Genomic DNA, 57344 nt, shown 5'->3' on the forward strand with positions numbered 1-57344 from the left:
AGATCGTTCTGGAGGCCGATGCGCTGGACGCGCAGCTTGTCGAATGGCGCAGGCAGGGACAGCGCGTCGGCTTCACCAATGGCTGTTTCGATATCCTGCATCCCGGCCACGTCAAGGTGCTGACGGCGGCGCGCGCAGCCTGCGATCGGCTGATCGTGGGCCTCAACAGCGACGCCTCGGTGCGGCGGCTGAAGGGCGCCGATCGCCCGGTCCAGGACGAGCGTGCGCGCGCCGAGGTGCTGGCGGCGCTGGAAGCCGTCGATCTCGTCGTCATCTTCGAGGAGGACACGCCGATCGACCTGATCACCCGGATCAAGCCTAGCGTGCTGGTAAAGGGCGGCGACTACACCCGCGAGCAGGTAGTTGGCTATGAGGTCGTGGAGGCCGCGGGCGGCACGGTCGTGCTGGTCGACATCCTCAAGGGCTTCAGCACGACCGCGCTGGTTCATCGTGCGCGGGGAGGGGGGAAGTGACGACGCTCGCGAAGGAATCGACGGGCGCGCTGCTGCTGCGGCGTTTGCGCAGTCCGGCGGCCTGGAGCGAGACGGTCGACGTGCTTGCGGTCCTGACTGCGGCCTCGCTGCCCTGGTCGACGTCGCTTGTTGGCATCTTCAATGCCTTGATGCTCGTCTGCATGGTGCCGTTTCTCGATCTCAAGGCATTCCTGCAACACCTGAAGCGTCCGATCTGCGCGGCGCCGATCGCGCTTTTCTTGCTCGCGCTGCTGGGGACGCTGTGGTCGGATGCGGCCTGGGGCGCGCGGCTCTATGCGGTCAATCCCACCGTCAAGCTGCTCGTGCTTCCGATCCTGCTCTACCATTTCGAGCGCTCGTCGCGTGGACACTGGGTGTTCATCGCCTTCCTCGTCTCCTGCGCACTTTTGGCGGTGGCGTCCTGGCTGGCCGCCTTCTACCCGAACCTCACGATCAAGCCGGGCGGCATCGAGCGCGGCATCATCGTCAAGAATCACATCGACCAGGGCCAGGAATTCACGCTATGCGCGGTCGCGCTCGCCTATCCGGTCGTGATGCTGCTGCGCGAGAAACGGTACTGGCTCGCCGGGCTGCTCACCGCGCTTGCGATCAGCTTCTTCGCCAACATGGCCTTCGTGGTGGTGTCGCGCACGGCGCTGGTCACGGTTCCGATCATGTTCGCGGTGTTCGCGCTGCTGCACTTAAGGTGGCGCAGCATCCTGCTCATCGCCGCCGGCCTGCTTGCCGTCGCGCTGCTCGCCTGGCAGGTCTCGCCGCAGTTGCGCGGGACGGTCGACAGATTCTCGAGCGACTATGAACTCTACAAGGAGAGGGGGGCGCCGACCTCGCTCGGGCTGCGGCTCGAATTTTGGCGGAAATCCCTCGGCTTCTTCGCGGAGGCCCCGATCAAGGGCCACGGCACCGGTGCGACGCGCGGACTATTCGAACAGGTCGCGATCGGAGGCAGCGACAAGGCCTCCGGCGAGGTGATCGGCAACCCCCACAACCAGACGCTGAATGTCGCCGTGCAGTGGGGCGTTATCGGCATTGTCATTCTCTACACGACGTGGATTCTCCATCTTCTCCTGTTTCGCGGCGATGGACTTGCCAACTGGATCGGACTATTGGTCGTGGTGCAGAATATCTTCACCTCGTTGTTCAACTCCCATCTGTTCGACTTTCACGAGGGCTGGATGTACGTCCTCGGCGTCGGCGTTGCCGGCGGCATAGTCTTAGGAGCGCGGCGCGACGCGCCGAAGGTGAAAGAAGCAGGTTCCTGAGCCGCCACGCTGCTGGCTAATCTTGTGCTGGCAAGTCTCATGCTGGCAAGTCTTGCCGAGATGGGCTATCACCACGGGTCAGGTTGCATCAAACACGGATATTCATCGGTCGGCGGATGACGCGTCTTTCGCATCTCACCTTGCGCAAACTCCTCATCGCGCTCCACGACCTCCTGGCGACCACGGCGGCGCTGTTCGTCGCCTTCTATCTGCGATTCGAGGGCCACGAGGGCTTCTTCCACCGCCTGCCGTTGCTATTCCAGATCCTGCCCTACTTCCTCGCCTTCAGCGTAGTCGTATTCTTCATCTTCAACCTGACCGACACGAAGTGGCGCTTCATCTCGCTGCCCGACGCGCTGAACATCATCCGCGTCGCAACCGTGCTGACGGTGGCGCTTGTGGTTCTCGATTATATCTTCGTGGCCCCCAACGTCCGCGGTGCCTTCTTTCTCGGCAAGGTGACGATCGTCCTTTACTGGTTCCTTGAAATTTCCTTCCTCAGCGCGCTGCGCCTGACCTATCGCTATTTTCGCTATACCCGCGTGCGCCGCCACGCCCGGATCGACGATGCCGCACCGACGCTTCTGATCGGCCGCGCCGCGGATGCCGAGGTGCTTCTGCGCGGCATCGAGAGCGGTGCCATCAAGCGCCTCTGGCCGGTCGGCGTGTTGTCGCCGTCGCACGCGGACCGTGGCCAGACCATCCGCAATGTGCCGGTGCTGGGCGGCCTTGACGATCTCGAGGATATCAACAGCGACTTCGCCAAGCGCAACAAGGCAATCGCCCGCGTCATCATGACACCGTCCGCCTTCGAGCCCGAGGCTCATCCGGAGTCGATCCTGATGCGGGCACGCAAGCTCGGCATGATCGTCAATCGCATGCCGTCGCTCGAGAGCGGCGACACGCCGCGGCTCACCGCAGTTGCGGTCGAGGACCTACTGTTGCGGCCGAGCGAGAAGATCGACTATGCGCGCCTCGAAGCCCTGATCAGTGGCAAGGCGGTGATCGTCACCGGTGGCGGCGGCTCGATCGGGGCCGAAATCTGCGAGCGCCTCGTCGCCTTCGGCGCGGCGCGTCTTCTCATCATCGAACATTCCGAGCCGGCGCTCTACGCGGTCACGGAAGCGCTCGCAGCACAGGGCGCCGCTGCCGCGATCGAGGGCCGGATCGCCGACATCCGCGACCGCGAGCGGATCATGCGCGTGATAGCCGAGTTCAAGCCGGACATCGTGTTCCACGCCGCTGCGCTCAAGCATGTGCCGATCCTCGAGCGCGACTGGAGCGAGGGGGTCAAGACGAATATCTTTGGCTCGATCAATGTGGCCGACGCTGCGTTGGCCGCAGGCGCCGAAGCCATGGTGATGATCTCGACCGACAAGGCGATCGAGCCGGTGTCGATGCTCGGCCTGACCAAGCGCTTCGCGGAAATGTACTGTCAGGCGCTCGATCACGACCTCGCAGTTCAGGCCGGCACCGCCAAGCCGCCGATGCGGCTGATCTCGGTCCGGTTCGGCAATGTGCTGGCGTCGAACGGCTCGGTGGTGCCGAAATTCAAGGCCCAGATCGAGGCCGGCGGCCCGGTGACAGTGACGCATCCCGACATGGTCCGCTACTTCATGACCATTCGCGAGGCTTGCGATCTCGTCATCACGGCGGCGACGCACGCGCTCGGCACGCAGGGTTCGGATGTCTCCGTCTACGTGCTCAACATGGGCCAGCCGGTCAAGATCGTCGATCTTGCGGAGCGCATGATCCGCCTGTCCGGCCTGCAGCCCGGCCACGACATCGATATCGTGTTCACGGGGATGCGGCCGGGCGAGCGCTTGCACGAGATCCTGTTCGCCTCCGAGGAGCCGCCGGCTGAGATCGGTATCGCCGGCATCATGGCCGCACAGCCGAACCAGCCGCCGATGCAGGTCTTGCGCAAATGGATCGCGGCGCTCGAGCATGCGATCGCGCGGGATGATCGGGCCACCATCAGGACCATTCTGAAGGATGCGGTTCCGGAATTCGGCTCGACCGCCGCCTGACCACAGCAGTCTTTCGGCAAGACACTCTCGATGAGGGCCTGCAGCTCGCGCTGTCGTCTCAGGCCGCCTGAGGGCGGGAGAAGCGCCGCAGGACGATGCCGATCGCAATCGCTCCTGCGACGAGCGCGAGCGTCGTGATCGCGATCGAGCCGGCGCGGACCGTGACGATGGCGAGCAGCGCGAGCACGAGGTTGAGCGCGAACACGTCGCCGACAACCCGAGGGACCTTGAAGCCATTGTCGGTGGCGCGCTGATAGAAATGCGTGCGATGTGCCGACCAGAACGGCTCGCGCCGCGCGATGCGCTGAAACAGCGTTATGGTGGCATCCGCGAGATAGTACCCGGGCAGCAGCAGCGCCGCGGCGATCTGGCCCCGCCAGGCGAGCTCCAGCAGGCACCAGCCGAGCAATAGTCCAATCGGCAGGCTGCCGACATCGCCGAGAAAGACCTTGGCGATCGGGCGATTGAAGGGCGCAAAGCCGAGCATGGCGCCGCAAAGGGCCGTCGCGAGCAGTCCGGTGGACGGAGAGAGGTCGCCAAACCATCCGAGCAGCCCGAGCGCGGCCGTCGTCGGCACCACCTCGGACACCGTCATCAGGTCGAGACCGTCCATGAAATTGACGAGGTTCACGAACCAGACGCCGGCGATGACGATAAGGACGCGTTCAAAAGCCAGCGGCAGGGCGGGCACGATGCGCAGCGTCTCCGGTGCCGAGAACACGATGGTGGTCACGGCGGCAGCCTGTAACGAGAGCCGTACGATGACCGGCAGCGGCTTGATGTCATCGACAAGCCCGACCAGTGCGACCAGCACAGTGGCGCCGATCAGGGGCAAGGGAATCGCGGCATGGGTCCAGGCGGCCCAGAGCGCAGCGACCAGCAGAGTGGCCGCGACGACCGCGATACCCGCGCCCTGCGGCGTCGGGATCCGATGCGAGGAGCGTGCGTTTGGCCGGGCCAGCGCGTAGCGCTGCAGCAGCGGCATGCTCCGCCAGGTGATACAGGCAGAAAGCAGTGCGGCCAATGCGAGGGCGAGCAGCATCAGCCCCAACGCATTTTGCGGACCGGCGACGAAAATCGTCACTCCGGCACCTCGATCGGGGCCGATCCTTGCGCTGCCTTCTCGGCGCTGAAGATCCAGACCAGCCCGCCGAACGCGCCGACGATGAACGAGACGGCGCCGAACAGCAGCGAGACATTGACGCCCTCATTGGCGGCGAGGCCGGCGAAGCCGAAAGCCAGGCCCATGGTCGCCTCGCGGACGCCCCAGCCGGCGATCGATATCGGCATCAACGTGATCAGCATGACCGGCGGAATGAGCAGAAAGACCTGGCCGAAATTGACCGGCGCGGCGATCGACTGCACCACGCACCAGGCGATCACGACCGCCAGCACGTGAATGACGAGCGACAGGATCGCGACACGTGGGCCCCGTGTGCGGTTGAAGATCACGCGGTTCGCGATTACGGCGCAAGCGTGGATGTGATGCGTGGCCCACCAGCTCTTGAGCCACGACCATTTCAACGCACCGAAGATCAAAAAGCCGACGCCGCCCGCGAGTGCGGCGAGGTCGAGCAGCAGCAGCGCCGAACGCCCATTCGGATCGGTGATGAGACTGTAGCTCCACGGCAGGCTCGCGACGATGAGGATCGCGAGCGCAACCAGCCCGATCGCGCGATCGACGAAAATCGAATAGGTCGCCGCACGCCAGCCGGCGCCGGCACGCGCGACGAGCCAGAGCCGGACCGCGTCGCCGCCGATCGCGGAGGGCAGGGTCTGGTTGAAGAATGCGCCGATCACGTTGTAGCGCATGGCCCGGCCGAGCCCGAGCGGCGCGCCGCACTCGGCGCTGATCTCGCGCCAGCGCAGCACGCCGACAAAGATCTGCAGAAACGTGACCGCGATGGCCATGCCGATCCAGAACAGGCTGCTCAAGGTGAAGCGCGAAAACAGCTCGGACGGGTTGACCTTGCGCAGCGCCAGATAAAGCAGCGCCGCGGAAATCAGGATTTTAGCCGTCGACAGCAGGATTCGGCGCATTTCGCCCGCATGAACAGGGTTTGCGATGGTTGAGGTCACCCGACGCGAGGCGCCGAATTTGGCCGCTTTGGTATGGTTTTGGCGCCGATCTTGCAATAGCCGTTATGAGAGAGCTCTCATGAGAGCGTCGAGGCTATTGCGACCCCCTCGACGCAGCGGCTAAAGAGGCCCGCGGTGTGGGCGCGGCGACGCATGCCTTGGGAACAGGATGACGGATCAGGCAATTTTGGTCACGGGCGCCGCCGGCTTTATCGGCTTTCACGTCGCCCGGCAGCTCCTGGCCGAAGGCCGTCCGGTCGTCGGGCTGGACAATCTCAACAGCTATTACGATCCGGCGCTGAAACGGGCACGCCTGGAGCTTCTGCGGGGCGATCGCGGCTTCTCCTTCGTGCAGGCCGATCTTGTGGATCGGGAGGCGATCGCGGCGCTGTTCGCGGAACACCGGTTCGTGACGGTCGTGCATCTCGCGGCCCAGGCCGGCGTGCGCTATTCGATCGACCATCCTCACGCTTACGTCGACTCCAATCTTGAGGGATTTCTGAACGTGCTCGAGGGCTGCCGGAACAACGGTTGTCGTCATCTCGTCTACGCTTCGTCATCCTCCGTTTACGGCGCCAATACAAAACTGCCGTTCGCCGTGGCGGATCGCACCGATCACCCCATTAGCCTCTACGCTGCGACCAAGAGAGCCAACGAGTTGATCGCACAGTCTTACAGCCATCTCTACCGGCTGCCGGTCACGGGCCTGCGCTTCTTTACCATATACGGTCCGTGGGGCCGGCCCGATATGGCCATGTTTCTGTTTGTGAATGCCATCATCGAGGGCAGGCCGATCCAGCTCTTTAACCGTGGCAGGATGCGTCGCGACTTCACCTATATTGACGACGTCACCCGTGTAGTGTCCAAGCTCATCGATCGGGTGCCCGGGGATAATCCGGCTGCCGCAAATGCGCCGTCTCGCGTCTACAATGTTGGCAATCACCGCCCTGAGGAGCTGATGCATGTCGTCGGTCTTCTGGAGCGCGAGCTGGGTCGAACAGCGATGAAGGATCTGCTGCCGATGCAGCCGGGAGATGTGCTCGAGACGTTCGCCGATATCGGGGATTTGATGCGCGACACCGGGTTTGCGCCATCGACGCCGCTCGAGCACGGGGTCCGCAACTTTGTCGCGTGGTATCGCGACTACTTCAAGGTTTGAGATGACGATGGACAAGCGAATTATCCCCCTGATCATGTGTGGTGGCGCCGGTACGCGGCTGTGGCCGGCCTCGCGCGAGGTGCGCCCCAAACAGTTCCTGCCGCTGTTCGGCGCGCGCTCGACCTTCCAGGACACGCTGTTGCGCGTCTCGGATGAATCGCTGTTCGATCGTCCGATCGTGATTACCAGCGCGTCCTACCGCTTCATGGTGCTGGAGCAGCTCGCGGAGATCGGCATCGAGGCCGACGTGCTCCTCGAGCCGATGCGGCGCGACTCCGGTCCCGCCATCGCCGCGGGCGCTGTCTTTGCGCAAGGCCGCTCCAATGACGCGATCGTGCTCGCACTCGCCGCTGACCATGTGGTGCGCGACAACGCCGCCTTCGTCGCTGCGTGTCGCGAAGGTCTCACTGCTGCCGAAGCCGGACGCATCGTGACGTTCGGCGTCAAGCCGGAGCGGCCGGCGACCGAATACGGCTATATCAGCCCGGGCGAGGCAATCTCCGGCCAGGTGAACGCGGTTGCAAGATTCGTCGAGAAGCCCGACGCGGTGAAGGCGGCCGACTACGTCAATTCGGGTTACCTCTGGAACAGCGGCAACTTCATGTTCCCGGCCGCCGTGCTGCTCGACGAATATCGCAAGGTCGACGCGACGAGCGTGCAGGCAGTCTCCGATGCCGTCGCCGATGCGGGCCGCGATCTCGGCTTCGTGACGCTCGAGCCGAAGGCGTTTGCTTCCGCGAAGGCAATCTCGATCGACTACGCCGTGATGGAAAAGACCGCGCGCGCCGCAGTGGTGCCGGTATCCTGCGGCTGGTCCGACGTCGGCTCCTGGCACGCGGTATGGGAGCTGTCGGAGAAGGATACGCAGGGCAATGCCGCGCACGGCACCGTCGTGTTCGAGGATTCCCGCAATTGCAACGTCACGACCGATTCTGCGCTGGTCGCGCTCGAAGGCGTCGATGACCTCGTCGTGGTGGCGACGGCGGATGCGGTCCTGGTCTCGCGCCAGAAGGATGCCAACGGGCTGAAGCGCCTGGTCACGAAGATCAAGACGGTCGCGCCGAAGGTCACCGAGGAGCATCTCAAGGTGCACCGGCCCTGGGGCAGCTATCAGTCCGTCGACAATGGCGAGCGCCACCAGGTCAAGCGCATCGTGGTGAAGCCGGGCGGGCGGCTGTCGCTCCAGAAGCACCACCATCGTGCCGAGCACTGGATCGTGGTCCGCGGCGCCGCCCGGGTGACGGTCAATGACGATGTCAAGACTGTGCACGAGAACGAGTCGATCTACATCCCGATGGGGGCCGTCCATCGCATGGAAAACCCGGGCAAAATCATGCTCGAGCTGATCGAGGTCCAGACCGGGAGCTATCTCGGGGAAGACGACATCATCCGGATTGAAGACGACTATCAAAGGTCGTAACCAGCACGCTCCGAATCACGCGACCCGGGCCGAAAAGGCGGCATCTTTCGCCGCTAAGGCCCGGGGAACGTGTAATTTTTTGAATCAAATCGTGTCCGGATCGCTATCTCGGCGTTCGCCACAAATGTGGCGCCCGTGCTAGGAGAGGCACGGGGATTTGCATTGAATCGGGGTTCGATCAGATGAGTTCCAAAGGCTCTGCACCGGCGAAGGCCGGCTTGCGCGTCGGCGTCATTGGCGCGGGCGTGATGGGCAGCAACCATGCGCGGGTGCTCGCCGGACTTCCCGGCGTCAGCCTGGTCGGCGTCGTCGACCCCTCGCCGGCGCACCGGGTGCGCGCGACCGAGCTGACCAATTGTCAGTGCTTCGAGACGCTCGATCAGCTCGTCGCCGAAGGCGTCGATGCCGTCACCGTGGCGGCGCCGACCCATCTGCATCACGAGATCGCGCTCGCTTTGATCGCGAAGAACGTCCACGTGCTGGTCGAGAAGCCGATTGCATCCACGGTGGAGGAGGGGCGCGAGATCGTCGCCGCTGCGCAAAAGGCCGGCGTCACGCTGATGGTCGGTCATGTCGAGCGCTTCAATCCGGCGGTGGCTGCCGTCAAGCAGGCGATCGCCGGCGAGGACATCCTGTCGATTGCGATCACGCGCGTCGGACCGTTCCCGCCGCGCATGTCCAATGTCGGCGTGGTCATCGATCTTGCCGTGCACGACATCGACCTGATCCGCTGGTTCACCGAATCCGACATCGTCGAGGTGCAGCCGCAATTGTCGAGCGCGGTCGCCGAGCGCGAGGACATCGCGCTACTCCAGTTTCGCACCGCCTCGGGCGTGCTGGCCCACATCAACACCAACTGGCTGACGCCCTTCAAGGCGCGCAGCGTCACGGTCGCGACCCGCGGCAAATACGTGATGGGCGATCTCTTGACACGCCAGGTCACCGAGTGCTTCGGCTTCAAACCGGACGGCAGCTATTCGATGCGACATCTCCCGGTCGGCCATGACGAGCCGCTGCGCGCCGAGCTGATCGCGTTCCTCAATGCCGTGCGCCACGGCGAGACGCCGGCGGTGACCGGCGATGAGGGCGTCGCTAGCCTCGAGATCGCCACGCAGTGCCTGGAAGCGCCGTCGCGGCCCGCGGCCGCTTCGCCCGTCCGCAAGGCGCCGCGCCGCGTTGCCGGCTGATCCCTCTCACATGTCGACCGCTCAAAACTTGCAGGAAAATCGGCAAGGCGCCATGAACCAGCATTTGCGTTCCGATCCCATCCCGTTCATCGACATTGCCGCGCAGCGCCGCAGGCTTGGCTCGGCCATCGACGATGCGGTTGGCCGGGTTCTCACCCATTGCCAGTTCGTCAACGGACCCGAGGTCACCGAACTCGAGGCGCAGCTTGCGGCCTATTGCGGTGCCAAGCATGTCGTGAGCTGCGCCAGCGGCACGGATGCGATTCTGATGGTGCTGATGGCGGAGAAGGTCGGGCCCGGCGATGCCGTGCTGTGCCCCTCGTTCACCTTCATCGCAACCGCTTCGCCGGCGGCGCGGACTGGCGCTACGCCGATCTATGTCGACGTGGACGAAGCGACCTTCAACATGAGCCCTGAGTCCTTGAAGCGCGGCATTGTGACCGCGCGGAAGGCCGGCCTCAAGCCTGCGGCGATCATTCCGGTCGATCTGTTCGGGCAGCCTGCCGATCACGACGCCATCGCCGAGATCGCGAAGGCCGAAGGCCTCTTCGTGCTCGATGACGCCGCACAGGGTTTTGGCGCGAGCTACAAGGGCCGCAAGCTCGGCACGCTGGCACACGCGACCACAACAAGCTTCTTCCCGGCAAAGCCGCTCGGCTGCTTCGGTGACGGAGGCGCTATCTTCACCGATGACGACGAACTCGCCGCCACGCTGCGCAGCATCCGCGTGCATGGGCAGGGTGTGGACAAATACGACAATGTCCGGCTCGGCCTGACTGGTCGGCTCGACACCATGCAAGCTGCGATCCTGATCGAGAAGCTGAAGATTTTCGACGACGAGATCGCCGCCCGCAACAAGGTCGCCGAGCGCTACGCGCGGGGGCTCGGCAACGTTGTGACCGTGCCGCGCCTTGCGCCCGGCTGCACCTCGATCTGGGCGCAATACACCATCCGCCTGCCTAAGGGCACCGATCGCGACGGCTTTGCCGCCGCGCTGAAGGCCCAGGGCGTGCCGACCGCGATCTATTATGGGAAGTCGATGCATCAGCAGACGGCCTACAAGCAGTATCCGGTCGCAGAGGGCGGGCTGCCGGGTTGCGAGAGCCTGTCGCAGGACGTCATCAGCCTGCCGATGCACGCCTATCTGGACGAGGCCGCCCAGGAGCGAATCATCGCCGCCGTGCGCGGCGCGCTTTCAACCTGATTTCGCCATTTTGCGGAGCCGGCTCTTCCTTTAGAAGGAGCGGATGCTCGGGCGGATTTTCACGGTTGGCGGATATACGCTGCTCTCGCGGCTGACGGGGTTTGCCCGCGACATCATGCTCGCGGCGATCCTGGGCGCTGGCCCCGTGGCCGACGCCTTCTTCGTGGCACTCCGCCTGCCCAATCATTTCCGCGCGATCTTCGCCGAGGGCGCCTTCAACGCCGCCTGGGTGCCGGCCTATGCCCACGTCCATGGCGAGCGCGGGGAGGCGGCCGCAAGACTGTTCGCCGACCGCATCTTCACGCTGCTTCTGGCCTCGCAGGTTCTGCTCCTGGTCGTCGCCTGGCTATTCATGCCGCAGGCCATGAGCATTCTGGCGCCCGGTTTCACCGAGGACGCCGAGCAGCGACGCCTCGCAATCGAGCTGACCCGGATCACCTTTCCCTATCTCTTGCTGATCACGCTGGTGACGCTCTATGGCGGCATGCTCAACGTGATGCAGCGCTTTGCCAGTGCCGCAGCCGCCTCGATCTTCCTCAACGTCACGATGATGATGACGCTGGCACTGGCCGCCTGGTTTCCCAGCGCGGGCCACGCCGCCGCCTGGGGCGTGCTGATTTCGGGCTTCCTGCAGTACTTCTTACTCGCGGGGGATCTCGGGCGCCATGGCGGCCTGCCGCGCTTTGCGCCGCTCAAGCTCGATGAAGACGTCCGCGGCTTCTTCAAGGCGCTTGGACCCGCCACGCTGGGTTCGATGGGCACCCAGGTTGCCCTGTTCGCCGACACTATCATCGCGACCTTCCTGCCGGCTGGTGCGCTGTCGGCGCTCTATTACGCCGACCGTCTCAACCAGTTGCCGATCGGCGTCATCGGCATCGCCATCGGCACGGTGCTGCTGCCGGAGATGTCGCGGCGGATCACGGCCAATGACCACGACGGCGCAATGAAAGCGCAGCGCCGCGCCTTCGATTTCACGCTGCTGTTCTCCGTGCCGTTCGTGGCTGCCTTCATGACCGTGCCCGATGTGATCGTGCGCGCGATGTTTGCGCGCGGGGCCTTCTCCAAGGCCGATGCCGCGGCCGCCGCCGCAACCTTGGCGGCTTACGCCGTGGGTCTAATCCCATTCGTGATGATCCGCAGCGCAGTAGCAACTTTCTATGCCCGCAAGGATACAGCGACACCAGTCCGGGCCATGCTGAATGGCGTAGCGATCAATGTCGCCTTGAAAATTGCGCTGATGGGAGCGCTTGCTCAAATCGGGCTTGCGCTGGCGACCGCCGCCGGCCAGTGGACCAATCTGCTGCTGCTGTTCGCTTTCGCAGTGCGGCGAGGCTATCTGGAGATCGACAGAGCGCTGACCTCTTCGCTGGCCAAGTTCGTCCTGGCCGGGCTGATCCTTGCAGCCGGCCTGTGGCTGACCGCACGCTTTGGCGCGGCCTATGTCTTGACCATGCCAAGCTTCCGCGACGAGATGACGCTGGCCCTGCTGATCGTCACCGGCACCGTCATCTACGGCCTCTGCATCCTGGTGCTGTTCGGCCGGGGCTGGCTGGTCTCCCTGGTGCGCAGCTAGTTTTTATCGTCAAGCCGTTTGCGCTGCCCGCCGATCCGCTGCAATATGCCGGCAAAACAACCATGAGGACATGGAGAGAAAATGGCTGCCCCCATCAAGTTCGGCGTTGGCCAAAGCGTGCTGCGCAAAGAGGACGATGCGCTGATCCGCGGCAAGGGCCGCTACACCGACGATTATGCGCCGCAGGCAGCCCTCCGTGCCTTGATGCTGCGCTCGCCGCACGCGCATGCCAAATACACCATTGATGTGAGCCGCGCCCGCACGCTGCCCGGCGTCGCGCTGATCCTGACCGCCGATGACGTCAAGGATCTCGGCAATCTGCCGTGCCTGTTCAATCTAGAGACCGATCCGTTCACCGGCCCGCCTTACCCGATCCTCGCCAAGGACGAGGTGCGCCATGTCGGCGATTCCATCGCGTTCGTCGTGGCCGAGACCATCGACCAGGCTCGTGATGCAATCGAAGCGATCGAGGTCAAGTGGACGCCGCTGCCGGCGGTGACCGGCGTCGTCAACGCCGTGAAGAAGGACGCGCCTCAGGTCTGGCCGGACAAGCCCGGTAACGTGCTGTTCGATGTCTCGATCGGCGACAAGGCGGCGACCGAAGCTGCGTTCGCCAAGGCGCATACGGTCGCCGAAATCTCCATCGTCAATCCGCGCGTGGTCGCGAACTTCATGGAGACGCGCGCGGCCGTTTGCGAATACGACGCCAAGCGCGATCATCTGACGTTGACGGTGGGCAGCCAGGGCAGCCACCGCCTGCGCGACATCCTCTGCCAGAATGTGCTCAATATCCCGACCGACAAGATGCGGGTGATCTGCCCCGACGTCGGCGGCGGCTTCGGCACGAAACTGTTTCCGTACCGCGAATATGCCCTGATGGCGGTCGCCGCGCGAAAGCTGAAGAAGGCCGTGAAGTGGGCGGCGGACCGCTCCGAGCATTTCATCGGCGATGCGCAGGGCCGCGACAATGTAACCACCGCGAAGATGGCGCTTGCCGAGGACGGCAAATTCCTCGCGATGGATTGCGACCTGATGGGCGACATGGGCGCGTATCTGTCGACCTTCGGGCCCTACATTCCCCATGGCGGTGCCGGCATGCTGCCGGGCCTCTACGACATCCAGGCCTTCCACTGCCGGGTGCGCACCATCTTCACCAACAGCGTCCCGGTTGATGCCTATCGCGGAGCGGGGCGGCCCGAGGCCGCCTACGTCATCGAGCGTCTCGTCGATGCCTGCGCGCGCAAGCTCGACATGACGCCGGACGCGATCCGTCGCAAGAACTTCATCCAGCCGAAGGCGCTTCCTTACAAGACTGCGACCGGCAAGGTCTACGATTCCGGCGACTTCGCCGCGCATCTGAAGCGCGCGATGGAGATCGCGGAGTGGAAGGAGTTTCCCAAGCGTGCCAAGGCGGCCAAGAAGCAGGGCCTGATCCGCGGCATTGGCTTCGCGAGCTATGTCGAGATCTGCGGCGTGATGGGAGAAGAGACTGCGAACGTCAGACTCGACCCCAACGGCGACGTCACCGTCCTGATCGGCACGCAGTCGAGCGGGCAGGGCCACCAGACGGCTTACGCCCAAATCGTTGCCGAGCAGTTCGGCCTGCCGCCGGAGCGCGTCCATATCCACCAAGGCGACACCGACGAGATCGCGACCGGGCTCGGCACTGGCGGCTCGGCCTCGATCCCGACTGGCGGCGTCTGTGTGGAGCGGGCCACGGGGGATCTGGGCAAAAAGCTGAAGGAGATCGCGGCGCAGGCGCTGGAGGCAAGCGCCGGCGACCTCGAGATTTCGGGCGGCGCAATCCGTATCGCCGGCACCGACCGCTCGATCTCCTTCGCCGATCTCGCCAAGCGGCCGGGTGTTGATCCATCGAAGATGAACGGCAGCGCGACCTTCGCCAGCGCCGACGGCACCTATCCCAACGGCACGCATCTGGCGGAAGTCGAGATCGATCCGGCCACCGGCATCATCAAGATCGTCAACTACGTGATCGTCGATGATTTCGGCAAGACGCTCAATCCGCTGCTGCTGGCGGGGCAGGTGCATGGTGGCGCCATGCAGGGCATCGGCCAGGCCCTGATGGAGCAGGTTGTCTATGGCGCAGGTGACGGCCAGCTCATCACCGCCACCTTCATGGACTATGCGGTGCCGCGGGCGGCGGACGGTCCGCCCTTCGTGTTCGAGACCCACAACGTCCCCTGCAAGACCAACCCGATGGGCGTGAAGGGCGCGGGCGAAGCCGGCGCGATCGGCTCTTGTCCCGCCGTCGTTAATGCGATCGTCGACGGTCTCTGGCGCGAATACAAGATCGACCACATCGATATGCCGGCGACCCCGGAGCGCGTGTGGATTGCGATCAACGAGCACCGTCGCCGTCACAGCCTCTAAATCATGATCATCCCGCGCGGGAATAAACGCCCTGCGCGGGGTTCTATTCGTGATGGACCGCGCTACCCCCGGTGCGGTGGACGCTGCTTTCCGTAAACCTCTGCGGGCCGGAGAAACGAGCCAATGAAACGGACGATGATTGTCGCGGGCACCCTGTTGCTGGGTGCGGGCGCCGTGATGGCGCAGCAGGAGATTGCCGTTCAGCAGGACAATTTGATGCGCTCGCAGGCCAAGAGCCTATACACGGTCATCCAGAAGATGACGAAGCGCGAAATCCCCTACAATCAGAAGGCCGTCGACGAGGCGCTGACGAACCTCGAGGCCGACGTCGCCAAGATCGCCAAGACCTTCGAGGTCAATCCCAAGCAGGACGTGGTGAACGCGACCTACGGCGCCTCGCAGAAGGTCTGGCAGAACAAGGCCGACTTCGATTCCAAGATCCCGCCGGTGCAGAAGGCGATCGCTGACGTCAAGGGCAAGGTCCACAATCTGGCGACGCTGAAGGCCGCCTACACCAGCATCAATGATCGCTGCACCGACTGCCACGAGACGTACCGCGTGAAACTAAAGTAGCCGGCTCGCGCATCCTGCTTTTCGGGAGCGTCCTGGTATCGCGCGGCGAGAATAATTGCTCAGCCGGGTCCCGAAACTTTCCGAGCGGCAGGCGTGCGGGTCTCATTGTCGAGTAGCCACCCCAACGCCTTTGCGGGGTTCGACCAGCGCACCTCATCGATCTCTTCGGCGAGCGTCAGCGCATGCGTCGTCAGCACCTCTATGTCCTGAGGATTGACGTCGGCTTTTTCCAGCACGTCGATGCACCGGTTGAACGCTGCCAGATCGAGCTGAAGTTGCTCGATAGTTGCGTGGTGATGTTTGGCCCCCGCGACCTTCCATGTTCTATGTGCGCGCATTTTTTTCTCCCCATACGCGGTCACGCAGTCGTGAGCGCTGTTTGTGGCGGCAACACGAAAATGGGGGGACGGAATCAGGGATGTTTGCAGGCGGCGCGTCAAAGGTATGGCACCGGCGGCATTTGGGCTCGAACGGCGCCCGGAGGTGAAATCTGCACCGCTTTCCGGCTTGCGTTGTTCAATTGTACTCGGGCACCGCCGCGGTTCTCAGTTCGGAGTCGGTGTCAGAGCGCAGCGTATGAGCTATCCTCAAGTGCAGCCGCCGCAGCGTTGATGAGATTCGTCGGATGCCGGCGCATCCGAACCCTGATTGCTTCGCCCGCAGAGTTCCAACGTACGGCGAGGATCTGAATCACGAACAGCGAGACAGGCCATGGCAAAACCGTTTCCGTCGAAGACCCACATCGGCAACCACATGCTGCATCCCGAAACGTTGATGCTGACCTACGGCTACGATCCGCAGCTCTCGGAAGGTGCGATCAAGCCGCCGGTGTTCCTGACCTCGACCTTCGTGTTCAGGACCGCCGAGGACGGACAGGATTTTTTCGATTTCGTCGCCGGTCGGCGCGAGCCGCCGGAGGGAATGGGCGCCGGCCTCGTCTATTCGCGCTTCAATCACCCCAACAGCGAAATCGTCGAGGACAGGCTCTCGGTCTACGAGCGCGCCGAGAGCTGCGCGTTGTTCTCGTCCGGAATGTCGGCCATTGCGACGACGATTCTCGCCTTCGTCCGGCCGGGCGACGTCATCCTGCACTCCCAGCCGCTTTACGGTGGGACCGAAACCCTGCTTGCCAACACGCTTGCACGCCTCTCGATCAGCGCTGTCGGCTTTGCCGACGGCATAGATGAGGCGGCTGTGGCGCAGGCCGCCGAGGCAGCCGCGCAAAAGGGCCGGATTGCGATGATCCTCATCGAAACGCCGGCCAACCCGACCAACGGCCTCGTCGATATCGCCATGATCCGCCACGTCGCCGACGCGATCGGCAAGAACCAGGGGCACGCGCCGATCATCGCGTGCGACAACACCTTGCTCGGGCCGGTGTTTCAGCGACCGATCGAGCATGGTGCGGACCTCTCGTTGTACTCGCTGACCAAATATGTCGGTGGTCATTCCGACCTGATCGCGGGTGCCGCGCTCGGCTCAAAGGCGATCATGAAAGACATCAAGGCGCTGCGAGGCGCCATCGGCACCCAGCTTGATCCGCACTCCTGCTGGATGATCAGCCGTTCCCTTGAGACCTTGAGCATCCGCATGGAGAAAGCCGACAGCAATGCGCGCCTTGTGGCGGATTACCTGCGCGACCACACCAAGGTGGCGAAGGTCCACTATCTCGGTCATCACGAAGCTGCGTCGGCGTCCGGACGTGTCTTCGCAAGGCAATGCCTCGGAGCTGGATCGACGTTCTCATTCGACATCGTCGGCGGGCAGCCGGCGGCGGTGAAATTCCTGAACGCGCTGCAGATCTTCAAGCTGGCGGTGAGCCTCGGAGGAACCGAATCGCTCGCCAGCCTGCCTGCAACCATGACCCATTCCGGCGTTCCCGCCGACATCCGCCAAAAAATCGGCGTTCTCGATTCCACGATCCGGCTATCGATTGGTATCGAAAATCCGTCGGACCTGATCGCGGACCTCACGCAGGCGTTGAGCGCGGCATGAGCACGATTGGAGGTGAGCGCAGGCTGCGCACGTTGTCAGGGCATGAGACATCGCGCAAAGCTGGTTCGGCGTGATCATTGCAATGACGGTTGTTGGGGCAAGCATGCCACTTTCTCCAATCGTCATTCCGGGGCGTCGCGCAGCGAGGATTTCTTCGCTGCGCTCGCAATGACGATGCTCAGGCACCACCTACGAAAAGCCGGGCGCCCTATGAGCGCCCGGCCTTGTGTCCTCGACGTGTATGGAAACGCTTACTTCGTCACCTGACCGCGGATCTCGCCGCCCGGATTGGCCGCGGTGTGAATGTTGACGTAGAGCTTGCCGGCGAGGAGATCGGCGGCCTGCGCGTCGGTGAGCGTCGCGCTGCCTTCGACCGGGCTCGACGTCGCGTTGGGGATCGCGACCGCGACGCCAGCGTTCTTGCCGGACTCGGCCGGCCCGTGGAAATGGGCGGCGGTGGCGGGGCCGGAGAGGCCCGAATAGGTGACCTTCCAGGACAGCTTCTTGCTGGCCGCATCGTAGTCGAGATCGGCCGTCCCGGTGCCGCTGCTGGTCGTGGCCGGCACCTCGGACTTGCCGCTGAGCGTTGCTTTCAGCTTTTCGGCGCTGGCCGGCCCCGCAAAAGCGACGGCGCCCAGCGCTAACACGGCGATGATGGTCTTGTTCATGGCACTCTCCCTGGTGGCCTCATTAGCTTGCCAAACTTCCAACAGCCTGCGTTTCAGTTTATTCCCGTTTCCGGCGGGGACGGGCTAAATTCTTCGTGGCTGGAGTTGCAGCGACAGCGGTCCTAGCTTCGACACAACGCGTGGATGGACCGCATGTTGCAACGAACAATTTCCGTGGCGCTGTTCGCAGTGATTGCCACAACAGGGGTCTACTGGTGGCTCAGCGCGCCGGCCGTGGGCTTTGTCACCACGGCACCTGCTCACACGCCGAACCTTGCGAACGGCGAGGAGATGTTCAACGCCGGTGGCTGCGCCTCATGCCATGCCGTGCCCGAACAGCCCGACCGCACGCGGCTCGGCGGCGGCGTCGCGATCGGCTCACCCTTCGGAACGTTCTACGCGCCCAACATCTCGCCCGATACCAACGATGGCATCGGACGATGGAACGAAGCAGACTTCGTCAACGCTGTCATGAAGGGGGTGTCGCCGGCCGGACAACATTATTTTCCGGCCTTCCCCTACACGTCCTATCGGCATGCCAAGCGCGAGGACGTGCTCGATCTCTTCGCCTATTTGAAGACACTTCCGCCGGTTGCGGGCAAGGTGCGCGACCATGACATCCGCTTCCCCTTCGACATCCGCCGTAATGTCGGCATCTGGAAGCTCCTGTTCATGGACGGAAAATCCTTCACGCCTGACGGTGCGCAGTCGGCGCAATGGAATCGCGGCGCCTATCTCGTGAACAGCTTTGGCCATTGCGCGGAATGTCACAGCCCGCGCAATGTTCTCGGCGGCATCATCGCTGGAGAGCGCTTTGCCGGCGGTCCCAATCCGGAAGGAGAGGGCTGGATTCCCAACATCACCCAGAAGCACCTTGGCGACTGGAGCGCGAAGGATATCGCCTATTTCCTGGAGACCGGCGAACTGCCCGACGGTGACAGCGCCGGCGGCGCGATGAGGCGGGTGATCAAGAACACCTCGCTATTGTCGGAAGCCGATCTTGCGGCGATCGCCGAGTACGTCAAGTCGCTCCCGCCGGTCGATGGACCGACGCCGCCGAAGCGCAAGGAGGGCGGCTAGCGCCCCAGCCCTAGCCGCTCCCGAAAGCCTTGAAGGTGATGATGGTGTGGGTGTCCTGGATGCCCGGCAGGATCTGCACCTTCTCGTTGATGAAGTGGCCGATGTCAGTGTCCTTGTCGACGTAGAACTTCACCAGGAGGTCGTAGTCGCCGGCCGTGGAGTAGATCTCGGAGGCGATCTCGGCTTCGGCGAGCGCGTTGGCGACCGTGTAGGACTGGCCAAGCTTGCATTTGATCTGGACGAAAAAAGGAACCATCGCGGTTGCTCCGAAGGGCATGATCTAGCGGCTAATAGGCCAAAACCGGGCCGATTTAGCAAGCGAACTTGCTGCCCCCGGGTGCAAGCTTGCTTGCTACCCGGCATGCGCGCTAGGACAAATCATGGCCTCCGAAAAGCGGAAAATCGCTGCATGACGACGCCCGTTGCGCTGACCATCGCCGGCTCCGATTCGAGCGGCGGCGCTGGCATTCAGGCGGACCTGAAGACCTTTGCCGCGCTTGGTGTCTTTGGCGCCTCCGCCATCACGGCGTTGACGGCGCAGAACACCAAAGGCGTCACCGGCATCCATGCGGTGCCGGCCGATTTCGTCACCGCGCAGATCGACGCGGTGTTCTCCGATCTCGACGTCGGCGCGGTGAAGATCGGCATGGTGGCGCAGGCTGCGAGCATCGATGCGATCGCCGCCGCGCTCTCGCGCTGGACGCCCCGGCACGTTGTGCTTGATCCCGTGATGGTCGCAACCTCCGGCGATCGCCTGCTCGCCACCGAGGCCGTCGAAGCCCTGCGCACCAAGCTGATGCCGCTCGCATCGGTGATCACGCCCAACCTGCCGGAGGCAGCCGCTCTCCTGGATGAGCCGGTCGCGGCAAGCAAGACCGACATCGAGGGCCAGGGGCGTCGCCTGCTGGCGCTCGGTTGCCGTGCGGTGGTGATCAAGGGCGGGCACGGCGAGGGCGCCGAGAGCATCGACTATCTCGTCGATTCGGAAAACACGATCGCGCTCGCCGCACCCCGCGTTGCCACCAAAAATACTCATGGCACCGGCTGCTCGCTGTCCTCGGCGATTGCGGCCGGTCTTGCCAAAGGCGACGATCTCGCGCAGGCCGTGCGCAATGCCAAGACCTGGATCAGCGCGGCGATCGCGGCCGCCGACCGCTTCAGCGTCGGCCACGGCCATGGGCCGATCCATCATTTCCACCGGTTCTATTGATCCCGGCTGCGATTGCGGCCGGGATACGCGCTGCGGTCCGCCTTCGTAAGCCAATAAACCTATGGGTTCCCGGGATTTTGCGGAGACCTGTGCGGCACCATGTCGCCTGATTGTCGCATGCGGCTGGTATCCGGCTGACAGGGCGAGGCGAAGTTTGATTCGTATCTGAGGGTGCCTCACGGGTTCAATCGGTCATCCCCCTGTCACGGGACATTGTTACAGGCTGGCGCATGGGAAGTTACGATGTGAGTGACGAAAGCCCGGAGCGGCGCTTTCGCACGTTGTTCATCTCCGACGTCCATCTCGGAGCCCGCGGCTCGCAAGCCGACCTTCTGCTGGATTTCCTGCGCTACCATGATGCCGATACCATCTACCTCGTCGGCGACATCGTCGACGGCTGGGCGCTGAAGTCGAGCTGGCACTGGCCGCAATCGCATAACGACCTCGTCCAGAAACTGCTGCGCAAGGCGCGCAAGGGTGCCAAGGTCATCTACATCCCAGGCAATCACGACGAGTTCCTGCGGAAGTATTACGGCACGCATTTCGGCGGCATCGACGTCGTCGAAAACACCGTCCACACCGGCCCCGACGGCAAGCGCTATCTCGTCATTCACGGCGACATCTTCGACCTCGTGGTGCAGAACGCGCGCTGGCTCGCCCATCTCGGCGACAAGGCCTACGACTTCGCGATCCAGATGAATCGCTTCGTCAACTTCTTCCGCCGCATGCTTGGCGTGCCCTACTGGTCGCTGTCGCAATGGGCGAAGCAGAAGGTCAAGAAGGCCGTCAATTACATCGGCGCGTTCGAGCAGGCGCTCGCGGCCGAAGCGCGACGGCACGAGGCCGACGGCGTGATCTGCGGTCACATCCACTATGCCGTGATCCGCGACGAGGCCGGCATCCGCTACATGAACTGCGGTGACTGGGTCGAGAGCTGCACGGCGCTCGTCGAACATGACGACGGCCATTTCGAGATTATCACCTGGGCGGATCAGTTGCACAAGCCGGCGCAGGTCCCCCAAGTCGCCGCAAGAGCTGCCTGATGCGCATCCTGGTCGCGACCGACGCTTGGCACCCGCAAGTCAACGGTGTCGTTCGGACGCTGACCAAGCTGGCCGATGCGGCCAAAGCGCTCGGCGTCGAGTTCGCGTTCCTCACACCGCAATCGTTCCGCACCTTTGCCATGCCGAGCTATCGCGACGTGCGGCTCGCCGTGCCGCGCCCGGCCAGAATCGCGAGGCTGATCGAGGAGGCTCGGCCCGACAGCATCCATATCGCGACGGAAGGGCCGATCGGCCTGATGGTCCGCCGCTATTGCCGCCAGCGCAAGCTGCCGTTCACGACCAGCTTCCACACCCGCTTTCCCGAATATGTGCGCGCCAGGGTGCCGGTTCCGGGCTCCCTGATCTGGCGGGCGCTGCGCCGCTTTCATGGCGCGAGCAGCGCCGTGATGGCGGCGACGCCGGCGCTGGCCCGTGAGCTCGGCGAGCGCGGCTTCGACAATGTCGTGCTGTGGCCGCGCGGCGTGGACACCGGGTTGTTCCACCCGCGCGCGATCGATCTCTGCCTGCCGGCGCCGGTGTTCCTCTCGGTCGGCCGCGTGGCGGTGGAGAAGAATCTCGAGGCCTTCCTCGCGCTCGACCTGCCTGGCACCAAGGTGATCGTCGGCGACGGCCCGGCGCGCGCGTCGCTCGAAGAGGCCTATCCGGAGGCGATTTTTCTGGGCGAGAAGCACGGCGAGGCGCTGGCGGAAATCTATGCTGCGGCCGACGTCTTCGTGTTTCCCAGCAAGACCGACACGTTCGGCCTGGTCCTTTTGGAAGCGCTGGCGAGCGGGCTGCCGGTCGCGGCCTTCCCGGTGAAAGGGCCTCACGACGTGATCGGCGATGCGCCGGTCGGCGCGCTGGATCACGACCTGCGCGGCGCGTGCCTTTCGGCGCTCGACATTTCCCGGCAGGCCTGCGTCGAATTCGCCGCCAACCACACCTGGGAGGCCTCGGCGCGGTCCTTCGTCGACAACATCCGGGCGGTCGGCGCGGTGTTGCCGGGCAGGGGCGAGGCGGAGCCGGCGCGCTTCGTCGCCTGACGGCCGAAACTCCTCACGCCGGGGTGTCTTGCCCGCGCCTCGCCAGCCGCGATACAAATCCCCCATGACGGAACAGCCCCTCCCGGTCGGCCCCGCCGACATCGACGCCGCAGCGCGCGTGATCGCGCCCTTCGCCATCCGCACCCCGCTGTTGTCCTTTCCCGTGCTCAATGAGCGCGTCGGCGCAAAGGTCTTTCTGAAGCCGGAGATGCTCCAGCGCACCGGCTCCTTCAAGTTCCGCGGCGCCTTCAACAAGGTTTTTTCGATCCCGCAGGACAAACGCTCCGGCGGCGTCGTCGCTTTCTCGTCCGGCAACCACGCCCAGGGCGTGGCGGCCGCCGCAAAGATCCTCGATATGCAGGCGACCATCGTGATGCCGTCGGATGCGCCGCTGTCCAAGCGTGAGCGCACCAAGTCTTATGGCGCCGAGGTGGTGCTGTACGATCGCGACCGCGACGATCGCGAGGCGATCTCGCGCGGCATCGCCGAGAAGCGCGGCGCGACGCTGGTCAAGCCCTATGACGATCCCTTTGTGATCGCGGGACAGGGCACCGCCGGCCGCGAGATCGCCGAGGACATGGCGAGCCTCGGCATCGCGCCCGACATCGTTGTCGCGCCGGCCTCCGGCGGCGGCCTGATCGCGGGCGTCGCGACCGCGGTGAAGGCGCGTTACCCGCAGGCCCAGGTCGTCGTGGCCGAGCCCGAGGCGTTCGACGATCACACCCGATCGCTCGCCGTCGGCCATCGCGAGCCGCATCCGCCTGCGGCCCGCACCATCTGCGACGCGTTGATGGCCTTGATGCCGGGTGAGATGACGTTTGCGATCAACAGCAAGCTGCTGGCGCGCGGCGTCACTGCGTCGGATGCCGAAGTCGGCGCGGCCGTGGCCTTCGCCTATCGCGAGCTGAAACTCGTGGTCGAGCCGGGCGGCGCCGTCGGCCTCGCCGCACTGCTCGCCGGGCGCCTCGATGTCGCCGGCAAGAACGTCGTGATCGTGCTCTCGGGCGGCAATGTCGACGCCGACCTGTTCGCCGAGCTGGTTGCCTGATCTTTCGATATGAAGAGGGGCAGAGCGTTGTCGCTCTGCCCCTTGTCGTGTGCCGGATGCTTCCTGACCCCCGCGGACGTGATTTAGCCCCGACCGACAAGATGAACCGCAGAGCGCCAGGCGTGCTGCGACAGGGCTTCGAGGGTTCGAACCGTTTCGACGCGAAGCAGGGCAACGTCGGCGGTGAGGGTGCCATCGGACACCGCGCCGAGCGTCGCGCTGCGATGCCTGCGCAGCACCTCGTCGAGTTCCGTCGTACAACGCTCGAGCTCGGCGATGGCCTCGTCAGGCGGGTTCGCGCGCGGGCCGGCCATGGCGTCGGCATGTGACGCTGGCGGCGATCCAGCGACGCGAGGCGGCGCCGCGACACCGCGCGCAATCGCGACAGCGCTTCGCATCACTTCTGCGCATACCTCTGCAGCGCGGATGTCCTCCGGTCCGTTTGCAATCGCACCGAAATTGGTTTCTCCATTCGCCAGGTCCGTCAGTCGGGACGCGCGGTCGAGTGCGTGGAGCGTGCTGGTGAGAGACCGTTGTTCGTCGTCGATGTCAGGGGGGCCGGTGACGTCCGACAGGAAGACTTGTGCCTGACGCAGCGCGTCGGCCGCCTCTTGGACGGATACGGCGGTCTTTCCCAGGCGTATGGGGCCAGCGCGGCCGGCCAGTCGCGCCTCGACCGAACCGCACACCGTCACGAGCACGCGCGCGATGGTTTGTCGCACCGCCTGCACCGCCACGATCGGGGTCGCGAGCGCGGACGGGTCGAGACATCGTGTCAGCGGCGAGCCGCGCTCGGGCAGGATCCACTCGACGAGGCCTGTGAACCAGTTGATCAGCGGCAGCAGCACCGCCACGCCGACGACATTGAACGCAGTGTGGTATCCGGCGAGCAGCATGACGCCGTCGGTCGTGTCAGAGGCGCGCAGAAGCAGAGGCGTGACGACGGGAAAAGCAACCAGCGCGATGAGCGCGGCGATCAGCTTGAAAAGCACATAGGCAATGGCGAGCCGCTTGGCCGTGGTGCTCGCGCCGATCGCGGCGAGCGCAGAGCTCGTCGCCGTGCCGATATTTTGGCCGATGATCAACGCGCAGGATTGGTCCAGTCCGACCGCGCCGGCGTAATAGCCGGACAAGGTCACCGCGATCGCGGCTGTCGACGATTGCATCAGCGCGGTCATGACCAGTCCGGTCACGACCAGCGCCAGCACGCCGAACAAGCCTAACCACCATGGGGTCCCGGGGCCACCGAGAACGGCAGGCAGGTCCGCCGGGTGCAATCGTTCCGCGAGCCCACCCATGCCCTGCTGCAGGGTCGTCAGGCCGAACAGCACGAGTCCGAAGCCTGCGAGCGCGGCGCCCACCCCGGAGATCCGTCCCTTGCCCAGAAGTTTGGTCAGCGCACCGACGAAAATCATCGGCAGCGCCGCGGCCGTGAGCGAGACGCGGACGCCAATTAGCGCCACCAGCCAGCCCGTGCCCGTGGTGCCGATGTTCGCGCCGAAGACGAGGCCCAAGCCTTGCTGGAACGTCAGCAGGCCGGCGCTGACCAGACCGATCGTCGTCATGGTCGTTGCGCTCGAAGACTGCACCAGCAGCGTGACGACGGCGCCCCAAAGCGAGCCAAGCAGCGGCGTTGACGCCGCTTTGCTGAGCACCGCGCGCAGGGCGGAGCCGGCCAGCGCTTTCAGGCCCTCCGTCATCACGGTCATGCCAAGCAGGAAAAGACCTACGCCGCCGAGTGTCGCGACTGCCGTAGACATGCGCACTCCTGAGCTGGCTGACGACCGGGGGAGCGCCCACACTGTAGCGCAGTTGCAGCGCAAGCACAGCCGCCAAACTGGCGCGCATAAGGTCGCAACGCGATCTCATCGTTTCTGTCTTCCCATACCTCCCACAACGTAGTTTGACCCACCTGCGCGGGCCTGAAAAACGTCACCTATGTCGAGCGACCGAACGCAAGCTTCCCGTTTGCCCCCACGGGCAAAACATCTGCGCCGCTTCCGAGGCCTGTCAAGTCGGTCCGACGCAAATATTCCGTGTTACCGAAATTCGGATTTGTCGTATGTCTCGCCCATCCCGGTCCACCGAGAGGGGCGATCGTACGTCGTCGCGATTTCGCGGACCGGGTTGCGGTGGACGCGGCAGCGTCGGCACGAGGGGCGCGGGCAGGGCGGATAGTCCCTGTGAAGCCCGAGGGCAGCGTGCAGACGAGCGGCGCTGTAAGGTTCGTCTCGCCAACATTTTGATGGCTAATGTGCATGACGCCATCGAACCCCGTGGCGATCAGCGAACGCGCGTACGGCAAATCCGTGTGGTCCTTTCTGCAAGCAGCTTTTCGAGGGCTGTGGAAATCGGCCTAAGCCCCTGAAGGTACTTCTCAGTCGTGGCTGGAAAACGGAGAGCCCGCCCGAAACCTGCCGGGCCCTATTAGGCCCTATGTCACAGATGCGCGGGCGCGGCCCGATCTGGTGACGTTTCGCCGCTCTCTGCGACGTCGCTGTAACGGCCTCTCCGCGACCTTGCCGCGCTGCCGTCCGGGTGTGCTGGTAGCCCTGCCGCTCCCGGCGCCCGTACGGCCGTCCTGCGGCCCCGCGCCGGTCGCCTCTTCTCGCCCGCGATAGTGACGCCTGCGACGTTGGCGCGGGACCGCGCTGCCCTGCCGCTATGTCCGCTTAGCGAAGGCTGACATAATGAAGGTCAGGTCGAATGTCGCAGAAGGGCCCACTTGCAGACGTGCGGTCGTCGGACACACCGGCCTTCCCGGCGGTAGCCACGCCACGTCGATCAATTCGATCACCCGGAAACTCTTGCCGCTCTCCGACGACGTCGACTTCATCCGCGGCCACGCGCCGGTTCGAGGTCGCAGTTTCGTTCAGCCCTTCGGGCGCGTGCGGATCATGAAGGTTTCATATGAGTACTCCGCGACCTGCCACCAGAGATTTTCGTCGTTTCGAAAGTCCATTTGTGAATCGTAGATCTTCTTGAAATCAGGGTTGGACGCGGAGGTTTCCGCATTGACCTCGTTGGAAGCCTTTAAGCACGCTTCCATCACCGCCTGGCTGAACGGACGCAGCAGTGTCCCGTTGGCGACGAGGCGCTTGAGGGCTGGCGGATTGCGTGCATCGTAGCGCGCCTGAACGTCCATATTGGCATAGCCGCAGGCGACAGCGAGGAGCGCCTTGTAAGCCTTCGGCAGAGCGTTCCACTTGTCCAAATTGATGAAGAAATGCAGGGCCGTGCCACCTTCCCACCAACCGGGATAATAGTAATACTTGGCGACCTTGTAGAAGCCGAGCTTCTCATCGTCGTAGGGGCCGACCCATTCGGTCGCGTCGATCGTGCCTTTCTCCAAGGCCGGATAGATGTCGCCACCCGCGATCTGCTGCGGGACCGTACCGAGCTTGGACAGCGTCTTGCCTGCCCAACCGCCGATCCGCATTTTAAGTCCGTTGAGATCTTCGACGCTGTTGATCTCCTTGCGAAACCAACCGCCCATCTGAGTCCCGGTATTGCCGCCCGCAATGCCGTATATACCGTACTTCTTGCCGAACTCGTTCAGCATGTCCTGACCGCCGTGATCCTGAAACCATGCATTCTGCTGGCGCGAGTTCAGACCGAACGGAACGGAGCAATAAAGTGCGAAGGTCGGATCCTTGCCGATGAAGTAATAGGCGGCTGTGTGACACATCTCGACAGTTGCATTGCTCACTGCATCGACCGCCTGCAATGCAGGAACGATCTCGCCGCCTGCGAAGGGCTGAATCTGAAATTTGTTGTCGCTGGCTTCCGCAACATATTTCGAGATCGTCTCTGATGCGCTGAATGGCACATCCAGCGACTTCGGCCAACTTGTGGTGCAGCGCCACTTCATTTCAGGCATCGACTGCGCGATGGCTGGCGCAGCAACAGCGGCCGACGCGGCGAGGCCAGCGCCTGCCGTTTTGAGAAAATGACGACGTTTCATGGCGTTTCCCCTCCGGATTCTTGCGCACTGAACAAAGCGCCCGCCCGCGGCCATTTCGGCAGCGGTGCTCCTCCGGGGATCAAGTCTTCATGCTAGCGGGCATTCCTTGGATGAACCCGGAAAGCCACCAATTATAACAGGCATTGGGATGCGCAGGAGATGTGAAAGCCACCATCGGCGAGTCAAAAAGATCTCGATCAGTCCGCTCCCGGCGTGGCGCCGCCTGTCGCCGCCGCGCTCGATGGTGATGACGCGATGCGGCGCCAGCGATGGACCGTGGAGGGATGGCTGCTCCCTCCGCACGGTCGTCCGGGTCCTCTGGGGCGCGTGGAAACCGCGGGGTGCGCGACCGCGACCTTTGAAGATATTTGCCATCCATCAATCGCGCTTAAATTTTTGTGCGGATCGGTACACAAAGGCGTGCGCGATGTGACGCAATGAGGTCGTCCGGCATCGTCGAAGTCCGCTTCCCGTGGCCTCACTTGCCAAACACCGGCTGGCCTGGTGCGCGGTCCAGTGGCGCGTGTGGCTTAGCGAGGCCTGTCGTACCGGGCGGGGTCTCGTTGCTAGCGGTCCTAGTGTCGACCCGCTCAAACGTCGTGACGAGTGCCGCGATTGTTGCGATTGTCACAGCAAGCGCGAAAAGTACGATAGCGGTACGGTGGCTGTTCTGCTCGTTACTCATGAGGGCACTCAACAGGTGATATCGGGCTAACGAGCACGAAAGAGGCCGCCAACTGAGGCGGCCTCTGGCTTGTTACGAGCAAGCTGCCCCAGACATCTTTTGACGCGATGTGCAGGTAGTCATCATCGGCCTTTTCTTCGCGGCCATACCTTTGCCGGATTGCTGCATCGTGGCAGGGGTCTTTGTCGCCCCGCTAGAAGGTTGCGCCGATTGCGCCATTACCTCTGACGAAAGTGAGATACCCAGAGCAGCAATAGCAATGACGGCAAGTAAGTTCCTCATTGTATACTCCCCACGTTTGCGATGAGCGCATACAACCACAGGTCATGTCAGCCCGCACTATGGCGGGGGTGGTAATCCAAAAGTAGCAACACCACGACCGCCTATGACGCGGGCGTCCGGGTTGAAATCAGCTCAGAGCGGACCGGACGTTCACGGCCTGCCCCGCTGCTTGATGGCCCAGAGGCGATGGGCTTCCTCGATGTACGGATCGGGGGCGGTCGGCTCCGGTATCAACTTCGCGCCTTCCTCACGCGCCGCTTCTTGACCCGCTTCAGCGGCACATCAAACCGCGGGTTCTCGCCGTCGAGGTCAAACAATTCGTCGCGGTGCGCGCCGAGCAACTCGCTCGACCGCAGCATGGTCACTAGCTCGAACTTCAGCGCCAGCCGCGTTCTGCGATCCCATGACCGCATCAAATTCTCATCGTCGAGGCCTGCCAGAATATCTTGATCTCGTCCTCGGAAAGGACGCGGGTGCGGGCATCGAGCTTCGGCAGATTGATGTGTTCTCCCACGCCTCCAGCCGGGGCCGCATCTCGCCGTCCGGCTTGCGGACGGGCGTCTTCATCCAGTTGATCCGCTCCTCGATGATCGATTTCCCTCTGGCCTCTCTCACTCCCCTGAATTGACGGTGCCGTCCGCCCTGCCGCCGCCCCCTCAGCCAAGCGGGGCCGCAAGTGCAGCGTCATCCTGACCGACCGCATGTGCGAGAAGCGGGTGACTGAGCGCACCAAATCTACGACCGCAAATGCCCCGGCCTCGGCGCAGCGAAGTAATCCAGAATCCCTCCGCGGCAGCAGCCTGGATTGCTTCGCTTCGCTCGCAATGACGATGTGGACACAGGTGCACGCCAGAACTTCGGTCGTCATGCCCGGGGCTTGCCGTCTTCGCTGAAGCTACGCCGGCCCAACACCGGTAGCCGGCGAAGCCTCGGCGGAGCCGGGTCCCGGACATCCACATCTACCCTCACGTGCGGTGATGCGTGGATGGCCGGGGACAAGCCCGGCCATGATGAAGTGACCGCTCGTCTCAGGAGAAGAACGCGATCTTCTCCGCCTGGGTCATGCGGCGGATCGGGGCGAGGGGATCGTTCGCGGGAGCGCGGGGCTTTTGCAGGATGCCGCTAGCGAGAATGGTTGCGCCGAGCGAAGGCTCGGGCAGGGGGGACGGCATGGGCAGCGTCGCGGTCGGCGCCATGGGGAATGTCGCCGTGACTGCCACGGCCGGGGCCGGATGCTCCATCACCTCAGCCGCAGCCTCGGCGATCGCGTCGGTGAGGCGCGCGAGCGATTCAGCCGCAATCGGCGCCTCGACAGCCGGCGCCTGTGCTGCAATCGGCGCGACGGCAGGCTCTTCCTCGATCGGTGCGACGGCCGGCTCGGCTGCGATCGGCTCAGCGACGTCAGCGGCCATCGGCTCGCGGATGTCCGCGGGCATCTCCATCGGCTCGATGATCTCGTCGAAATCCGGATCGGGCGCGGCCATCTCGAATGCGATCCGCTCGAGCACGGCTTCGTCCTCGGCCTCCGCGGCGGCATCGAACGGAAGCTCCGTCATCTCCGCGATCGCAGCAGGTTCAACGAGGCTCTCTTCAGCCGCGACCTGGCTTTCGGCAACGATCTCCGGCTCAACCGCGACGTCCATCGCTTCGTCAGCGCCGGAGTTCGCCTCGGTGGCGCCGATCTCTTCAAGGGCCGCTTCAGGCTCGGCCGGCGCTGCAACGCCCTGCGGCGCCTCCGTAAAGGCCGTGGGCGCTTCGCTGGCCATTGCGGCAGGTGCAGCCTCGACAGCCGCTGCTTCCACCACAGTCGGCGCTTCCTGCACCGGAGCCGACGAAGGACGTGCGGCTGTCTGCGGCGCTGCGCTGCCGTCAACGTCGGTCTGCTCGATCCGGTCCTTGAGCAGATCGAAGGCGGCCTTGAGCTCGGTGCGCAGGTCGATGGTCGAGACCTGCGTGCAGGCGCTCTCGATCGAGGCGAGCTGCGAATCAATCAGGTCGCAGATTCGCCCGTCGGCGCCGATCTCGCGCCAGCGCCAGGAGATCTCCTTGATGATGCGGACGCCGCGCTGGATCGGCGCGAGGGCCGCCTCGATCGCCGACGGATTGAACGCCGCGGCGGCTGCGCCTTCGGTGTCCTCGACCGCGCGGCGGATCGCCACCAGCGCCTCGGGCAGGCGATCCTCGATGACAGGTTGCCGCTGCGCCGCAAGGGTTTCTTCGATTTTCGCGACCGCATCAAGCACCATGCGGGTGTCGGCATTTCGGTTGCGCTTGGCGTATTCGCCGAGGAACCAGCGGCCGCGCGCAGTCTCCATGAAGGCTTCGCGGATCGCGTCGTAGTCCTGCTCGTTCGGCTCGGCCGCGCGGGCAGACATGGGCGAGAGGGCAAATGCTTCAGTGGCCATGGCAATCTCGTCGCGCAAATCAGTGCGCGTTACAGTAACGATCACCACGATATCGACCGAATCGCAATTGGTTTGATGGCACCCGAATCACAAATCCCCGTTGCTGCACCTCTGAAGCAGCGATTCGCCGTACGCCTGGCGCTGTTCTATTCGGCGGTGTTCGCGGTGTCGGGCGCTCATCTGCCGTTCTTCTCGGTCTGGCTGAAAGCGATCGGCATCGATGCGGCCTGGATCGGCGTTATCATGGCGCTGCCGGCGATGACGCGTTTTACCACGCTGCCTTACGCAACCGCTTTGGCCGAAAAGCGCCGCGCCATTCGCGCCGGCATGATGGTGTCGGTGTTCGCGACCGCCGCGGGCTTTGCCGTGCTCGGCCTGCAGCAACAGCCGCTGGCGCTGTTCCTGGTCTACGCTGTGACCTGCGTGCTCTGGACGCCGACGATCCCGCTGACTGATGCTTATGCATTGCGTGGCGTCGCTCACTACAAGCTCGACTATGGGCCGGTGCGGCTGTGGGGCTCGGCGGCCTTCGCCGCCGGTTCTCTCGCTTGCGGCTTTCTGGTCGACACGATAGCCGCGCGCGACCTGATCTGGGTCATCGTCGCGCTTGCCGTCGTCGCCGCGCTCGCAAGCCTCCTGCTTCAGCCGCTCGACGATGTGCGGCGAAAGGGCGCGGAGCTGCGCGGCGGAACGGCACTGCTGCGCGATCCCGCCTTCTGGGCCATCATCGTCTCGGCTGCGCTGATCCAGGACAGCCATGTCGCCTACTATACATTTTCGGCGATCAACTGGCGGGCCCACGGCCTCGGCGGGCTAACCATCGCGGGCCTGTGGACGCTCGGCGTGATCGCCGAGATTTGCGTCTTCGCGCTGTCGCGCCGCTTCTCGCTGCACGCCTCGTCACTCATGGCGATCGGCGGTGCGGGCGCCGTCGCGCGCTGGATCGTCACCGCGAACGAGCCGCCGCTTGCACTGCTCGCGATCGTGCAGCTTGGCCACGGTCTTACCTTCGGCATGACCATCCTCGGCACCATGAGTCTCCTGGTGCAGCGCGTGCCATCGCATCAGATCGCACGCGGGCAGGGCTACTACGCTGCGTGCATCGGGCTGTTGGGTGCGGCGACCTCGATCGTCTCGGGCGCGATCTACGCGCGCATCGGCGAGGGCCTGTATTACGTGATGGCTGCGATGGCCGGCGTTGGTGCGCTCGTGATCTGGTCGACGCGGCACCGTCTCAGGGCTCAGCCCCAGAGCGAGGAGTCCGGCGGATAGACCAGGCTGCCGTCATAGCGCAGGGCGTGATCGCGATCGCGCGCCAGCAGGAGCGGTCCGTCGAGATCGACGAAGCGCGCCTGCGGCGTGACCAGCATCGCGGGTGCCATCGACAGCGAGGTGGCGACCATGCAGCCGACCATGATCTTGAAGCCGAGCGCCTGTGCCGCATCGGCCATGGCGAGCGCCTCGGTGAGGCCGCCGGTCTTGTCGAGCTTGATGTTCACGGCGTCATAGCGCTCGCGCAAAGGCGCGAGCGAAGAGCGGTCATGCACGCTCTCATCGGCGCAGACCGCGAGCGGGCGCTTGATCCGTGCCAGCGCGCCGTCCTGCCCGGCCGGCAGCGGCTGCTCTACCAGCGTGACGCCGACCGCGGCGCAGGCGGCGAGGTTGCGTTCCAGATTGGCCTCGGTCCAGGCCTCGTTGGCATCGACGATCAGTTCCGATTCGGGGGCGGCCTTGCGCACCGCTGCGATCCTGGCTTCGTCGCCATCGCCGCCGAGCTTGATCTTGAGCAGCGGCCGGTGCGCCGCCTTGGCGGTGGCCGTCGCCATCGCCTCCGGGCTGCCCAGCGAGATCGTGTAGGCCGTGGTGCACTCGCCCGGCACCGGGCGGCCCAGCAGGTTCCAGGCTCGAACGTCCGCTGTCTTGGCTTCCAGGTCGATCAGGGCGCAGTCCAGCGCGTTGCGGGCCGCGCCCGGCGGCATAGCCGTTTGCAGGGCCTTCCGGGTGAGGCCCCCGGCAATGGCGTCCTGCATGGCCTGGAGGGCCCCAAGCGTTCCCTCGGGCGTCTCGCCATAGCGTGGATAAGGAACGCATTCGCCCCGGCCGGTCAGCCCATCCCGGCTAATTTCCGCCACAACGGTGACGGCCTCTGTCTTGGCACCTCGACTGATCGTGAAGGTCCCGGCGATCGGGAAGCGCTCGATGCGCGCCAACATCGAAAGTTTGCTGGAAGTCATTTGGAACTCTGGCAATTTCTGAACCGGCTGGTTACCTGATGCAACTAACAGTGGCTAGTTGGGGGTACCTTCTCTAGGTAGGGGCGCGTGCGCAACCATCTCTATTCTTCCGCCTCGGATGCCTCGGCACGGGAGCGGACATCTTGAGCGGCGATCCGAAGCTGGAGCGGATTGCCAAAGGCAATGCGCTGGCACTCTGCGCCACCGGAACCTGGACCGCGAGCTTCGCGCCGGTCCTGGAGCGGATGGTGGCTGAGGCCGAGAAACTCGCCGGCAGCCCGCAGAGCATTTTCATCGACGTCTCCGAAGTCGCGAAACTCGACACCTTTGGTGCCTGGCTGATCGAGCGGCTGCGCCGCAGCCTCACGCAAGGTCCCGTCGAGGCGCAGATCGCAGGTCTGTCGGCGGACTATTCGAGCCTGGTCGACGAAGTGCGGCGGGTGAAGGCGACGCCGGTCGTCGAGACCGGCGCGGTCACGATCACCGGCATGCTGGAGCAGATCGGCCGGGCCGTGGCTGGTGTTGCCGGCACGGTAGCGGGCCTCGTCGACATGCTCGGCGCGGTGCTTGCGGCGAGCGGCCGCGTGCTGATCCACCCGCGATCGCTCCGCCTGACCTCGACCGTGCATCATCTCGAGCAGGTCTGCTGGCGCGCGGTGCCGATCATCGTGCTGATCACCTTCCTGATCGGCTGCATCATCGCACAGCAGGGCATCTTCCATTTCCGCAGGTTCGGCGCCGATATCTTCGTCGTCGACATGCTGGGCGTGCTGGTGCTGCGCGAGATCGGCGTCTTGCTGGTCGCGATCATGGTCGCGGGCCGTTCCGGCAGTGCCTACACCGCCGAGCTCGGCTCGATGAAGATGCGCGAGGAGATCGACGCGCTGCGGACTATGGGTTTTGATCCGATCGAGGTCTTGGTGCTGCCGCGCATGCTGGCGCTGGTGCTGGCGCTGCCGATCCTCGCCTTTCTCGGCGCCATGGCGGCGCTCTATGGCGGCGGGCTGGTGGCGTGGCTCTATGGTGGCGTCGATCCCGAGGCCTTCCTCTTGCGCCTGCGCGACGCCATCTCGATCGACCATTTCATCGTCGGCATCGTGAAGGCGCCGGTGATGGCCGCCGTGATCGGCATCGTCGCCTGTGTCGAAGGGTTAGCTGTGCAGGGCAGCGCGGAATCGCTCGGGCAGCACACGACGTCGTCTGTGGTGAAGGGCATCTTCTTCGTCATCGTCATGGACGGCGTGTTCGCCATCTTCTTCGCATCGATCGGAATGTGATGATGGCGCAAGAAATCCAAACCGCGATTCAAAATCCCATCATCCGCGTCCGCGACATCACCGTGCAGTTCGGCGCGACGCGCGTGCTCGACGGCCTCAATCTCGACGTCAAGCGCGGCGAGATCCTCGGCTTCGTCGGCCCGTCGGGCGCGGGCAAATCGGTGCTGACGCGCACCATCATCGGCCTCGTGCCGAAGGTCGCCGGCCGCATCGAGGTGTTCGGCGTCGATCTCGATGCGTCCGGCGGCGCAGAGCGCCGCGGCGTCGAACGGCGCTGGGGCGTGCTGTTTCAGCAGGGCGCGCTGTTCTCCTCGCTGACCGTACGGCAGAACATCCAGTTTCCGATGCGCGAATATCTGCGGGTGTCGCAGCGGCTGATGGACGAGATCACCATCGCCAAGCTCATCATGGTCGGCCTCAAGCCCGAGGTCGCCGAGCGCTTCCCGTCGGAGCTCTCCGGCGGCATGATCAAGCGCGTGGCGCTGGCGCGGGCGCTGTCGCTCGATCCGGACCTTGTCTTCCTGGATGAGCCGACTTCTGGCCTCGATCCGATCGGCGCCGGCGATTTCGACGAGCTGGTCAGGACCCTGCAGCGTACTTTGGGCCTGACCGTTTTCATGGTAACCCACGACCTCGACAGCCTCTACACAGCCTGTGACCGCATCGCCGTTTTAGGGAACGGTAAGATCATTGCGGCAGGGTCGATGGCCGACATGCAGGCCTCGCAGCATCCCTGGCTGAGGCAGTATTTTCATGGCAAGCGCGCCCGCGCGGTCATGGGTTGAGTAGCCGGAGCACCTGATGGAAACGCGGGCGAATTACGTACTGATCGGGTCGTTCACGCTGGCGGTGATCGCCGCTGCGATCGGCTTCGTGCTGTGGTTTCAGTCGCTGCACACCACCAAGCAGCGCAGTCCCCTGCGTGTCGTGTTCGAGGGACCGGCGGCCGGCCTGCGCAATGGCGGTAGCGTCAACTTCAACGGTATCAGGGTAGGTGAAGTTGTTTCGGTGAAGCTGGACAACCCGCGGCGGGTTGTCGCACTCGCCATGGTCGAGAACAATGCCCCGATCCGCAAGGACACCCTGGTCGGCCTGGAATTCCAGGGTCTAACCGGCGTCGCCGCGATCTCGCTCAAGGGCGGCGAGGAGGCCGCGCCCGCGCCGCCGCTCGACGAAGACGGCATCCCGACGCTGACGGCCGACCCGAACAAGCTCCAGGATGTCACCGAGGCGATCCGCGGCACGCTCCAGAACATCAACAAGCTTGTCGCCGACAATCAGGAATCGGTGAAGAAGTCGCTGAGGAACCTCGAGACTTTCACCAACTCGCTGGCGCGCAACTCCGAGAGGGTCGACGCCGTGATGGCCAAGGTCGACGGCGTGATGCTCAAGGCCGACAACCTCATGCTCGGCCTCAATACGCTCGCCGGCGGCAAGGACGGTGGCGAGCTATTCCAGGCGGTGAAGTCGATCCGCGAGCTCGCCGATGACTTCGACAAGCGCTCCGGTGCGCTGATGGCCGACGGCCGCCGCACACTCGGCGACATCAGTCGCGCCGTGAACAATTTCGACCGCAACCCCACGCGCGTGCTTTTCGGCGCCAGCAACAGCACGCAGGCCGCGCCGCCACCGGCCGAGCCGCCGAAGCCCACGTCTTCGAACGAGCGCCGGCGGCAGTAGAGGGCGCGAATGGCGCGTGGCGAATAGCCATAGGGCCCTCCACACAGCGTCGATCCAAAACAAAACGGAGCCCGCGAGGGCTCCGTTTTTCATGCGCTATTCGCTACTCGCCATTCGCGAGCTTCGTCTCACCCCAACCGTCCCGCTGCATGTGCGAGCAGGGTGTAGACCAGACCCGTCTCCGAGGTGAGGTGGCTGCGCAGCTCCTGCGGGCCACGGCCGTCGCGGGCGACTTCGTCGAGCAGGCGTTCGAACTCCGCGATGTAGCGGTCGACCGTGCTCTTGAAGTTGCGGTCGGCGCGGTACTTGCGGGCGACCTCGTCGAAGGCCTTCTGGCCGGCGGGCGTATAGAGCCGCTTGGTGAAGGCCTTGTTCTCGCCGCGCTGATAGCGGTCCCACATCTCGGATGCGAGGTTGCGGTCCATCAGCCGGCCGATGTCGAGCGACAGCGACTCCAGCGGATTGCCACCATTCTGCGGGGCCTGCGGCTGCTGCGGAGCCGGAGCACGGCCGCGCGGTGCCTCACGGCCCGCGGGGGCGGCAGGACCGGTGTCGGCGCGGTTCAAGAGGTCCGACAGCCAGCCGTCACGGCCCTGGTCGTTGCCGGCGGGCGCGACCGGGGGAGCCTCGGGGCGGCGCGAGGCGGGCACGCCGAGGTCGGGCGGCGGCAGGGTCGAGGCGCTGGTGCTCTCGCGCATGCGCGTCTCGGTGCCGCGGCCGGCGACGGCTGCCAACATCGGCTCTTCCTGACGCTGGACCGTGGCGCGGCCTGTCGTCGTGACATCGAGACCGCGGCCGTGCTGCGCCACGATGCGGTTGAGCTCGGCGAGCGCCTCGATCTGGTCGACGATCACCTTGCGCATCTGCGCGGTGCTCTCGGCGGCCTCCTGAGGCATCTCGAGCACACCGCGCCGCAGCTCGTTGCGGGTGGCTTCGAGCTCGTTGTGCATCTCGAACGCCATCTGCTTCATGCTGGAGACGAGGTTGGCGAACTTCTCGGTCGATTGCTTGAACATCGCATCCGCCTCGTCTGTGGTCTGGCGGTAGATGTCGTGCATGGCCTCGATGGTCTGCCGGTGTTCCTCTTCGGACGCGGACCGCACCGCCTCGAACTGGCGGGTGATCGCGGCCGAGCCGGCGCCGGCGGTCTCTGCCACGACGCGGGCGATGTCGCGGGCGCGCTCTTCGGCTGCGGCGAGCGATTCATCGAGCAGGCCGGTGAAGCGCGACAGCCGCTGGTCGAGATCGGCCGTGCGCAGGTCGATCGTGGTGACGAGCGACTCCAGCGCCTGCTTGCGCTCGGCAAGCGAAGCGGTGGTGTTCTTGTTGCTCTGCTCGACAACGGTCGCGGCATCGACGAGCGCCTTGCCGTGAGCGTCGAACTGGGTCGACAGCTCGCCGAGATCCTGGAGCGCCTTCGTGGTCTTGGTGTTGAACACGTTGAGCTGCTCTTCCAGGTTCTGCGTCGCCGTGCCGTTGCGGGCGGTGACGTCGTTCATCGCCGAGACGAAGTCGGCGACGCGCGTCACCAGCGCCCGCTCGAGCGAGTTGAGGTTGTCGTGCGCCCCGGTCAGCACCTCCTGGAGGAGGATGTTGCCTTCGCGCAGCCGCTCGAACAGGGCCACCGTGTCGGTGCGCAGGATCTTGCTGGTCTCCTGCATCTCGGTGACCGCCGCGATCGAGACCTGGCGCGACTGGTCGATCGCGGAACGCGAGGCTTGCTCGAGGTCCTTGAGCGACTTGGCGACCGCGCCAGTGGCGAGCTCGCTCGCCGCGTTGATGGTGCGCGCCACCTCGGAGCCGTTGCCCATCATCGCCTGCGAGAACGCCTGGCCGCGCGTCTCGATCGACTTCAGCGCGTCCGACGTGACGCGGTCGATGTCGAGCGTGAGCTGACTGGCCTTCGAGCCGATCGCATCGATCAGCGCACCGCGCTTGGCGTCGATCATGTTCGACAGGCGGTCGGCCTGCTGCTGCACGTAGGTGACGATCTCGTCGGTCTTGCCGGTCATAGCCTGGCCGAAGCTGCTGCTGGCGGCGAGCACTGAGCGCTCGACGTCGGCCGAGCTCGACTTGACTCGCGAGCTCGCCTCGTTGGAGGCGCTGATCAGCGCGTTCTGCGCGTTGAGCGCGCTGGTCTGGATGTCGTTGGTCGCGTTCGCGGTGGCCGCGCCGAGCGCACGCTCGATTTCGGTCGAGATCGTGCGGATCTGGCTGGCGGCGTCCGCCGACGTCGAGGTCAGGGACGTCTGCGCTTCGCGCGCGCTGTTGAGGATCGTCGAGGCCGTGTCGGCGCCGACCGCGGTCAGCGTGCGCTCGATGTCCGTGGTCAGCGACTTGATCTGGCTTGCTGCGTCCGTCGAAGCGGAGATCAGCGTGCCTTGGGCCTCGCGCACGCCGCTCGTGAGCGCCTCGATGGTAGCGCCGCCGGCGGTCGCCAGCGCGCGCTGCATCTCGGCCGCGAGCGAGCGGACCTGGCCGGTCTGCTCGACCGAGACAGCGAGCAGGGTGCTCTGGGCGTCGCGGGCGCTGGCCGTGATCGTTTCGGCCGTCATCTGGCCGGCCTGCGAGAGCGAACGATGCACCTCGGCTGCGAGCGACTTGACCTGGTTTGCCGCATCCGAGGACGCCGTGACCAGCGTGGTCTGGGCCTCGCGGGCGCCGGCCGTGATGGTCTCGGCCGTCGAGGTACCCGCCATCGAGAGCGAGCGCTGCACGTCCGAGGACAGCGCTTTGATCTGATTGGCGGTCTCGGTCGAAGCCGCGATCAGCGTGCCCTGCGCATCACGCGCACCGGCGGTGATCGCCTCGGCCGTGGTGGCACCGGCCATCGACAGCGAGTGCTGCACGTCGGCGGTGAGCGTCTTGACATGGGTCGCCGCATCCGCGGAGGCGGTGACGAGCGTGGTCTGCACCTCACGGGCGCCGGCCAGGATCGAGGCGGCCGTCGCCGATCCCGCTGCCGACAGGGTGCGCTCGATGTCGGCCGACAGGGCCTTGATCTGGTTCGATGCTTCGCCCGACGCCCCGACCAGGGTCGACTGCGCCTCACGGGCGCTGGCCAGGATCGAGTTCGCGGCGCCCGTGCCGACCGCAGTCAGCGCGCGCTCGACCTCGGCCGAGGTCAGATTGAGCTGCGCATTGACCTCGGAGGAGACCGTCATCAGCGACTGCTGGGCGGCGCGCGCGCCGGTCTGGATCGTCTCGCTGGTGTTGACCACGAGGTTGGTGAGCGAGCGCTCGGCGTCCTCGACATGCGAGCGGATCGCGGTCGAGATCATCTCGGAGCGTGACATCAGGTCTTCGCTGGCCTGGCGTCCGCTGCTCTCGATGCGGCCGGCAACGGCCTCGACACGCGAGCCGAGCAGGTCCTCGAACTGCGCCACGCGCACGTCGATGTCGTTGGCGACCGAGCCGACCTTGGCCTCGATGGCCTGGTGGATCTCCTGGAAGCGCGCCGTGACCGTGTCGGTCAGGTGCAGGCTGCGGCCGTCGATGGTCTCGGTGACGCCGGCGATGCGGCGGTCGACCGCCTCGATCGCCTGCGCTGTGCCGTCCGTGAGCGTCGAGGTCAGGAGGGTGAGGCGCGTGTCGATCGACTGCACGGCCTGCGATGCGCCGTTCGTCAGCGTCGCCGTCAGATGGGTGAGGCGGGCATCGATCGACTGGATCGTCTGCGAGGCGCCATCCGTGAGCGACGTCGTGAGGTGGGTGAGGCGGGAGTCGATCGATTGGATCGCCTGTGTGGCGCCGTCGGTCAGCGACGTCGCCAGTGTGTTGAGACGTGCGTCGATGGTCTCGGTGACGGATTTCGCGCGCGCATCGAACGACTGTTCGAGGACGCCGACGCGGCCGCCGAACTGCTCGTCGAAGGTCTTGATGTGGCCCTCGATCGACGAGTCGAGGTTGGTGACGCGTTCGCCCAGCGTGGTTTCGAACTGCACCAGGCGCTGATCCAGCGCCGCGGTGATCTGGCCGCCGTTCGAGGTGAGGCGGGTGTCGAAGTTCTCGACGTACGTCTTCAGCGTTTCGGCAATGTCCTGCGTGCGCTGACCCATGCGATCGACGATCTCGCCGCCGAACGTCTTCACGGTGCGGTCGAACTCGGAGATGTGGCGCGTGATCAGCGCCCCCAGCGTGCCGGAGTCGCGGGCGAACTTCTCGACCAGCTCGGCACCCTGGTTCTTCACCAGCTCGTCGAATGCGCTCATCTGCAGCGACAGCGAGTCATGCGCGGTCTCGGTCTGGCTCACCACCTTGGCGACCAGCGTGTTCACGGTGGCGTCGAGCGCCTCGCTGGCCTTATCGCCGGAGCTCATGATCTGGCCGGCCAGCCGGTTGCCGGCGTCGTCGATCTTGGCGGAGAGGTCGTTGCTGCGCAGCTCGAGTTCGAGCAGCAGCGAGTCGGACGAATTCTTCAGGGAGTCGTGCACCTGCTCAGTACGCTCGGAGATGCCATCGACGATCGCGGCGGAGCGCTGCTCGAACTCGCCGGTGATGCGGTCAATGCGCTCGTTCAGCATTTCGTGGACGCGGTCGGCGAGGTCGACGAACTCATCGTGGACGTGGCCGGTCTTGAAGTTGAGGCTGGTAGTCAGCCGCTCGCTGGCGTCGAGCACGGCGCGCGTGGTCTCGTTGCTGGCCTCTTCGAGGCGGTCGAGCAGGTCGCCGCCGCGCTCGCCGAGCGCCAGGATCATGTTGTCGCCCGCGTTGCTGAGCGCCTGGGTGATATGGGCGCCGCGCTCTTCCAGCGCGCCGGTGATGCTCTTGGCGACCTCGTCGACGCGCGAGGCGATCGCATCGGAGATCAGCGCAATGTCGTGGCGCAGGTCGATCTGTACGCCCGAGATGGCGCTGCGGACTTGCTCGGCCTGGCCGACCAGGTTGTCGCGCTGGTGGGCGATGTCCTGAAGCAGGGCTCGGATGCGCACTTCATTGTCGGAATAGGCGCGTTCGAGCGCCGCGACTTCGTTCGCGACCAGCGTTTCGAGCTCGCCGGCGCGCGCGATCGCGCGCTCGATACCGTCGCCCATGGCGGCGACTTCGCGGCGGATCGCCTGGCCGACGGTGACCATCGAATCGGAGGCCGAGCCTTCCGGCTCGGAGAAGCGCATCGCCACTTGTGCCATGGCCTGCGCGATCATGCGCATCTCCTGGCCGCGCCAGACGAGGCTCGCGAGGAAGTAGAACAGCATGATGGGCGCGAAGAACATCGCGATCAGGCCGGCGATGACCAGCACGCCGCCGCTCTGGCCCATGGCAGCCTGGATCGAGGGCAGGAAGCCGACGCTCAGCGCGGCGCAGGCAGCGAGCCAGATGCCGGCGAACACGGTCGCGAAGGTGTACACGCTGCGGGCGGGGCGGCCCTTCTGCAGTGCCTGGAGCAACTGGCCGATGGTCTCGCGGTCGTCGTTGGCGGCGCGGTGCGAGGGGCGAGGCTCCTCGATCGACTCGAACACCGCCCGCTCGTTGGCGGCAGACCGCGGCTCGAAAGCGGGATCGTCGAACACGGGAGGTGCGGGCGGCGCCACCGGAGGCACCGCGTCGTTGCGCGCTGCCGATGCAGCGCGGCTGGTGTCCGCAGCGGTGTCGCTGATGTTCAGGGCTTCCTGGATCGCAGAAAGTGCCACTTCAGTTGGGTCTTTGACCTTTTTGGGAGTGTTCGCCATGTTCAGTCTGAGCCCTCGTTACTTGTCACGCCCCCCGCGAGCCCCGCGCGCCACGCAAGCCCACAGACCGGATCATGCCGCTTATGCGGATCTCCGAGCCGTCCCCACCCGAACGGCTTGTCCGCTAATTTCCGCAACATCCTATTGGCAGAGCGTCGCGAATGAAATGCCCGCGATTAAGACATTCTTAATCATCGTTAACAGGATCGGGCCGTAACGCCTTAGCACTAAATGGAATTTTCCACGGAACTCGGCCGATTGCGGCAACTTTTCGTCAATAAACGGGCAGAATTACGTAAAGCTGTCCAAACACTTCGTTAACCATTTCCATGCTTGGGTGGAGCAAAGCTCGCCGCCCATCGGCGGAGCGCCGCGCGATGCCGGGGGGCCTGTCGCCATGATGCCTGACCTGCAACGGATGGACTGGATGCCCTCGCCGCCGCTTGCACCTCTCGACAGCCCCCTTGATCTCGACCATCTCGCGCGCATGACCCTCGGCGATGCCGGGCTGGAACAGGAAGTGCTCGCGATGTTCGCCGAGCAGTCGGTCCGGCTGATCGCCGCGATGTCGGCCGTGCCGGCCGACGCCGCTGTGCTCGCACACAAGCTTAAAGGGTCCGCGCGCGGGGTCGGTGCCTTTGCGGTGGCCGATGCCGCGGCGAGCCTCGAGACCGCGATCCGGACCGGCGACAACCCGTCCCGCGCCTTCGCCGCGCTGAAGGAGGCGGTGGCCGAGGTCCGTGCCGTCATCGCGACGATCCTGAAGGCCTGAGCCGCGATCCCGCGGCGACCCGGTGGCTTGCGCACTAGCGCAGGCCGGATCGACCCGTTATAGGACAGCCCGGACCCTCCCTTATTCCAAAGATCCCGGCAGCACGAGCACACATGGCCAAGATTCACTTCATCGACCACAAGGGCGAAACCCGCACGGTGGACATCGAGAACGGCGCGACCGTGATGGAAGCCGCCATCCGCAACAGCATTCCCGGGATCGAGGCCGAATGCGGCGGCGCCTGCGCCTGCGCCACCTGCCATGTCTATGTCGATGAAGCCTGGCGCGAGAAGGTCGGCAGCCCGACGCCGATGGAAGAGGACATGCTCGACTTCGGCTTCGACGTGCGTCCGAACTCGCGCCTGTCCTGTCAGATCAAGGTGAGCGACGAACTCGACGGGCTCGTGGTGTCGACGCCGGAACGCCAGGCCTGATCCTTCTTACATATTCCATATGTTCTAGCCGCTCGGCGGCGCGACCTCGATACCGCGCTTGTGCCAGGGTCTGAGCTTCTCGACGATCTCGGCGGTGAGGGGTGCCGGCCGCCGCGTCGCCTCGTCGAGCATGACGCCGACCGACGTAGCCGAGGCGATACACGTTCCTTCCGAAAACACGACCTGCTCGAAGGTCACCGAGGTCCGACCTATTTTCACGACGCCCAGGCCGAGTTCGATGGTGTTGGGCCAGTGCAGCTCGGCGCGGAAATGGATGTCGAGCCGCACCATGATCCAGGCGAGGCCCGGCGGCGTCAGCCCGTATTGCGGGCTCTTCATCAGCGTGACGCGGCCGGTCTCGAAATAGGTGGCGTAGACCGCGTTGTTGACGTGCTGGTTGGGATCGAGATCGCCGAAGCGGACGTTGTCGCTGAGCCGATAGGGGAAGTCCTCCAGTCGCGGCGTCGTATCGAGGTGGCTTGGTGCGTTCACCGATTGATCTCCGTCATATCCCTCATCCCTTACAGCTCAGTTATTTTGACCCGGCAAGTAGGCCAGGCTGCGGGGTGCTCCTGCTTTTATGCCTTCCCTGATCTATCCTCGTTGGCTAGACAGGAAAGGTTCCCTCTGCCCGCCTGGCGCCGTCCAACCGATAACGACCGATAAAGAGACGACATGAGCGACACGATCAAAACCGATGTGCTGATTATTGGCGCCGGCCCCTGCGGTCTGTTCGCCGCCTTCGAGCTTGGGCTTCTCGACATGAAGGCGCAGTTCGTCGACATCCTCGACAAGGTCGGCGGCCAGTGCGCCGAGCTCTATCCGGAAAAGCCGATCTACGACATTCCCGGCATTCCGCAGGTTTCGGGCCAGGGCCTTACCGACGCGCTGATGGAACAGATCAAGCCGTTCCATCCGACCTTCCATCTCGGCGAGATGGTGGAGACGGTGGAGAAGATCGGCGATCCCTTGTTTCGCTGCACCACCGACACCGGCAAGGTGTTCGAATGCAAGGTGGTGGTGATTGCCGCGGGCGGCGGCTCGTTCCAGCCCAAGCGTCCGCCGGTGCCGGGGATCGAGGCCTATGAGGGCACCTCGGTGCACTACGCTGTGCGCAAGATGGAGACGTTTCGCGACAAGAATGTGCTGATCGTCGGTGGCGGCGATTCCGCGCTCGACTGGACGCTCAACCTGCATCCGCTCGCCAAGCGCGTGACGCTGCTGCACCGTCGCGATGAATTCCGCGCCGCGCCTCACAGCGTCGAACAGATGCGTGCGCTGGTGGCGGCCGGCAAGATGGATCTCAGGCTCGGCCAGGTCACCGCGCTGTCCGGAGCTGACGGCAAGCTCACCGGCGCCACCGTGAAAGGCAACGACAACAGCATTGCCGAAGTTTCCTGCGACACCATGCTTCCGTTCTTCGGCCTCACCATGAAGCTCGGTCCGGTCGCCAACTGGGGTATCGCGCTGGAGCACAATCTGGTGCCGGTCGAGACGTCCGCATTCGAGACCAACGTGTCCGGCATCTTCGCGATCGGCGACATCAACACCTATCCCGGCAAGATCAAGCTGATCCTGTGCGGTTTCCACGAGGGCGCGCTGATGGCGCAAAAAGCCCACCGCTACGTCTATCCGGACAAGCGGCTGGTGTTCCAGTACACGACCTCGTCCTCCAGCCTGCAAAAGAAGCTCGGAGTCAACTGAGCTTACCGCGGCGGGAAGGCGATGCCCCATGTTTCTGATGCTGGAACCCTTCGCGAAATCGCCGTAGTCTGCGGCCATCCCAGTCGTGGCTTAGCAAGGTGATCATAATGCGGAATCTCGTTTCCAGCCCTCGGCTGCTCTCGCTTCTCGCGATCGGGCTCGCGCTCGGTGCGGTTCGCCCGGCTACCGCGCAAGCGCCGGAGCCCACCGCTGCGGGCCTCTGGCAGAAGGTCGAAGACGGCAGGCCGGTGGGATGGTTTCTCTTCGTCGACCACAATGGCGTCTTCGAAGGCGTCATCGCCAAGACCTTTCCGCGGCCCGGCGACAATCCGAACGAGATCTGCGCCAAGTGCACGGACGACCGCAAGAACGCGCCGCTGCTCGGCATCTCCTTCGTCCGTAACATGAAGCGCGAGGGATTGAAGTACGAAGGCGGCAACGTGCTCAATCCGCGCGACGGCAACATCTGGAAGGCCAACATGAAGGTCAGCCCGGACGGGCAGACGCTGACCTTGCGCGGCTATCTCGGCATTTCGCTGCTCGGCAAGGACGAGACCTGGACCCGCCTGCCGGACGCCAACATGGCGCAGATCGATCCGGCCATCATCGCCAAATATCTCCCCGCCCAGGCCGCCGCGGTGAAGCCGCCACCCGCGGCGAAGAAGGGCGGGGCGATGATGGCGCCGGCGAAGCAGTAGGGCCACGTCGCGGGTCCTTCTCGAGCGCTTCCCTCACACACCGCTGTCATAGCCGGCCCCCAGTGCGTAATTGCGCACAAGGCGGTCGATGACAGCATTGGTGTGGAACGTGCGGACCTCGAGCTCGTCATTGCGAGCGCAGCGAAGCACTCAAGGGCCTGCGCAACGCGGTTCCGGTCTCCTCATCCATCGCGGCACTTGGTGCGTTCTCGTGCGTTACAGAAAGTCCGCCGAGCGTGCGGAGGTCGGGATGGCCGTCGAAGCCGAATTAAAATTCCAGGTTCCTGCGCGTCGCCTCGCGACAATAGCGCAGGGGCGGGTGCCGGGCGGCAAGGCGGGAACGCGCGCCACAAGCGACTTGCTCTCGACCTATTTCGATACCACCAAATGCAGGTTGAAGCGGCATGGGTTGACGCTTCGCGTGCGACGGGATGGCCACACGCACGTTCAGACCGTGAAGTCGGCGAACGGGGCCGAGTTCGGTCGCGGCGAATGGGAAAGCGAGATAAGGGATGACGTGCCGCACCTCGGCAAGGCCGATGGCACGCCACTGAAGCCGATCGCCTCGAAAAAGCTGTGCCGCAAGCTGAAGCCGGTCTTCGAGACGTCGGTCCGTCGCATCACGTTGCCGATCCGCACCAGGCGCAGCGAGATCGAACTCGCCATCGACCGTGGCCGGATCATTGCCGGACCGCGCTCGAGCCCGATCGCTGAGCTCGAACTCGAGCTCAAGCGCGGCCGCCCTGTGGACCTGTTTCGGATGGCCAAGACGCTCGAGCGCAAGTCGCAGGCCGAGCTCGACTTGCGGTCAAAATCTGATCGCGGCTATGCGCTCGCGCGCGGCGAGGAGCATCCGGTCATGTCCGCCGACGGCATCATGCTGGATGCCGATATGAGCGCGGACGCCGCATTCAGGATCGTTGCCCGCGCGACCGCGCGCCATTTCTCCGGCAACGCCAACGCCGTACGCCGCGGGGATGCGGAAGGTATTCACCAGATGCGGGTGGGCCTGCGGCGTCTGCGCGCGGCCATCTCGTTGTTCTCTGGAATCCTGTCGCGAACGGGTCGCGAAAAGGCCAAGACGGATCTGAAGTGGCTGTCGAACGAGCTCGCGCCTGCGCGTGAGATCGACGTGTTCGTGAAGGACAATATCGAGCCGGCTAGCCGCGATGCGCTGCTGCGCCGCGGCGGCAAAGCGATCAGACAGGAGTTTTCGGAGCGGCGGGAGCGGGCCTTCGAGCGTGCGAGGAAAGCGGTCTGTTCGGAGCGATTTCGCGCGCTGCTGATCGATACGTTGCAGTGGATCGAATCCGGCTCAACGATCGCACCGGACCAGGGCAAGACACGAATCGGAAAATTCGCGCGCGACGTGCTCCATCGCCGCATCAAGAAGGTCCGCAAGGATGGCCGGCATCTCGACCGGATGTCCGCGCGGGAGCGGCACAAGTTCCGGATCGGGATCAAGAAGCTCAGATACGCGATCGAGTTTTTCGAGAGCCTGTTCGCGGATAAAGGCGAGCAGAAGCAGCTCGCGCGCCTGTCGAAACATATGAAGAATATCCAGGATGCTTTGGGCTCGCTGAACGACTTCGTCGCCCATCACGAGATGGCCGTCGATGCCGCACTTCATGCGCCACGCCGCAACGGCAGAGCCGGCGCCTTTGCTTCGGGCGTGATCGTCGGTCGCGAGGATCGGGCCGTGAAGCCGCTGATGGCGACCGCAGCACGCGAGGTGCGGGCGCTCGAAAAATTCTGACGTGCGCCAGCGCGCGTCATTGCTGCGTGGTGCGGCCGCAACGAAGCGGAGCAGACGTTTTTCCGCGCCAATGTTTCCGGACAGTGTCGAGGCCGTCGCGTGACGACGCGCGGATTGTGCCTTACGCGCCAAGCTTCGACTCTCGCACCACTGCGTCCGCACGGCGATGCAAGTCCGGGTTGAGCGCAAGTCCGAGGCCGGGTGCAGTCGGCGCGGATACGATGCCGTTGTTTACAATCGGAAGCGCGGTGACGAGATCGCGATACCAGGTCGACAGCGTCGCACGAACCACCTCCTGGAAGATCGCGGTCGGCGCATGCAACGCCAAGTGCAGGCCCGCCATCAGCGCCACCGGTCCCGTGCAATCGTGCGGAGCGAGCGGCTTGTTGTAAGACTCGGCAAGGGCGGCGATCTTGCGCGTTTCGCTCAATCCGCCGCACCAGGCGATATCGAGCATGACCACGTCGATGGCATCGGCCGCGAGCAGATTGCGGAAGCTCGCCGCGCCGGCCAGCGTCTCGCTGCCGCAGATCGGCGTCTTGACGCGGCGCCTGAGGTCGGCAAGGCCCTGCACGTCGTCCATCTTGCCAAGCGGATCCTCGACCCAGAACACGCCGTAATCTTCCAGCGCACGGCAGATGCGCTCGGCGGTGTGCGCGCCCCACAGGCTGTGCAGCTCACACATGATCTCGATGCGATCGCCGACGGCGGCGCGAATCTTACGGAACGGTTCGAGACCGGTGTTGAGGTCGGCGAGCGAAATCGAATGGCCGCCATTGGCGGCAAAGGGATCGAACGGCCAGATCTTCATCGCGCCAAAGCCTTCGCTGACGAGGCTTTCGGCGAGCGCGCCGGCGTCGCGCATGAAGGCGATCTGGTCGTCATAGGGGCCGAGCGCGGCATCCTCAGCGCCGATCTCGCGGCGCTTGGCGCTCTTGGTGTTGTAGGCATAGCCGGCGCAGGTGTTGTAGGCACGGATCTCGAGCCGGCTCGCGCCGCCGAGCGCCTCGTGCACGGGAATGCCGTGGCGCTGGCCCTTGATGTCCCACAGCGCGATGTCAATGGCGCTAGCGGCGCGCACCTCGGCGCTGACGCTGTGGAAGCCGAGATACGGCGTCAGCAATTGGCGCGAGATCGCCTCGATCCGGCGGGAATCCTGGCCGAGCAGCAGGGGCGCGGCGAGCTCATGTACGGCGGCTTCGACGGCCTGCGCGCCGCGGAAGCTCTCGCCTAAGCCGGTCAGTCCTTCGTCGGTCTCGATCTCGACCCAGATCAGGTTCGGCCGCTCATCGATGCGGATGGTGCGCAGGGTCGTGATGCGGGACATTCAGGAGTCCTCTTGGTCTTAAAGCGCGATTATCGTGAGCTGTCATTCCGGGGCGACGCGTAAGCGTCGAGCCCGGAATCCATAACCACGAACTGGGGATATGGATTCCGGACCTGCGTCGGAGCCTGTCATCGGGCCGGCCGAAGGCCGGACCCGGTGGGCGCATCCCGGAATGACGACGGGAAGATACAACTAGGTCACCGGAGCTGGATTGAACAATGTGAGATCGTTGTGGATGCCCCAGCGGTCCGACCAGGGCTTGGTGCGGCCGCTGGCGACGTCGAGGATCAGGCGGAACAGGTCCCAGCCGGTTTCCTCGATGGTCTTCTCGCCGGTGGCGATGCGGCCCGCATCGAAGTCGATCAGGTCCTTCCAGCGCCGCGCAAGCTCGCTGCGGGTTGCGACCTTGATCACGGGTGCAGCGGCAAGGCCGTAGGGCGTGCCGCGGCCGGTGGTGAACACCTGCAGCGTCATGCCAGAGGCAAGCTGGAGCGTGCCACAGATGAAATCGGACGCCGGCGTTGCCGCGAACAGCATGCCCTTCTGCGTCGCCTTCTCGCCGGGCGAGAGCACGCCGGTGATGGCACTTGATCCGGACTTGACGATCGAGCCGAGCGACTTCTCGACGATGTTGGCGAGCCCGCCCTTCTTGTTGCCGGGCGTGGTGTTGGCGCTGCGGTCGGCGCCGCCGCGGGCGAGATAGGAATCGTACCAGGCCATCTCGCGCACCAGCGCGCGGCCGACATCCTCGTTGATGGCACGGCGGGTGAGGAGCTGGATGGCGTCGCGCACCTCCGTGACCTCGGAGAACATCACGGTGGCGCCGGCGCGCACCAGAAGGTCGGCGGCGAAGCCGACGGCGGGGTTCGCGGTGACGCCGGAGAAGGCGTCGCTGCCGCCGCATTGCAGGCCGATGACGAGGTCGGAAGCCGGGCAGGTCTCGCGCTTGCGCGTGTTGAGGACTTTCAGCCGCGCCTCGGCCTGGGTCGTGATCGCATCGACGATCGCGCCGAAGCCATCGAAGGCCTCGTCCTGCATGCGGACGATGGCGTCGCCCACGCCTTCCGGCACCAGCCGTTCGGGCGCGAGCTTCTCGCAGCCGAGGCCGACGACGAGGATCTCGCCACCGAAGTTCGGATTGAGCGCGAGGTTCTGCAGCGTGCGGATCGGCACGACCGCGTCGGGCGCGGTGATCGCGACGCCGCAGCCATAGGCATGGGTGAGGGGAACGACGTCGTCGACGTTCGGATATTTCGGCAGCAGCTCGGTGCGGATGCGCTTCACAGCATATTCCATCGTGCCCTTGACGCATTGCACGGAGGAGGAGATGCCGAGGATGTTCTTGGTTCCGACCGAGCCGTCGGGATTGCGATAGCCCTCGAATGTGTAGCCTTCGAGCGGCGGCAGCGGAGCGGGGACGGCGGTGGAGATCTCCAGCTTGTCGAGCGGTGGCGCCTCCGGCATGCGGATGCTTGCCTCATCGACCCATTCGCCGGCGAGGATTGGCGCCAGCGCGTAGCCGATCACCTCGCCATAGCGGATGATCGGCGCGCCTTCCGCAATATCGACCAGCGCCGTCTTGTGCCCCTGCGGCACGAAAGCGCGCAGCGTGAGCCCGCAGGCGAAGCGGGAGCCGGCGGGAAGCCCGAAATCATTGACCACGATCGCGACGTTGTCGCGCTCGTTGAGCTTGATGTAGCGGGGCTGCTCTTTCGCCGCGATGTCCTGGTCCATGCGCTTTCCTCAAGAACAGAATTGTAGGGTGGGTTAGCCGAAGGCGTAACCCACCATGCTTCATGCGTTGTGGCCGAGGTGGGTTACGCTGACGCGAACCCACCCTACGGTGTTGGCCTATCAGCCGGGATTCGTGTAGGCGGTCTTCACCGCGGTGTAGAACTCGCGGGCGTAGGAACCCTGCTCGCGGGCGCCATAGCTCGAACCCTTCCGGCCGCCGAACGGCACGTGATAGTCGACGCCGGCGGTCGGCAGGTTGACCATCACCATGCCGGCCTCGCTGTTGCGCTTGTAGTGCGTGGCGTATTTCAGGCTGGTGGTGCAGATGCCGGAGGCGAGGCCGAACTCGGTGTCGTTGGAGATCGCGAGCGCCTCCTCGTAATTCTTGGCGCGGATGACGGTGGCAACCGGACCGAAGATTTCCTCACGCGCGATGCGCATGTTGTTGTTGGCTTCCGTGAACAGCGCCGGCTGGAGGTAGTAGCCGGGCGTCTCGCGGTTCAGCAGCTCGCCGCCCCAGGCGAGCGTGGCGCCTTCGTCCTGGCCGATCTTGAGATAGCGCAGGTCCTGGTCGAGCTGGCTCTGGTCGACCACGGGGCCGATATGCACGCCGGCCTTGAGCGCATCATCGACCGACAGCCCCTTCATGCGCTCGGTCATCGCCGCGACGAAGCGGTCGTGGATGCCTTCGGTGACGATCAGGCGGGAGGAGGCGGTGCAGCGCTGGCCGGTGGAGAAATAGGCGCCGTTGACGGCGACTTCGACCGCAGTCTTGAGATCCGCATCGTCGAGCACGACCAGCGGATTTTTGCCGCCCATCTCGAGCTGGAATTTCTTCATGGGGTTCGACAGTACGCAGGCCTGCGCGATCTTGCGACCCGTCTGCACCGAACCGGTGAAGGAGATCGCGGCGACGTCGGGATGCTCGAGCAGGGTCTGGCCGACCACGGAGCCGGAGCCGACGACGAGGTTGAACACGCCGGCCGGAATTCCGGAGCGGGTGATGATCTCGGAGAGCGCATGCGCAGAGCCCGGTACGAGCTCGGCGGGCTTGAACACGACGGTATTGCCGTAGCACAGCGCGGGTGCGATCTTCCAGGCGGGGATCGCGATCGGGAAATTCCAGGGAGTGATCATGCCGACGACGCCGACCGCCTCGCGGGTGATTTCGACTTCGAGTCCGGGACGGACGGATGCGCCCTTCTCGCCGGTCAGCCGCAGTGCTTCGCCGGCAAAGAATGCGAAGATCTGACCGGCGCGCGCGACCTCGCCGATGCCTTCAGGCAGCGTCTTGCCTTCCTCGCGGGCGAGCAGGCGGCCAAGTTCCTCCTTGCGGGCGAGGATTTCGGTTGAGATCTTGTTCAGCGCGTCATAGCGCTCCTGCGGCGTCGAGCGCGCCCAGGCGGGGAAGGCGGCCTTAGCGGCCGCGATCGCCTTCTCGGTCTGCGCCTTATCAGCCTTGGCGTATTCGCCGACGAGATCGTTGGTGTTGGAGGGGTTGATGTTCCTGGTGACGCCGGAGCCATCGACCCATTCGCCACCGATGAAGTTCTTCAGGATCGCAGTCATCGCTTCCTCCAGGGTTTCTTAACGCACTAGGCAGGGACGCTTGTCGTCAAAGGTCCAGCCGGGGATCAGGTCCTGCATGGCAATAGCGTCATCGCGGGCGCCAAGTCCATGCTGCTTGTAGAGCTCATGCGCGGCGTCGATAGCTGCCCGGTCAATTTCGACGCCAAGGCCGGGACGATCGGGCACGGCAATCTGGCCGCCCTTGATCTGGAGCGGCTCCTTGGTCAGCGCCTGGCCATCCTGCCAGATCCAGTGGGTATCGATCGCGGTGACCTTGCCAGGAGCGGCGGCGCCGACATGGGTGAACATGGCGAGCGAAATGTCAAAGTGGTTGTTGGAGTGCGAGCCCCAGGTCAGGCCGTTGTCACGGCAGGTCTGGGCAACGCGCACCGAGCCTTGCATCGTCCAGAAATGGGGGTCAGCGAGCGGAATGTCCACCGCCCCTAAGCGCAGCGCGTGGGAGAGCTGCCGCCAGTCGGTCGCGATCATGTTGGTCGCGGTCGGCAGCCCGGTGGCGCGGCGGAACTCGGCCATGATCTCGCGGCCGGAGAAGCCCGCTTCGGCGCCGCAGGGATCCTCCGCATAGGCGAGGATGCCGTGCATGTCCTTGCAGAGCCGGATCGCCTCGTCGAGCGACCAGGCGCCGTTCGGGTCCAGCGTGACGCGCGCCTTGGGGAAGCGCTTGGCGATGGCGGTGACGGCCTCGATCTCCTGCTCGCCGCGCAGCACGCCGCCCTTCAGCTTGAAGTCGGCGAAGCCGTAGTGGTCGTGGGTGGCCTCCGCGAGCCGCACCACTGTCTCCGGCGTCATTGCTTCCCGATGGCGGAGATTGAACCATTCGGGTTTGCCGGTCTCGCCCTTAACGTAATCGAGCTTGCTCTTGTTGATGTCGCCGACGAAGAAGAGATAGCCGAGCGTCTTGACGCTCTTGCGCTGCTGGCCTTCGCCGAGCAGCGCCGCAACGGGCAGGCCGAGATGCTGGCCGAGCAGATCGAGCAGCGCGGATTCCACGGCTGTAACGGCATGGATCATGACTCGCAGGTCGAACGTCTGCTTGCCGCGGCCGCCGGCGTCCCGGTCGGCAAAGGCCGTGTGGATGTCGGCAAGAATGTTGTTCAGGGCGCCGATGGTCTTGCCGATCACGAGATCGCGCGCGTCCTGCAGCGTCTGCCAGATTTTTTGCCCGCCCGGCACCTCGCCGACGCCGGTGTGACCGGAGTTGTCGGTGAGGATGACGATGTTGCGGGTGAAGAACGGTGCATGCGCGCCGCTTAAGTTGAGGAGCATGCTGTCGCGGCCCGCGACCGGAATCACCTGCATCGACGTGACGACTGGTGCGCCGGAGATTCCGCTCTCGACCATCGGCTGCTCCTCCCTTTTGTGTCGTTATTCTGCCGCTTGTTGTGTCGATCGGATGGCGGGCAGTTTCTCGACCAGCGCGGTCAGTTCCGCAATCTCCTGGCCGGTGAGGTCGGTGAGCGGCGGGCGGACCGGGCCGGAGTTGCGGCCGATCACCTTCATGCCGGCCTTGATGATCGAGACTGCATAGCCCTTCTTGCGGTTGCGGATCGCGATCAGGGGCAGGATGAAGTTCTTCAAGCCTGCATGGATCGTCTCATGGTCGCGTTTGCGCACGGCGGCGTAGAATTTGGTCGCGAACTCCGGCACGAAGTTGAACACGGCCGAGGAGTAGGTCGTCACGCCCATGTCGAGATAGGGCAGCGCGAAAGTTTCCGCCGTCGGCAGGCCGCCGATATAGGTCAGGCGATCGCCGAGCTTGGTGTAGACGCGGGTCATCAGCTCGATGTCGCCGATGCCGTCCTTGTAGCCGACGAGGTTCGGGCAGCGCTCGGCGAGACGCGCCAGCGTATCGGGCTGCAGGATGGCATTGTCGCGGTTGTAGACGACGACGCCGATCTTCACGGCGGCGCAGACCGCCTCGACATGGGCGGCAAGGCCGTCCTGCTCGGAATGTGTGAGATAGGGCGGCAGCAAGAGCAGGCCGTCAGCGCCTGCCTTCTCCGCACCGATCGCGATCTCGCGCGCGATCGCAGTGCCGTAGCCGGTGCCGGCGAGCACCGGCACGCGGCCCTTGGTCTCTTCGACAGCGACCTTCACCACTTGCGGAACTTCGGTCGGCGTCAGTGAGAAGAACTCGCCGGTGCCGCCGGCGGCGAACAGACCCGCGACGTCGTAGCCGCAGAGCCAGTCCATGTTGGCACGGTAGGTGGTCTCGTCGAAGGAATAGTCAGCCTTGAAGGGCGTGACGGGGAAGGACAGGAGGCCAGAGCCGATTGTCTTGGCCATCTCCTGCGGGGTCATCTTGCTCATGGGCGCCACTCCCTTCTCTCATGTTGTGGAGGACGCAACCAAAGCCGCGTCCATGCGGCGTTGTTTAAGAGACCGTTCGATGCGCGTCCAAGCCAAAGCCTATATCGACTGATGCGGAATCAGCATCAATCTTCCGCGGTGTCCTGCGAGGCCAGTTCGCCCGCGATCTTCACCAGGGCCGAGAGCAGCGGGTTCTCGTCGTCGCGGCGCCAGACCATGAACAGCTCCACGGGGACGCGTGTGCGCAGCTTGAGCGGGCGCAGGCGCACGTCGGAGATCTTCAGGCTCGCAGCCGCGGCCGGCACGATGGCAAGGCCGAGGCCGGCACGAACCATAGCGAGGATCGAGTGGATCTGACTGAGGTGCTGGACATAGCGCGGCAGGATGTCAGCGCGGGTGAAGAGTGCCACCAAGAGGTCGTGGAAGTAGCGGCTCTCATAAGGCGAGTACATCACGAAGGGCTGGTCGTCGAAATCTTTGATGGTGATGTTCTCGGCATTCGCCAGCGGATGCTTCTTCGGGATCGCGGCGAGCAGCGGCTCGGCGACGACGCGGCGGCTGGTGAGCTCCGGGCGCGCGATCGGCGGCCGCAACAGGCCGGCATCGATCTGGCCCGAGGTCAGCGCCTCGAACTGGTCGCCAGAGACCATCTCCTTCAACGAGAAATCGACCTCGGGCAATTTCGCGCGGCAGGCCGCGATGAGCTCGGGGAGGAAGCCGTAGGCGGCGGCCGCGGTGAAGCCGATCTTCAGCGAGCCGGTCTTGCCGAGCGCGATGCGGCGGGCGACCTGCGAAGCGCTCTCTGCAAGCTTGAGGATGCGCTGCGCCTCCGGCAGGAAGCTGCGCCCGGCCGGCGTCAGCCGCACCGAGCGGCTGGTGCGCTCCAGAAGCGGCGCATCGATGATGTGCTCGAGCACCTGGATCTGCCTGGATAGCGGCGGCTGGGTCATGTTCAGCCGCGCGGCGGCGCGGCCGAAATGCAATTCCTCCGCCACTGTGACGAAGCAGCGGAGTTGGTTGAGGTCGAACATCGATACATGCCTTAGATGGATAAGGCGTTTCCCCGGCATTTCTAGCATCGATCACCCCCAAAACAAAGACGGCGGCTGTGAGGCCGCCGTTGAGTTGCCTGGTCAAGCTCCCATGGGAGCCCTCAGGAGGAACGCTTGAGCACCACCCGCTCGATCTTGCCGACCACGACGAGATAGGCGATCGCGGCGATGAGCGCGTTGATGCCGACGAATACGAGGGCGCCGTTGAACGAGCCAGTCGCGGCCACGATGTAGCCGATCACGATCGGGGTGGTGATCGAGGAGAGGTTGCCGAAGGTGTTGAACAAGCCGCCGGAGACGCCGCCGGCTTCCTTCGGCGAGGTATCGGAGACGACCGCCCAGCCGAGCGCGCCGATGCCCTTGCCGAAGAAGGCGAGCGCCATGAAGCCGACAACGAGCGCCTGTCCGTTGACATAGTTGCAGGCAATGATCGACATCGACAGGAGCATGCCACCGACGATCGGGATCTTGCGCGCCATAGTCAGCGAGTTCGTCTTGCGCAGGATGAAATCAGAGATGATGCCGCCGAGCACGCCGCCGATGAAGCCGCACAGCGCCGGCAGCGTCGCGACGAATCCGGCTTGCAGGATCGACAGGCCGCGCTCCTTGACGAGGTAGACCGGGAACCAGGTCAGGAGGAAGTAGGTCAGCGTATTGATGCAGTATTGGCCGAGATAGACGCCGAGCATCATGCGGTTAGAGAGGAGCTGGCGGATATGGTCCCATTTCGGGCCGGAGTCCGGCGCGCGCTCGTCCTTGGGCGCGTCGAGATCGACCAGCGCGCCGCCTTCCTTGATGTAGTCGAACTCTGCGTCGTTGATCGAAGGATGCTCCTTCGGGCCGTAGATCGTCTTGATCCAGGCAAGGCCCATGACGACGCCGAGCGCGCCCATCACGAAGAACACGTAGCGCCAGCCGTAGTCGTGGGCGATCCAGCCCATCAGCGGCGCGAAGATCACGGTCGCGAAATACTGTCCCGAGTTGAAGAAGGCCGAGGCGGTGCCGCGCTCATTGCCGGGAAACCAGGCCGCGACGATGCGGGCATTGGCAGGGAAGGAGGGCGCCTCCGCGATGCCGACGAGGAAGCGAAGGGCGAACAGGACGACGATCGCGGTGCCGGCGCTGAAGAAGCCGACCCAGCCCTGCATCAGCGTGAACAGCGACCAGACGATGATACTGAAGGCGTAGACGAGGCGCGAACCGTAGCGGTCGAGAAGCCAGCCGCCCGGCACCTGCGCGATTACATAGGACCAGCCGAACGCCGAGAAGATGTAGCCCATGGCGACGGGATCGAGATGGAGCTCCTTGGCGAGCGCGGGACCCGCGATCGACAGCGTGGCGCGGTCGGCATAGTTGACGGTGGTGACCAGGAACAACATGGTCACGATGAACAGTCTGACGCGAGACCTCCTCACGTCCGCTGCGGACACCACTGCGCTCATCACGCGCCTCCTCAAGTCGAAACGTTTCCTCGCGGGGACTCCTAGAGGCGCGCGCGGGAAACTGTCCAAGTTGAAGGGGGTATCGATTGATGCCGTTTTTGGATTGATGGAACGGCAGGTGAGGGGACGATAGCGAGGATGGCGAACACGGCCGCCACCCACTCCACGGTCATTCCCCGCGAAAGCGGGGAATCCAGTACGCCGTATCCGTCACCGCCTCTGGAATACTGGATCGCCCGCCTTCGCGGGCGATGACAGCGAGAAGGTGGCGAGCGCGTTCCTCAATCTCGTCATTGCGAGTGCAGCGAAGCAATCCAGGATCTTTCCGCGGTGGGACTCTGGATTGTTTCGCTGCACTCGCAATGACGATTTGGGAGAGCTCGTTTTTACTGCTGTGCGCTCGGCAGAAGCTGAGGCAGGAAGCCCCGCGTCACGCCGGGCGGCACCGCATCCAAACCGAGCACGGCGCTCGCGGCTGGAAGCGTCGCGTCTGCCATCGCAGCGTGGCCTTCGGCAGAGGGATGCACGGCGCCGCCATAGACGGCCGACAGCACGCCCCAGGTGGCATCGTGAATGTCGGTCGGCTGGCTCGCCGCCGGCAATCCTTGCGGATAGGTCATTGCGGCGAAGTAGCTGTCATTGGCGTCGCGGATCCAGCGGGCGCGGGGCAGATAGGCGCGATATTCGGAAGCGCCGCGGCCACACAGCATCGGCTGGCTCGCCGCGGTCACGATATCCGGATTGAAGCTCTGGCCGTTCTCAGCAAAGCAGGTGCGGTCGAATTCGGGATCGTTGCCGGAATGGGCGCAGAAGCCGTGATCGGCGAACGCGGCCTGATGTGTATCGACGAAAGTCATCCGGTCGGACTCGGGA

At 64.7% G+C, this 57344-nt stretch carries 46 protein-coding genes and 1 pseudogene (2 of these 47 running past the window's edge); 26 read left to right on the forward strand and 21 right to left on the reverse strand.

Annotated features, from left to right (window positions below):
* From rfaE1 to MTX21_RS39685, 3 genes are all read left to right on the forward strand, one after another.
* Positions 1–473 carry the 3' end of a D-glycero-beta-D-manno-heptose-7-phosphate kinase gene (gene rfaE1 / locus MTX21_RS39675; protein WP_280969848.1) on the forward strand. 1012 nt of this gene lie to the left of the window's left edge, so only the last 473 of its 1485 coding nucleotides appear in the window; its start codon lies beyond the left edge, outside the window; the stop codon is at positions 471–473.
* On the forward strand, positions 470–1753 hold the full coding sequence (locus MTX21_RS39680) for an O-antigen ligase family protein (RefSeq protein ID WP_280969849.1): 1284 nt from the start codon (positions 470–472) through the stop codon (positions 1751–1753). The genes rfaE1 and MTX21_RS39680 overlap by 4 nt, the downstream gene beginning before the upstream one ends.
* Before the next feature lie 116 nt (positions 1754–1869).
* Positions 1870–3783: a nucleoside-diphosphate sugar epimerase/dehydratase gene (locus MTX21_RS39685; RefSeq protein ID WP_280969850.1), complete on the forward strand. Its 1914-nt coding sequence runs from the start codon at positions 1870–1872 to the stop codon at positions 3781–3783.
* Between the two features lie 58 nt (positions 3784–3841).
* On the opposite strand, the gene MTX21_RS39690 is transcribed toward MTX21_RS39685, so the two are convergent.
* Together MTX21_RS39690 and MTX21_RS39695 are read right to left on the reverse strand one after the other, a co-directional pair.
* Positions 3842–4825, reverse strand: a complete 984-nt coding sequence (locus MTX21_RS39690; protein WP_280970932.1) for a glycosyltransferase family 4 protein — start codon at positions 4823–4825, stop codon at positions 3842–3844.
* 38 nt (positions 4826–4863) lie between these two features.
* Positions 4864–5823: a lysylphosphatidylglycerol synthase transmembrane domain-containing protein gene (locus tag MTX21_RS39695; protein ID WP_280969851.1), complete on the reverse strand. Its 960-nt coding sequence runs from the start codon at positions 5821–5823 to the stop codon at positions 4864–4866.
* Positions 5824–6031: 208 nt separating this feature from the next.
* On the opposite strand from MTX21_RS39695, the gene MTX21_RS39700 reads away from it, so the two are divergent.
* The 7 genes from MTX21_RS39700 (at position 6032) to MTX21_RS39730 (ending at position 15369) form a co-directional block, all read left to right on the forward strand.
* Positions 6032–7021 (forward strand): NAD-dependent epimerase, encoded by a 990-nt coding sequence (locus tag MTX21_RS39700; protein ID WP_280969852.1) that lies wholly within the window; start codon positions 6032–6034, stop codon positions 7019–7021.
* Positions 7022–7028: 7 nt separating this feature from the next.
* Entirely contained in the window at positions 7029–8441 is a 1413-nt protein-coding gene (locus tag MTX21_RS39705) for a mannose-1-phosphate guanylyltransferase/mannose-6-phosphate isomerase (RefSeq protein WP_280969853.1), read from the forward strand.
* A 182-nt stretch (positions 8442–8623) separates the two neighbouring features.
* Entirely contained in the window at positions 8624–9628 is a 1005-nt protein-coding gene (locus MTX21_RS39710; RefSeq protein WP_280969854.1) for a Gfo/Idh/MocA family oxidoreductase, read from the forward strand.
* Between the two features lie 52 nt (positions 9629–9680).
* Positions 9681–10832, forward strand: a complete 1152-nt coding sequence (locus MTX21_RS39715) for a DegT/DnrJ/EryC1/StrS family aminotransferase (RefSeq protein WP_280969855.1) — start codon at positions 9681–9683, stop codon at positions 10830–10832.
* A gap of 43 nt (positions 10833–10875) precedes the next feature.
* Positions 10876–12405 (forward strand): murein biosynthesis integral membrane protein MurJ, encoded by a 1530-nt coding sequence (gene murJ / locus MTX21_RS39720; protein ID WP_280969856.1) that lies wholly within the window; start codon positions 10876–10878, stop codon positions 12403–12405.
* 81 nt (positions 12406–12486) lie between these two features.
* Positions 12487–14796, forward strand: a complete 2310-nt coding sequence (locus MTX21_RS39725; protein WP_280969857.1) for a xanthine dehydrogenase family protein molybdopterin-binding subunit — start codon at positions 12487–12489, stop codon at positions 14794–14796.
* A 123-nt stretch (positions 14797–14919) separates the two neighbouring features.
* A complete protein-coding gene (locus MTX21_RS39730) occupies positions 14920–15369 on the forward strand; it encodes a cytochrome c (RefSeq protein WP_280969858.1) in 450 nt (149 codons plus the stop codon).
* A gap of 59 nt (positions 15370–15428) precedes the next feature.
* Here MTX21_RS39730 and MTX21_RS39735 read toward each other — a convergent pair whose 3' ends face one another.
* Positions 15429–15809 (reverse strand): hypothetical protein, encoded by a 381-nt coding sequence (locus tag MTX21_RS39735; protein WP_280969859.1) that lies wholly within the window; start codon positions 15807–15809, stop codon positions 15429–15431.
* 271 nt (positions 15810–16080) lie between these two features.
* Between MTX21_RS39735 and MTX21_RS39740 the strand changes: the two genes are divergently transcribed.
* Positions 16081–17364, forward strand: a complete 1284-nt coding sequence (locus MTX21_RS39740) for a cystathionine gamma-synthase family protein (protein WP_280969860.1) — start codon at positions 16081–16083, stop codon at positions 17362–17364.
* A 251-nt stretch (positions 17365–17615) separates the two neighbouring features.
* Here the strand turns inward: MTX21_RS39740 and MTX21_RS39745 are convergent, their stop codons facing one another.
* On the reverse strand, positions 17616–18032 hold the full coding sequence (locus tag MTX21_RS39745; protein ID WP_280969861.1) for a CHRD domain-containing protein: 417 nt from the start codon (positions 18030–18032) through the stop codon (positions 17616–17618).
* Positions 18033–18185: 153 nt separating this feature from the next.
* On the opposite strand from MTX21_RS39745, the gene MTX21_RS39750 reads away from it, so the two are divergent.
* Complete coding sequence (locus tag MTX21_RS39750; RefSeq protein WP_280969862.1) at positions 18186–19112, forward strand: cytochrome c; 927 nt, start codon at positions 18186–18188, stop codon at positions 19110–19112.
* Between the two features lie 10 nt (positions 19113–19122).
* Here MTX21_RS39750 and MTX21_RS39755 read toward each other — a convergent pair whose 3' ends face one another.
* Positions 19123–19368, reverse strand: coding sequence for an Lrp/AsnC ligand binding domain-containing protein (locus MTX21_RS39755; protein WP_280969863.1), 246 nt, complete (start codon positions 19366–19368; stop codon positions 19123–19125).
* Between the two features lie 153 nt (positions 19369–19521).
* Here MTX21_RS39755 and thiD point away from each other — a divergent pair, with 153 nt between their 5' ends.
* The 4 genes from thiD (at position 19522) to MTX21_RS39775 (ending at position 23456) form a co-directional block, all read left to right on the forward strand.
* The gene (gene thiD, locus MTX21_RS39760) at positions 19522–20322 is read left to right on the forward strand and encodes a bifunctional hydroxymethylpyrimidine kinase/phosphomethylpyrimidine kinase (protein WP_280969864.1); all 801 of its coding nucleotides are present in this window, start codon (positions 19522–19524) and stop codon (positions 20320–20322) included.
* A 230-nt stretch (positions 20323–20552) separates the two neighbouring features.
* Complete coding sequence (locus MTX21_RS39765; RefSeq protein ID WP_280969865.1) at positions 20553–21365, forward strand: UDP-2,3-diacylglucosamine diphosphatase; 813 nt, start codon at positions 20553–20555, stop codon at positions 21363–21365.
* A complete protein-coding gene (locus MTX21_RS39770; RefSeq protein WP_280969866.1) occupies positions 21365–22408 on the forward strand; it encodes a glycosyltransferase family 1 protein in 1044 nt (347 codons plus the stop codon). The genes MTX21_RS39765 and MTX21_RS39770 overlap by 1 nt, the downstream gene beginning before the upstream one ends.
* A gap of 64 nt (positions 22409–22472) precedes the next feature.
* Positions 22473–23456, forward strand: coding sequence for a threonine/serine dehydratase (locus tag MTX21_RS39775; RefSeq protein ID WP_280969867.1), 984 nt, complete (start codon positions 22473–22475; stop codon positions 23454–23456).
* Between the two features lie 83 nt (positions 23457–23539).
* Here the strand turns inward: MTX21_RS39775 and MTX21_RS39780 are convergent, their stop codons facing one another.
* Positions 23540–25216: a Na/Pi symporter gene (locus tag MTX21_RS39780; RefSeq protein ID WP_280969868.1), complete on the reverse strand. Its 1677-nt coding sequence runs from the start codon at positions 25214–25216 to the stop codon at positions 23540–23542.
* Between the two features lie 981 nt (positions 25217–26197).
* On the opposite strand from MTX21_RS39780, the pseudogene MTX21_RS39785 reads away from it, so the two are divergent.
* Positions 26198–26308, forward strand: a pseudogene (locus tag MTX21_RS39785) (MBL fold metallo-hydrolase); the annotation flags it as partial.
* Positions 26309–26328: 20 nt separating this feature from the next.
* On the opposite strand, the gene MTX21_RS39790 reads toward MTX21_RS39785, so the two are convergent.
* The 4 genes from MTX21_RS39790 to MTX21_RS39805 form a co-directional block, all read right to left on the reverse strand.
* Positions 26329–27420, reverse strand: coding sequence for a TRAP transporter substrate-binding protein (locus tag MTX21_RS39790; protein ID WP_280969869.1), 1092 nt, complete (start codon positions 27418–27420; stop codon positions 26329–26331).
* Positions 27421–28617: 1197 nt separating this feature from the next.
* The gene (locus MTX21_RS39795; RefSeq protein ID WP_280969870.1) at positions 28618–28800 is read right to left on the reverse strand and encodes a hypothetical protein; all 183 of its coding nucleotides are present in this window, start codon (positions 28798–28800) and stop codon (positions 28618–28620) included.
* Entirely contained in the window at positions 28800–29255 is a 456-nt protein-coding gene (locus MTX21_RS39800; protein ID WP_280969871.1) for a hypothetical protein, read from the reverse strand. Before MTX21_RS39800 ends, MTX21_RS39795 begins: the two co-directional genes overlap by 1 nt.
* A gap of 160 nt (positions 29256–29415) precedes the next feature.
* Positions 29416–30792, reverse strand: a complete 1377-nt coding sequence (locus MTX21_RS39805) for a hypothetical protein (RefSeq protein ID WP_280969872.1) — start codon at positions 30790–30792, stop codon at positions 29416–29418.
* Between the two features lie 75 nt (positions 30793–30867).
* On the opposite strand from MTX21_RS39805, the gene MTX21_RS39810 reads away from it, so the two are divergent.
* Positions 30868–32064, forward strand: a complete 1197-nt coding sequence (locus tag MTX21_RS39810; protein WP_280969873.1) for an MFS transporter — start codon at positions 30868–30870, stop codon at positions 32062–32064.
* On the opposite strand, the gene dgcA is transcribed toward MTX21_RS39810, so the two are convergent.
* Positions 32034–33026 (reverse strand): N-acetyl-D-Glu racemase DgcA, encoded by a 993-nt coding sequence (dgcA, locus tag MTX21_RS39815; protein WP_280969874.1) that lies wholly within the window; start codon positions 33024–33026, stop codon positions 32034–32036. The genes MTX21_RS39810 and dgcA overlap by 31 nt on opposite strands.
* A 143-nt stretch (positions 33027–33169) precedes the next feature.
* On the opposite strand from dgcA, the gene MTX21_RS39820 reads away from it, so the two are divergent.
* From MTX21_RS39820 to MTX21_RS39830, 3 genes are read left to right on the forward strand one after another with little or no spacing between them, the layout of a single operon-like run.
* Positions 33170–34303 carry an ABC transporter permease gene (locus tag MTX21_RS39820; protein WP_280969875.1) on the forward strand — a complete coding sequence of 378 codons (1134 nt, stop codon included), beginning with the start codon at positions 33170–33172 and terminating at the stop codon, positions 34301–34303.
* Between the two features lie 2 nt (positions 34304–34305).
* Entirely contained in the window at positions 34306–35088 is a 783-nt protein-coding gene (locus MTX21_RS39825) for an ABC transporter ATP-binding protein (protein ID WP_280969876.1), read from the forward strand.
* A gap of 16 nt (positions 35089–35104) precedes the next feature.
* Positions 35105–35983 (forward strand): MlaD family protein, encoded by an 879-nt coding sequence (locus tag MTX21_RS39830; protein ID WP_280969877.1) that lies wholly within the window; start codon positions 35105–35107, stop codon positions 35981–35983.
* Between the two features lie 128 nt (positions 35984–36111).
* Here the strand turns inward: MTX21_RS39830 and MTX21_RS39835 are convergent, their stop codons facing one another.
* Positions 36112–41652 carry an apolipoprotein A1/A4/E family protein gene (locus MTX21_RS39835; RefSeq protein WP_280969878.1) on the reverse strand — a complete coding sequence of 1847 codons (5541 nt, stop codon included), beginning with the start codon at positions 41650–41652 and terminating at the stop codon, positions 36112–36114.
* 427 nt (positions 41653–42079) lie between these two features.
* On the opposite strand from MTX21_RS39835, the gene MTX21_RS39840 reads away from it, so the two are divergent.
* Together MTX21_RS39840 and MTX21_RS39845 are read left to right on the forward strand one after the other, a co-directional pair.
* Positions 42080–42424 (forward strand): Hpt domain-containing protein, encoded by a 345-nt coding sequence (locus MTX21_RS39840; protein WP_280969879.1) that lies wholly within the window; start codon positions 42080–42082, stop codon positions 42422–42424.
* Positions 42425–42537: 113 nt separating this feature from the next.
* Positions 42538–42858 (forward strand): 2Fe-2S iron-sulfur cluster-binding protein, encoded by a 321-nt coding sequence (locus MTX21_RS39845; protein WP_027552706.1) that lies wholly within the window; start codon positions 42538–42540, stop codon positions 42856–42858.
* A gap of 24 nt (positions 42859–42882) precedes the next feature.
* Here MTX21_RS39845 and MTX21_RS39850 read toward each other — a convergent pair whose 3' ends face one another.
* Positions 42883–43350 (reverse strand): thioesterase family protein, encoded by a 468-nt coding sequence (locus tag MTX21_RS39850; RefSeq protein ID WP_280969880.1) that lies wholly within the window; start codon positions 43348–43350, stop codon positions 42883–42885.
* A gap of 183 nt (positions 43351–43533) precedes the next feature.
* Here MTX21_RS39850 and MTX21_RS39855 point away from each other — a divergent pair, with 183 nt between their 5' ends.
* From MTX21_RS39855 to MTX21_RS39865, 3 genes are all read left to right on the forward strand, one after another.
* Positions 43534–44562, forward strand: a complete 1029-nt coding sequence (locus MTX21_RS39855) for an NAD(P)/FAD-dependent oxidoreductase (RefSeq protein ID WP_280969881.1) — start codon at positions 43534–43536, stop codon at positions 44560–44562.
* Positions 44563–44669: 107 nt separating this feature from the next.
* Positions 44670–45260, forward strand: a complete 591-nt coding sequence (locus MTX21_RS39860) for a DUF2147 domain-containing protein (RefSeq protein ID WP_280969882.1) — start codon at positions 44670–44672, stop codon at positions 45258–45260.
* Positions 45261–45510: 250 nt separating this feature from the next.
* Positions 45511–47016, forward strand: coding sequence for a CYTH and CHAD domain-containing protein (locus MTX21_RS39865; RefSeq protein WP_280969883.1), 1506 nt, complete (start codon positions 45511–45513; stop codon positions 47014–47016).
* Positions 47017–47137: 121 nt separating this feature from the next.
* Here the strand turns inward: MTX21_RS39865 and MTX21_RS39870 are convergent, their stop codons facing one another.
* The 8 genes from MTX21_RS39870 to MTX21_RS39905 form a co-directional block, all read right to left on the reverse strand.
* Positions 47138–48343, reverse strand: coding sequence for a mandelate racemase/muconate lactonizing enzyme family protein (locus tag MTX21_RS39870; RefSeq protein ID WP_280969884.1), 1206 nt, complete (start codon positions 48341–48343; stop codon positions 47138–47140).
* 192 nt (positions 48344–48535) lie between these two features.
* Entirely contained in the window at positions 48536–50077 is a 1542-nt protein-coding gene (gene garD, locus MTX21_RS39875; protein ID WP_280969885.1) for a galactarate dehydratase, read from the reverse strand.
* Between the two features lie 120 nt (positions 50078–50197).
* Positions 50198–51646: an aldehyde dehydrogenase family protein gene (locus MTX21_RS39880; protein WP_280969886.1), complete on the reverse strand. Its 1449-nt coding sequence runs from the start codon at positions 51644–51646 to the stop codon at positions 50198–50200.
* An 18-nt stretch (positions 51647–51664) separates the two neighbouring features.
* Positions 51665–53008, reverse strand: a complete 1344-nt coding sequence (gudD, locus tag MTX21_RS39885) for a glucarate dehydratase (protein ID WP_280969887.1) — start codon at positions 53006–53008, stop codon at positions 51665–51667.
* 24 nt (positions 53009–53032) lie between these two features.
* Positions 53033–53977, reverse strand: coding sequence for a 5-dehydro-4-deoxyglucarate dehydratase (gene kdgD, locus MTX21_RS39890; protein ID WP_280969888.1), 945 nt, complete (start codon positions 53975–53977; stop codon positions 53033–53035).
* Positions 53978–54102: 125 nt separating this feature from the next.
* Positions 54103–55008: a LysR substrate-binding domain-containing protein gene (locus tag MTX21_RS39895; RefSeq protein WP_280969889.1), complete on the reverse strand. Its 906-nt coding sequence runs from the start codon at positions 55006–55008 to the stop codon at positions 54103–54105.
* Between the two features lie 122 nt (positions 55009–55130).
* Positions 55131–56471 (reverse strand): MFS transporter, encoded by a 1341-nt coding sequence (locus tag MTX21_RS39900; protein WP_280969890.1) that lies wholly within the window; start codon positions 56469–56471, stop codon positions 55131–55133.
* Positions 56472–56857: 386 nt separating this feature from the next.
* A protein-coding gene (locus tag MTX21_RS39905) for a hypothetical protein (protein WP_280969891.1) crosses the window boundary here: on the reverse strand, positions 56858–57344 show its 3' portion. The gene runs 1463 nt beyond the window's last position; only the last 487 of its 1950 coding nucleotides appear in the window; its start codon lies off the right edge, out of view; it ends in the stop codon at positions 56858–56860.

It is taken from the genome of Bradyrhizobium sp. ISRA430, from assembly GCF_029909975.1.
Classification (GTDB): Bacteria; Pseudomonadota; Alphaproteobacteria; order Rhizobiales; family Xanthobacteraceae; genus Bradyrhizobium.

Excerpts from the sequence above, each read along its gene's own strand:
- MTX21_RS39685 (WP_280969850.1), top strand. The coding sequence starts at position 1,870 with ATGACGCGTCTTTCGCATCTCACCTTGCGCAAACTCCTCATCGCGCTC.
- MTX21_RS39690 (WP_280970932.1), bottom strand. The coding sequence starts at position 4,825 with ATGCTGCTCGCCCTCGCATTGGCCGCACTGCTTTCTGCCTGTATCACC.
- MTX21_RS39695 (WP_280969851.1), bottom strand. The coding sequence starts at position 5,823 with ATGCGCCGAATCCTGCTGTCGACGGCTAAAATCCTGATTTCCGCGGCG.
- MTX21_RS39700 (WP_280969852.1), top strand. The coding sequence starts at position 6,032 with ATGACGGATCAGGCAATTTTGGTCACGGGCGCCGCCGGCTTTATCGGC.
- MTX21_RS39705 (WP_280969853.1), top strand. The coding sequence starts at position 7,029 with ATGGACAAGCGAATTATCCCCCTGATCATGTGTGGTGGCGCCGGTACG.
- MTX21_RS39710 (WP_280969854.1), top strand. The coding sequence starts at position 8,624 with ATGAGTTCCAAAGGCTCTGCACCGGCGAAGGCCGGCTTGCGCGTCGGC.
- MTX21_RS39715 (WP_280969855.1), top strand. The coding sequence starts at position 9,681 with ATGAACCAGCATTTGCGTTCCGATCCCATCCCGTTCATCGACATTGCC.
- murJ (WP_280969856.1), top strand. The coding sequence starts at position 10,876 with ATGCTCGGGCGGATTTTCACGGTTGGCGGATATACGCTGCTCTCGCGG.
- MTX21_RS39725 (WP_280969857.1), top strand. The coding sequence starts at position 12,487 with ATGGCTGCCCCCATCAAGTTCGGCGTTGGCCAAAGCGTGCTGCGCAAA.
- MTX21_RS39730 (WP_280969858.1), top strand. The coding sequence starts at position 14,920 with ATGAAACGGACGATGATTGTCGCGGGCACCCTGTTGCTGGGTGCGGGC.
- MTX21_RS39740 (WP_280969860.1), top strand. The coding sequence starts at position 16,081 with ATGGCAAAACCGTTTCCGTCGAAGACCCACATCGGCAACCACATGCTG.
- MTX21_RS39745 (WP_280969861.1), bottom strand. The coding sequence starts at position 18,032 with ATGAACAAGACCATCATCGCCGTGTTAGCGCTGGGCGCCGTCGCTTTT.
- MTX21_RS39750 (WP_280969862.1), top strand. The coding sequence starts at position 18,186 with ATGTTGCAACGAACAATTTCCGTGGCGCTGTTCGCAGTGATTGCCACA.
- MTX21_RS39755 (WP_280969863.1), bottom strand. The coding sequence starts at position 19,368 with ATGGTTCCTTTTTTCGTCCAGATCAAATGCAAGCTTGGCCAGTCCTAC.
- thiD (WP_280969864.1), top strand. The coding sequence starts at position 19,522 with ATGACGACGCCCGTTGCGCTGACCATCGCCGGCTCCGATTCGAGCGGC.
- MTX21_RS39765 (WP_280969865.1), top strand. The coding sequence starts at position 20,553 with ATGGGAAGTTACGATGTGAGTGACGAAAGCCCGGAGCGGCGCTTTCGC.
- MTX21_RS39770 (WP_280969866.1), top strand. The coding sequence starts at position 21,365 with ATGCGCATCCTGGTCGCGACCGACGCTTGGCACCCGCAAGTCAACGGT.
- MTX21_RS39775 (WP_280969867.1), top strand. The coding sequence starts at position 22,473 with ATGACGGAACAGCCCCTCCCGGTCGGCCCCGCCGACATCGACGCCGCA.
- MTX21_RS39780 (WP_280969868.1), bottom strand. The coding sequence starts at position 25,216 with ATGTCTACGGCAGTCGCGACACTCGGCGGCGTAGGTCTTTTCCTGCTT.
- MTX21_RS39790 (WP_280969869.1), bottom strand. The coding sequence starts at position 27,420 with ATGAAACGTCGTCATTTTCTCAAAACGGCAGGCGCTGGCCTCGCCGCG.
- MTX21_RS39795 (WP_280969870.1), bottom strand. The coding sequence starts at position 28,800 with ATGCGGTCATGGGATCGCAGAACGCGGCTGGCGCTGAAGTTCGAGCTA.
- MTX21_RS39800 (WP_280969871.1), bottom strand. The coding sequence starts at position 29,255 with ATGACGACCGAAGTTCTGGCGTGCACCTGTGTCCACATCGTCATTGCG.
- MTX21_RS39805 (WP_280969872.1), bottom strand. The coding sequence starts at position 30,792 with ATGGCCACTGAAGCATTTGCCCTCTCGCCCATGTCTGCCCGCGCGGCC.
- MTX21_RS39810 (WP_280969873.1), top strand. The coding sequence starts at position 30,868 with ATGGCACCCGAATCACAAATCCCCGTTGCTGCACCTCTGAAGCAGCGA.
- dgcA (WP_280969874.1), bottom strand. The coding sequence starts at position 33,026 with ATGACTTCCAGCAAACTTTCGATGTTGGCGCGCATCGAGCGCTTCCCG.
- MTX21_RS39825 (WP_280969876.1), top strand. The coding sequence starts at position 34,306 with ATGGCGCAAGAAATCCAAACCGCGATTCAAAATCCCATCATCCGCGTC.
- MTX21_RS39830 (WP_280969877.1), top strand. The coding sequence starts at position 35,105 with ATGGAAACGCGGGCGAATTACGTACTGATCGGGTCGTTCACGCTGGCG.
- MTX21_RS39835 (WP_280969878.1), bottom strand. The coding sequence starts at position 41,652 with ATGGCGAACACTCCCAAAAAGGTCAAAGACCCAACTGAAGTGGCACTT.
- MTX21_RS39840 (WP_280969879.1), top strand. The coding sequence starts at position 42,080 with ATGCCCTCGCCGCCGCTTGCACCTCTCGACAGCCCCCTTGATCTCGAC.
- MTX21_RS39845 (WP_027552706.1), top strand. The coding sequence starts at position 42,538 with ATGGCCAAGATTCACTTCATCGACCACAAGGGCGAAACCCGCACGGTG.
- MTX21_RS39855 (WP_280969881.1), top strand. The coding sequence starts at position 43,534 with ATGAGCGACACGATCAAAACCGATGTGCTGATTATTGGCGCCGGCCCC.
- MTX21_RS39860 (WP_280969882.1), top strand. The coding sequence starts at position 44,670 with ATGCGGAATCTCGTTTCCAGCCCTCGGCTGCTCTCGCTTCTCGCGATC.
- MTX21_RS39865 (WP_280969883.1), top strand. The coding sequence starts at position 45,511 with ATGGCCGTCGAAGCCGAATTAAAATTCCAGGTTCCTGCGCGTCGCCTC.
- MTX21_RS39870 (WP_280969884.1), bottom strand. The coding sequence starts at position 48,343 with ATGTCCCGCATCACGACCCTGCGCACCATCCGCATCGATGAGCGGCCG.
- garD (WP_280969885.1), bottom strand. The coding sequence starts at position 50,077 with ATGGACCAGGACATCGCGGCGAAAGAGCAGCCCCGCTACATCAAGCTC.
- MTX21_RS39880 (WP_280969886.1), bottom strand. The coding sequence starts at position 51,646 with ATGACTGCGATCCTGAAGAACTTCATCGGTGGCGAATGGGTCGATGGC.
- gudD (WP_280969887.1), bottom strand. The coding sequence starts at position 53,008 with ATGGTCGAGAGCGGAATCTCCGGCGCACCAGTCGTCACGTCGATGCAG.
- kdgD (WP_280969888.1), bottom strand. The coding sequence starts at position 53,977 with ATGAGCAAGATGACCCCGCAGGAGATGGCCAAGACAATCGGCTCTGGC.
- MTX21_RS39895 (WP_280969889.1), bottom strand. The coding sequence starts at position 55,008 with ATGTTCGACCTCAACCAACTCCGCTGCTTCGTCACAGTGGCGGAGGAA.
- MTX21_RS39900 (WP_280969890.1), bottom strand. The coding sequence starts at position 56,471 with ATGAGCGCAGTGGTGTCCGCAGCGGACGTGAGGAGGTCTCGCGTCAGA.